Raw genomic sequence first — 56,945 nt, forward strand, 5'->3', positions numbered from 1 at the left:
CTGGTGCAGCTGGTCAAGAACACCTCGCTTACCGCGCTGATCGGCTTTGTTGAACTGACCCGCGCAAGTCAAATCATCACGGCGGCGACTTTCGCGCCGCTGACGGTCTATCTGACCGCCGCCGCGATTTATTTTGTCATTTGTTTCACCCTGTCACAGCTCAGCCGGGTGTTGGAGAGGAGACTGCATGGCGCTCGTTAGGATGGAAGGCGTCGTCAAACGGTTCGGCGCGCTGGAGGTTCTGAAATCCATCGACCTGTCTGTCGAACCCGGCGAGATCGTCGCGGTCATTGGCCGCTCGGGGTCGGGAAAATCGACCATGCTGCGCTGCGTCAATGGGTTGGAACCGGTGCAGGAAGGGCTGATCGAGGTTGCCGGCATCAACGTCACCGCGCCCGGTGCCGATCTCAACGCCCTGCGCGCCCGGGTCGGCATGGTGTTTCAAAGCTTCAACCTGTTTCCGCATCTGAACGTCGAACGCAATATCATGCTGGCGCTGAAACTGGTGCGGAAAACCCCGAAGGCCGAGGCGCAGGACATCGCCGTTCGGATGCTGGAAAAAGTCGGTCTTGGCGATAAACGGCTGGCCTATCCCGATGAGCTGTCCGGCGGTCAGCAACAACGTGTGGCCATCGCGCGCTCGCTCGCGATGGAGCCGACCTTGATGCTGTTCGATGAGATCACATCGGCGCTTGATCCGGAATTGGTGGGCGATGTGCTGCGGGTTCTCGAAGGGCTTGCGGGCGAGGGCATGACGATGATGCTGGTCACCCATGAGATGAGTTTTGCACGCAATGTCGCCGACCGGTTGGTCTTCATGCACGAGGGCCGCATCCACGAAGACGGCCCCGCCCGCGAAACGCTGACCGATCCGCAAACCGCCGAGTTGCAGAGCTTTCTGAACGCCGTGCTGCATTGATTGCGCAAAACAGGCTCGATTCAGGCCGAGACGAAAGGGAGAGGACAAACCGAGGCACAACAAAAAAGTCACGTGATCTGACGGCGGCGCACCTGCCGGACAAGAAACCGATACAACCAAATGGGAGTGAAAATGATGTTTAGTCTGAAAGCAAAATTTGCGGTGGCGCTTGTCGCGATCACCGCGATGATCGCCGGACCGGCTGCGGCGGATCTTAAGGAAATACTGGAATCCGGCAAGGTCCGGATCGGTGTGCCGGTCGATGTGCCGCCCTTCGGTTTTGTTGGCGAGAACAACGAACCTGTCGGGCTGGACGTCGATGTCGCCCATATGATCGGCGAGGCGCTTGGCGTCGAGGTAGAGCTGCAGCAGATCACCGGCGCGAACCGGATTCCCTATCTGGTGACTGACCGGCTCGACATGGTGATCTCGGCCATGGGGGCGACGCCGGAACGCGCGCAACTGGTGGCGTTTTCCTCGCCCTATTCCGCCCTTGCCATCGGGGTGTTCGGACCGGATTCCTTCGCGGTCAGCGCCCCCGGTGATCTGACCGATCAGACCATTGCCGTTGCCCGTGGCACGACACAGGATCTGGAACTGACGGCGGCGGCGCCGGATGCGAAAATCACCCGTTTCGATGATGATGCGACGGCGGCGGCGGCCTTTCTGTCCGGTCAGGCCGATCTGCTGGCCACGGCAAACGTCGTGGCGCGCGATCTGATGGAGAAGAACGCAGGTGTCGAACTGAACGCAAGGTTCATCCTGCGCTATGCGCCGACCCATGTGGGCGTGCAGCAAGGCAATCCCGAGATCCTGCGCTGGCTGGACACCTTCGTGTTTTACAACATGCTGACCGGCGATCTGTCGGATCTGACGGAAAAATGGCTGGGTCAGCCGCTTCCCGAGCATTTCCCTTCGCTGTGACAAACCTGTGGGCGGGGTGATTTTTGCCGCCCTGCCCGCAACCAAACCACGATAGTCCAGAGGTTACTCATGGCCCGCTCCTCGACAGTCTATACCACCATCGATTTTGATAAGAACGGCAAGCAGACCGGGTTCTTCAACATCCCCCACTCCCCCCATGATGATGCCTGGGGGGCGGTGCGTTTGCCGATCTGTGTCATTCGCAACGGTCAGGGGCCGACGGCGGTTCTGATGGCCGGGAACCACGGCGATGAATACGAAGGCCCGATAGCGCTTGGCGAATTGATCCGCGGTCTTGATCCCGGCGCTGTGTCAGGGCGGCTGATCATCCTGCCAGCGCTGAACCTGCCTGCGGTTCTGGCCGGGCGGCGCACCTCGCCGGTGGATGGGTTGAACCTGAACCGGACCTTTCCGGGCGACCCGCACGGCACGCTGACGCAACAGATCACAGCTTATGTGTCCGATGTCATCTATCCCATGGGTGAGGCGATGATCGATCTTCATTCGGGCGGATCGTCCCTTGATATCCTTCCCAGTGCGATTGTCGAACCCGCCCCCGATCCGGCCCACCACGCGCGTAATATTGCAGCGGTGCGGGCCTTCGATGCGCCGCTGAGTGTCATCGTCGATAATCTGGGCGAGCCGCGCACCTCGACCGCGACAGCGGTGCGCGCCGGGATGACCGTGGTCGGCACCGAAATGGCCGGTGGCGGAACGGTTTCGACGGGGGCGCTTGAAATTTGCCGGCGCGGCGTGCGCAACGTGCTGGGCCACCTTGGCATCATTGCGGCGCCCTCTGACGCTGCCGGATCGACGCGACCGCTGATGCGCGTTCCCGGCCCGGCCGGTTTCGTTCTGGCCACCCGCGACGGCGTGTTCGAGCCTTTCCATGCCAATGGCGCACAGGTTCACGCCGGCGACAAGGCGGGGCAGATCCACGATCTCGGCGATCCGTCGCGCCCGCCCGAAGTGTTGCACTTTGCCGCCGACGGAATGATCTATGGACGCCGCCAACCGGGCCGGGTTGTTGCCGGAAATTGTTGTCTGGTCGTCGCCTGTCCGGCAGAGGAGCAAGCATGATGATTTCCATTGATGATGTTCACGAAGCGGCCGCGCGGATCAAGGGCATGGTCCGCCATACGCCGATGATGGCCGCCGACAATCAGAAAGACCGACTGCCCGGTGGTGCCGATCTGATGCTGAAGCTTGAGCTGTTGCAGGTCACCGGATCGTTCAAGGCGCGGGGGGCGACGAACAAGCTGCTCAGCCTGTCGAAAGATGCCATTTCACGCGGCATCGTCGCGGCCTCGGGCGGCAATCACGGGCTTGCCACCGCGCGGGCGGGTTTCTTGTCGGGGGTGCCGGTTGATATCTTCCTGCCCGACAATGCGACGCCGTCCAAGATTGCCAAGCTCAAGGAATGGAACGCGCGGATTCACGTTGTCGGTTCGGTCTGGCACGAGGCGAACGCCGCCGCGCTGGAGCTGGTCGAAAAGACCGGTGCCGCCTATTTCCACCCCTTTGCCGATCCGATGGTTGTCGCCGGTCAGGGAACGGTCGCGCTGGAGATCCTTGAACAGATGCCCGATGTCGATACGGTTCTGATTGCCATGGGCGGCGGCGGATTGATCAGCGGTGTAGCAACGGCGCTGAGGGCACTGAAACCCGGCGTCCGGATCATCGGGATCGAGGCCGAAGGCTGCCCAGTTCTGCTGCGTGCGTTGGAAGCGGGCGAAAACCGCGGGCTCGACCGGGTCACCACCTCGGTTGCCACGATGGCCTGTGCACGGACCGAGGATTCGATCTTTGATATCGTCAAGGCGACGGTGGATCAGATCGTGCTGGTGTCCGACGATGAAATGCGCGCGGCGGCGAAATGGCTGTGGTTCGAAATGGGCCTTGCCGCCGATCTCAGCGGCGCGGCAGCCATCGCCGCCCTGCGCGAGCGGCGGATCGAGATTTCAGACGGCGAACGCATCTGCGCCATCATCTGCGGCGCGGGCCCGGACGCGCTCTGATACGTTCTAAACGCGATTGTTACCCGCCCGGCGGCGGGCGAGCCCGCGCGCCCTCAGGTCGCGCGGCGCCTGTCCTCTTCGGTGACAGTCTCGGGCAGATCATCGAAGCTGCCATAGTTCATGTCGTAAAGTCTGGCATACAGTCCTTTTCGATCCATCAGCGCTTCATGATCGCCCTGCTCGACCACCTTCCCTTGTTGCAGCACGACGATCCGGTCGGCGTTGCGGATGGTTGCCAGCCTGTGTGCGATCACCAGCCCGGTGCGCCCCTTCAGCAAGGTCTGCAACGCCTTCTGGATCTGCAACTCGGTATAGCTGTCGATATTCGCCGTCGCTTCGTCCAGCACCAGAATCCGCGCATCCGCCACCAGAGCGCGGGCAAAGCTGAGCAGCTGGCGCTGCCCGAGACTGAGATTGCCGCCGCGTTCCTCCAGCATTCCGCCATAGCCCCCCGGCAGAGCGGTGACAAAGTCGTGCGCGCCCACAGCCTTGGTCGCCTCGATCACGTCCTCATCGCTGGCCCAATGCGAGGAATAGCGGATATTCTCCATCACCGTGCCGGTGAACAGGAACGGATCTTGCAAAACCATCGCGATGTGCCGGCCAAGGCTTGTCTGCGTCACCTCGCGCACGTCGCGCCCGCCAACCATCACGGCGCCGCCCTGCACGTCATAGAACCGGTGAATCAGCGACATGCAGCTGGATTTACCCGAGCCGGTGGGCCCGACCAAAGCGACCGTTTCGCCCGATCCGACCGAGAAACTGACGTTCTGCAACACCGGATGGTCGGGATCATAGCCAAAGGTCACGTCGCGGAATTCGACCGCGCCGTCATCACCCTGCCCCAGCGCCACGGCGTCCGGTGCGTCCTGCACCGCAACCTCAACGTCCAGAACCTCGGTCAGGCGATGCCCCGATGCCATGGCCCGCTGCATCACCGAATATTGCATGGTGAGCGAACGGATCGGGTCAAAGAACCGTTGGATATAGAACAGGAACGCCACCATCACGCCGATTTCGGTCCGCCCCGAGGCGACCATCGCGCCCCCCGCCACAACAACGGCGGCCATGGCAATTCCGGTCAGCGTGTCGACCACGGGGATCATCACCTGTGCCATCCGCGCCGAACGCAGATGCTTTTGATAGTTGTCCTGCGCAAGTTCGCCATAAAGCTCGGCATTAAGCGCGCCGCGATCCATGCCCTGCACGGTGCGTACCCCGTGGATTGCCTCGGCCAGCGCGCCGTTGGTGATCGAATTGGCCTCATGCGCGGCCATGAAGGCCACCCGCGCCCGTTTCAGCCATACCACCCGGACGATGAACAGAACCGGCAGCACCATAAGCACCAGCAGCCCCAACTGCCAGTCGAGCCAGAGCATCACAAAGACAATCCCGAACAGCAGCAGAACGTCGCCCACCGACAGCACCGAGTTTTCAAGAAACTCCTGCATCGAGTTCACGTCGCCCTGAAGCCGGCTCATCAGACGACCCACTTCGGTCTTGTCCATGAAGGTCAGCGATACCTGTTGCAGATGGGCGAACATGCTGCGGCGGATATCGAACAGCACGTTTTCGGCCATCCGGCCCGTCACGCCCTCTTGCAGGCGCGAGGCCACATAGTTCACCGCGATTACCACGGCAAAGACCACAACGATCAGACCCAGCGTGCCGGGCTTTGCACCGGGCGCCATTCCGCTGTCGATGGCATAGCGGATCACCAGCGGGATCGACAGTTGCATCGCGGTAAACACCACGACCGAGGCGACCGAGATCGCCACCTGCCGCTTGTAGGGACGCACAAAGGCCCAGATCCGGCTGACCACACGACCGTCAAAGGCGCGGCCAAAAATCTCTTCCTCGATACGGTGCGAGCCGACGACGGCACGGGCGCGCGGTCTTCCGTCTTCGTGCGGATCGCGCGGTTCGGGGTTGGCGTGGCTCATGGTTTCGACTCCGAAATATCCGCATCTGGACGGGTCTGCAGATCATGCAGCTCACGATAGCGCCCGTTCAGGCTCAGCAGTTCCTCGTGGGTGCCCTGTTCGACGATCCGGCCCTTATCCAGAAACAGGATGCGATCGGCGTGCTTCAGGCTGCCCAGACGGTGCGCGACAATCAGCGTCACCCGGTCTTCGGCATAGGCGCGCAGGGCGTTGCGGATCCGGCTTTCGGTGCCCGCATCGATGGCCGCGGTGGAATCGTCAAAGATCAACACATCCGGTTCCAGCATCAGGGTGCGCGCAATCGACAGCCGCTGCCGTTGTCCACCCGAAAGCGACACCCCCCGTTCGCCGACAACAGTGCCATAGCGTTTGGGCAGACCATCAACATAATCGTGCAGTTGCGCCGAGGCGGTGGCATCGCGGATCTGTTCATCCGAGGCAAAGGGATCACCGTAAGCGACGTTGTTCTCGATCGTCGTGGTGAACAGAAAATCGTCCTGCTGCACCACCGCCACGGACCGCCGTACGGATGACAGCGTGGCATTGCGGATGTCCTGCCCGTCAATGGAGATCGCCCCCTCGTCCACGTCATAGTAACGCGGAATAAGATGCATCAGCGTGCTCTTTCCTGAACCGGGCGGTCCGACAATGCCGACGGTTTCGCCCCGCCGCGCCTCAAAGCTGATGCCCGAAACAGCGGGATCGGCGCCGGTATAGCCGAAGCCGACATTCTCAAGGCGCAATGTGCCCTCGCTCACCTTCAGATCGGTGGCGCCCGGCGCATCGTCAATCTCGACCTCCATGTCGAGAAGGGTGAACAGCCGCGCGCCCGTGGTCGAGGCACGGGCGAAGGCGTTGACCATCAACCCCAACTGGCGCACCGGCAATTGCAAAAGCGTCATGAACGTCAGGAATGTGGCGAGCGATCCGACAGTCATCTCTCCTGCCGCCACCTGTTGCCCGCCAACCAGCAGAACCAGCCCCATCGCCGCAAAGAACGCCAGCGTCATCACCGCCGAACTGCGCACCCGGGTGTCGATCCGGCTGTAACTCAGCGCCAAAGCATCGTCCGAGGCCTTGTCGAACTTTGCCATCTCAAAGTCAGAGGCAGCAAAGGCACGCACCACACGGATCCCCGCAAGGTTCTCTTCCATCACCTGACTGAGCACGCCCAAGCGTTCCTGCAGTTGCAGCCATGTCCGGCGCAAGGTCAGCTGTGTCACCGAACTGCGCCAGGCGGCGAAGGGCACAAAGGACAGCGCCAGAAGCCCCAGCACCGGATCGGTCGAGATCAGCAGCCAGGCGCCGATACCGATCAGCAGCACCAGCAGCATTGTACGCACCAGCGCCGTCGAGAAATACATCCGCACCCCTTCAAGATCGAGCATCCCGACAGTGATCAGATCGCCCGAATGGGTCCGGTCGTGGAACGAGAACGGCAGGCGCTGGATCTTGTCATAGATCGCCCGCCGCAGATCATGGGCCAGCGCGTGACCCACCGACTCTGCCGTATAGTTTTGCACAAGGGTGAAAAGGCCCCGCATCACGCTGACCGCCAAGAGGATCAGTGCGGTTGTCCACAGAACGTCTGATTCCCCCGTGCTGTTCGCCACCGCCTGAGTCTGATCAATCGCGCGGCCCAACAGCACCGGAATCGACAGCTGTGTCAGCGCCGCGGCGATCGTCGCCAACATCGCCACCGCAAACCGGACCGGATAGCGCAGGGTCATCCGGGTGATCCGCAGGATGGCATCCTTGCCCTTGTCGGGATCGGTCTCGGCGGTGCGGCGCAGCAGGCGCTCCTGCCCCTGCGGTGTCTGTGTCTGGGCGTGGGAAGCATCGGTCATGGCAACGTTACCGCCGCGAGAAATCTCGCGGCCTCCGGAATGGCCGGGCGCGCGGGAGCCCGGGATGTGTGTGAATCGCGCGTATACTTCCCGATCCCAAGCAGGACCGGGAAAAGAACGGCACCGTCAAAGGTCAAAAAGCGGCGGGGCGGAACCCGGGACGGAGATTGACGGATTCCGCACCAAGGTCAATGGGGGGTCGCCTTAACATTGCCGTCAAACAGACCCAGCCGGACAAACGGCGGGGTTGATCGCCGTCTTGGACAGTTCGACGGCTACCCCTTGCACCCACGCTTTGGACCCTAACCGGTGGCGGTTATTTCAACTGGCTGTCTTTTGAGCCGCGCCGGTTCATCCCACCGCGCGGCGCAGCCCGCACATCCCGCCCGGTCTGGCACTCGATGCACAGTTTCACCCCGGGAATTGCGCGTTGACGCGCCTCGGGGATCGGTTCGTCGCATTCGGCGCAATGAGTCCGGCTTTCACCTGTCGGCCCGCGCCGTTGCTTCATCCGCGCCAGTTCATCCGCGATGGATGCTTCAATTTGTTCTTCAACCGCGCCGTCGCGCGCCCAGCCCCCAGCCATGACATCGCCTCCTTGATTGCTTCGGCCCAAAAGCACCGCCGCCGGCCAAACGAATGCCGACCATACTGATATAGGTCGCTGCGGATTCGGTTCCAGACCGGCCCTGCTCAGATCTCGACACCGTGCCGTTGGGCGTGCAACCGGCGAACTCTTTCGTCCAGCCCGGCAATCGGACCTTCGACCGGAATTCCCGGCGCGACATCCGTAATTCCCAGAGGGGCGATGGGCGAGTTTTTCTCTACGCCGAAATCATCAAGCCATTTGCCCAACTGCGCTGACGAACTGATGAAAACGATCTGCCCCAAACCCGCCCAGGCGTGGGCCGCCGAACACATCGCACAATGCTCGCCCGAGGTATAAACCGTTGCCGTGCGCCGTTCTTCGGCGGTCAGGTTCTGCGCCGCCCATCGCGCCAATTCGAATTCGGGATGCTGTGTCGCATCGCCGGTGACGACCCGGTTGCGCGCCTCATACAGAGCCCGGCCATCCCGATCTGCCAGGACCGATCCAAAAGGCGAATCGCCAGCCTCAAGCGCCTCGCAGGCGAGCGCAATACAACGCTCAAGATGTTCGGTGTCGTGGTTCATGTCAGCCTCTTCTCTCGTGTCAGGGTAAACGCCCATTGCACCGGGACGTTCCGGCATTTCCGCCCTCACGCCGCCCCGTTATATTCGGGCACAGAATCGGCGGCGGCGACCGATTGCCGTTTCTTGTCCGCTCCGGCATAGTGAACAAAAATCACAGCGGCGACAGCCGACCTTAGGCAAACTGGGCTTTTGGCCGCATTGACGTCCCCTGCCCGCGCGGGGCAATGAAAGATATAGCGACCACCTGCGACCGGTAAATGACGCCGGAACAGGGGCCCGGACCCAGACAGACGAGGTTTCCGATGAATTATGACGCCCTGTTCCAGACCCAACTGGACGCCCTGAAGGCCGACGGAAACTACCGAATTTTCGCCGAGATGCAGAGAAAATGCGGTCACCACCCCCGTGCCCTGAATGCCGGGCCGGATGGCGGGCATGACGTGACGGTCTGGTGCTCCAACGACTATCTTGGAATGGGGCAGCACCCCGACGTGGTGCAGGCGATGGTGGAAACCGCTCAATCCTGTGGCACCGGCGCCGGGGGCACCCGCAACATATCCGGCACCGCCAGCCATCATGTCGCGCTTGAACGTGAACTGGCCGATCTGCATGGCAAGCAAAGCGCGCTGCTGTTCACCAGCGGTTATGTCAGCAACTGGTCGGCACTTGGGACGCTCGGCAGCCGCCTGCCCGGCGCGATCATCCTGTCGGATTCGGAAAACCACGCCAGTATGATCGAAGGCATTCGCCATTCCCGCGCAGACAAGGTGATATGGGCGCACAACGACCCCGCCGATCTGGACCGCAAACTGGCCGCTACCGATCCGTCCCGGCCCCGGATCGTCGCCTTTGAATCGGTCTATTCAATGGATGGCAGCATCGCCCCGATCGCCGAAATCTGTGACGTCGCCGAAAAACATGGCGCAATGACCTATATCGACGAAGTCCATGCGGTGGGAATGTACGGCCCCCGGGGCGGCGGAGTGAGCGAGGCGCAGGGCTGCGCCGACCGGATCACCCTGATTCAAGGGACACTGGGCAAGGCGTTCGGCTGTTTCGGTGGCTATATCACCGGCTCAGCGGCGCTGTGCGATTTCATCCGCAGCTTTGCCTCGGGCTTTATCTTTACCACCGCGCTGCCCCCGGCCGTAGCCGCCGCCGCAACCGCATCGGTCCGGCATCTGAAAACCTCGGGCATTGAGCGGGCGCGCCAGCACGAACAGGTCGCAAGGCTGCGCGCCGGGCTGGACCGGCTGGGTATTCCGCATATGGACAACCCGAGCCATATCGTTCCGGTGATGATCGGCGATCCGGTGAAATGCCGGATGATCTGCGATATTCTGATGTCCGACTTCGGCATCTATGTGCAGCCGATCAACTATCCCACGGTTCCAAAGGGCACCGAGCGGCTGCGCCTGACCCCGGGCCCACACCACAGCAATGCCGATATCGACCACCTGTGCAGCGCACTGAATACGCTGTGGCAGCAATGCGCGCTGTCCCGTCAGGTGGCATGAACACCGAGTCCCGTGCTTGCTCAAGGAAACTTTATCACACCCGATGCATTCCTGAGGTAAGTCTTGTTTCACAAATAGGAGACGACAGATGAACAAATTCCTGACAATCGCCGCCGCAACCATCCTTGCCACCGGCCCGGCCCTTGCCGAGTCCGAGCTGGCCGGCGATGTCGCAGCAGGCGAAAAAGCATTCGGCCAGTGTGCATCCTGCCATGTGGTCCAAAATGAAGAAGGCGAAACCCTGGCCGGGCGCAACGCCAAGACCGGGCCGAACCTTTACGGTATCGCCGGGATGAAAGCTGGCGAACTCGAAGGCTTCCGCTTTGGCAAATCAATCATCGAAGCCGGCGAAAAAGGTCTTGTCTGGAACGAAGAAAAGTTCGTCGCCTATGTTCAGGATCCTGCCGCCTTCCTGAAGGCCGAACTCGACGACAGCAAGGCCCGCAGCAAGATGGCGTTTAAGGTCCGCAAGGAAGAAGACGCGATCAACCTCTATGCCTTCCTGGCCTCGCTGGCGCCGCCCGTCGAGAATTGATGCGTAACACAACTGACCACCCGTTCCCGATTTGACGTCTGATACGGCCCCCGGAACTCAGCCCGGTCTTTCCTCCGGTCCGGTCACTGGCCGCCATCCATTCTTCGGGCTCGGGTTGGCCGCTTGTGCGGCCTTGCTGCTATCCCCTGACACCCTGTTCATGCGGTGGTCGGAGATGGACGGCTTTGCAATGCTGGCCTGGCGCGGATTACTCACCGCGCTGGTCCTGCTTGGGGTGTTCGTGTTGTTCACCCGCGAGCGGCGTGCCGCGTTGCGGGCGGCAACCGGGGCGGTCGGGCTGACGGTGATCGCGACGCAAACCGTCAACACCACTCTGTTCAGCCTGTCGGTTTCGATCGCGCCGGTGTCCGTGGTGCTGTTCGGCGTCGCCACCACGCCGATCTGGGCCGCGGTCTTCGGCCGATTCATCCTGCACGAGCCGACCCGCAAAACCACATGGATCACCATTTTCGCCGTGATGACCGGCATCGGCATTGCCGTTCTGACCGGCCCCGACGGCCGCCCTGCCCTGTCGGCGCCGGTGATGCTGGGGGCGCTTGGCGGGCTGACCGTCGGGGCTTCCCTTGCATTGACCTTTGTCTTGTTGCGCCGGGCGTCGGGGCTGTCGATCCTGCTTGTCGTGGGGCTGGGCAGTCTGATCAGCGGTCTGGGCGGGCTGTTGGTGGCCGGGGATACGGTGTTTGACGGCACGCTCTGGGCCATCGCGATTTCGGGTCTGGTGCTGCTGCCGGTCTCGTTCTTTTCGCTGTCCTTCGCCTCGCGTTACACCAATGCGTCAAACGTCAGTCTGTTGCTGCTGCTGGAAACCGTGCTTGGCCCGCTGTTTGTCTGGGCCGGTGCGGGCGAAGCGCCAACCGGGGCAATGCTGATCGGCGGCGCCATTGTGGTGGCCAGTCTCGCCGCATATCTGCTGTCCGAATCTCGCCGGCGTGCGATGTGACACCGATACTGGAGCAGAAACCGCGACGCGAAACGGGCGGTATTCCGCGTGCCATCTTGCAGGTATAGAAGGGCGTGATATTTGCGAACGGTCCGGATCTCGCGCTTTTCTAACAGGGCGATCTGCTGCAAACTGCGATCAATGGTGGAAAAACTGACTTGCGTAACCCGGCCTTGCCGCCATGAATGGCGATGCGACCCCATGACCAGACCCTGACACCGGCATACCCATCGCAAGATACGGAGACCGCAATGACGCTGAAGAACCGGATCGAATCCACGATATCTCAGGCTGTCCGGCGCGGTCAGTCCGGCGCGGTTCCGCCCCGTCTTGCCGCCGCACTGGAATATGCGGTGACGCCCGGTGGTGCGCGGATTCGCCCGACAATCTGTCTTTCGGTGGCGCTGGCCTGCGGCGATGACCGCCCTGCCCTGTCCAATGCGGCAGCGGCTTCGCTTGAGCTGATTCACTGTGCCAGTCTGGTCCACGACGATCTGCCCTGTTTTGACGATGCGGCGACGCGCCGGGGCAAACCTTCGGTTCACCGGGCATTCTCCGAATCTCTGGCCGTGCTGACCGGCGACAGCCTGATTGTGATGGGGTTCGATCTGCTGGCGCGGGCGGCGGGAACCGGCGGTGACGCCGACGGCACATCAGGTGCGGTGCGGGCGGTTGAACTCATTCGCATCCTCGGCGCCTGCACCGGAATGCCGGGCGGGATCTGTGCCGGTCAGGGTTGGGAAAGTGAAACCACCATCGATCTTTCGGCCTATCACCGGGCCAAGACCGGCGCGCTGTTCGTTGCCGCCACAAGGATGGGTGCCGTGGCCGCCGGGCAGGATGGCGAACCGTGGGAGGAGTTGGGCGCGCGTATCGGCGAGGCGTATCAGGTGGCCGACGATCTGCGGGACGCGCTTTTCGATGCCAAGACGCTGGGCAAACCCGTGGGTCAGGATGATCTGCACGGACGCCCCAACGCCGTGTCGCAAATGGGCGTACAGGGCGCCACCCAGCGGTTGAAAGACATCCTTGGCGGCGCCATTGCCAGCATTCCGGCCTGCGAGGGCGAGGCGATGCTGGCCGAGATGGTGCGCCGCACCGCCGAAGAGCTGACTCCAATGGCGGTGCGCCCCCGAAGCTGACAGTTGGGTGCGCAGGCCAGCAGGTCAGCCCGCCGCCTGCCCAGACTGCGCGTTGCGGTTCAGGATCATCCGGCGGGAAAAGGCGACGATGAACAGCGCCGTCAGCACCAGAACAATTGTCGGCCCCGGCGCACTGTCAAGATAAAAGCTGGCGTATACTCCGCCCACCATCGACACCAGACAGACGCCCACAGCGACAAACAGCATCCGCCCGAAACTGCGCACCAACAGGAATGCAATCGCCCCGGGTGTGACCAGCAGGGCCACCGCCAGAATTAGCCCCACTGCCGACAGGGTCGCCACCACGGTCAGCGACAGGATCGTCAGCAGGCCATAATGCAGCCAGTTCACCCGCAGCCCCGAAGCCCGCGCCTGTGCCGGATCAAAGGCATGCAGCAGGAAATCGCGCCACTTGGTAGAAAGAATGACCGACACGACAACCGAAATCAGCCCCGCCGTCCAAAGATCATTCGCCCGGATACCCAGCATGTTGCCAAACAGGATGTGATCCAGATGCGCGTCGCTGGGAAATGCGACAAACAGGATCAGCCCGACGGCGAACATCCCCGAAAATACCACCCCCATCACCGTGTCCTGTTTCACCCGGCTGTTTTCGGCCAGATAGCCGGTCAACAGCGCACAGGTCATCCCGGCCACGAAAGCGCCCAAAATCAGCGGCAGGCCCAGAATATAGGCCAGAACGACCCCCGGCAGGATCGCATGGCTGACCGCGTCCCCCATAAGTGCCCAGCCTTTGAGCACCAGAAAACAGGACAAAAGCGCAGTGGGCGGCGCGACGATCAGCGCGATCCAGAACGCATTCAGCATGAATGGATACTGAAACGGCAAAAGCAGTTCGCTCATGCTTCGACCTCCAGCGCTTGCCGCGCCTTGGCACGAGCCGCCAAAAGGCCGTGTTTCGGGGCGATGACAAACGCGATCAGAAAGATCAGTGTCTGCAACGCGACGATGATACCGCCTGTCGCCCCGTCAAGGAAAAAGCTGAGGTAGGCGCCGACGAAACTGGTTCCCGCGCCGATGGCAACCGACAGGATCAAAAGCCGCGGAAACCGGTCGCACAGCAGATATGCCGTCGCCCCCGGCGTCACCACCATGGCAATCACAAGAAACGCCCCCACCGTCTGCATCGCCGCCACGACCGAGGCCGCCAGCAGGGTAAAGAACACCGCCTTCAGGATGTCGGGGCGCAATCCGATGGACCGCGCGTGGCTTTCATCAAAGAAGGTGACCATCAGGTCTTTCCACTTGGCCAGCAGAACGATCAGCGACACCGCGCCGATGATGACAAGTTGCAGCGTGTCTTCCGGCGTGATCGCCAGAATGTTGCCCATGGTGATGGTCTGCACGCTGATCGCCATCGGATTGATCGACACCATGAACAGCCCAAGCCCGAAAAAGCTGGTGAAGATGATGCCGATGATCGTGTCGATCTTCAGCCCCGAGCGCCCCGACAGAAACAGCATCGCCGCCGCCGCCAGACCGCCCGCCAGAAACGCGCCAAAGGCAAACGGCAGGCCCAGCATATAGGCCCCCGCCACACCCGGCACGACCGAGTGGGACAGCGCGTCACCGATCAGCGACCAACCCTTGAGCATCAGATAGGCAGACAGAAAGGCACAAACGCCGCCGACCAGCGCCGACACCCACATGGCATTGGTCATATATCCATAGGTGAAGGGTTCCAGCAGGATCATCCCGGGGCCCCCGCCTTGCTGTCCTTGGCCCGGGCCAACGCTCTGGCGCGCGCCGCCTCCTCGCTCTCGTCCCGGTCGCCGTAAATCACGAAGGGGCGTTCGTCGTCGGTGATGATCCGAACTTCGCGTCCGTCGTCGTCTTCGTGCAGGTCGGTGCCGCCGAGCGTGAAATGCCGCAGAACCCCACCGAACGCCTTTTCCAGATTTTCGCGGGTGAACACGGTTTCCGTCGGTCCAAAGGCCATGACAGTGCCTTTCACCAGCACCGTGCGGTCACAGAATTCAGGAACCGAGCCAAGGTTGTGGGTCGACACCAGCATTACCCGCCCCTCGTCACGCAACTCGCGCAGCAAAGCGACGATCTGTTCCTCGGTCTTGACGTCCACACCGGTGAAAGGTTCGTCCAGCAGGATCACCTGACCGTCCTGGGCCAAAGCCCGGGCCAGAAACACCCGTTTGCGTTGCCCACCAGACAGTTCACCGATCTGGCGATGGCGATAGTCGGTCATCCCAACCCGCCCCAGCGCCGTCGTCACTGCCGCACGATCGACCTCCGATGCGCGGCGAAAGAACCCCATGTGACCATAGCGGCCCATCATCACCACATCCTCGACCAGCACGGGAAACGCCCAATCGACGTCCTCGGACTGGGGCACATAGGCGACGATATTGCTGCGCAGCGCCTCTTTCACGCTGCGCCCGAGCAGGCTGATCTCGCCCGAGGCGATGGGGACAAACCCCATGATCGCCTTGAACAGGGTAGATTTCCCGGCTCCGTTCACCCCGACAAGGGCGGTCACCGTGCCGCGCGGAATGTCAAACGTCGCATTGCGCAGGGCGACAGTGCCGTTGCGATATGTGACGGTGACATTATGCGCCGATATGCCGGTTCCGGTCTGTGCAGTTGTATCTTTCATCACTCTTGCCGCCTTCCTTTCCCGACGACCTAGCGCTTGGTCAATCCACGGGTAACCGTTTCCGTCGTCACCCGCAGCAGATCCAGATAGGTCGGCACCGGGCCATCGCTCGTGCTCAGACTGTCAACATAAAGCTCGCCGCCGTAATCCACCCCGGTTTCCCGCGCCACCTGTTCCGCCGGGCTGGTGTTCACTGTGCTTTCACAGAACACGACCGGAATGTCGTTGTCGCGCACGGCATCGATCACCCGGCGCACCTGTTGCGGTGTGCCAACGGCATCGGCGTTTATCGGCCAGAGGTATAATTCGCGCAGTCCCAGATCCCGCGCGAGATAGCTGAACGCGCCTTCGCACGTGACCAGCCAGCGGCGGTTTTCGGGAATCTCGGCGATCTGTGCGCGCAACGGGTCCAGAGTGTCGCGGATCTTCTGCTTATAGGCTTCGGCATTGGCGGCATAGATTTCGGCATTGGCCGGATCGGCGCCAGACAAAGCATCGCGGATATTGTCGACATAGATCTGCGCGGCATCGGCCCCCATCCAGGCATGCGGGTTTGACGTGCCCTCATAGGCGCCTTCGGCAATCTGGATCGGCTCGATTCCCTCGCTCACCGTGACGCTGGGGATTTCACCGAGGTTCGCCAGAAACTGCTCGAACCACAGTTCAAGGTTCATCCCGTTCCACAACAACAGGTCCGCATCGCTGGCCCTGACCAGATCGCCCGGCGTTGGTGAGTATCCGTGAATCTCGGCCCCCGGCCGGGTGACAGAAACCACATCCGCCGCATCACCTGCGACGTTCTGCGCCATATCGGCGATAACGGTAAACGTCGTGACGACCTTCAGCCTGTCCTGCGCCGATGCCGTGAGGGCAAAGACCGACGCCGCCAGCGCAAAGGCTGAGATCTTGGCGAACCGTTCGTTCATGCTGCGGTTCCTTTCGTTGTCTGTTCTGTAATGAAACTGATAATCATTCGCAATACCTAGGAGCATTGCGAACCGCTCGCAACTGCCATTGTCAAACCATCGCACATCCGGGCAAAAAAAATGCCCCGTGGCTGACCACGGGGCGTTTCAATCTGTCTCGGGTGGCGCAAAGGGTCAGGCGTAAACCTTGACCGATGCGCCGACTTTCACGTTGTCGTACAGCCCGATCACATGTTCGTTCTTCAGCCGGATACAGCCCGACGAAACGGCGGTGCCGATCGTCCAGGGCTGAGGCGTGCCATGAATCCGATACATCGTGTCGCGGCTGCTCCGGTACAGATACAGCGCCCGCGCCCCCAACGGGCTGTCCGGTCCGCCTGCGACACCCCCGGCATATTTGCCATAGATCTCGGGTTCGCGGCGAATCATGTTCTTTGTCGGAGTCCAGTTGGGCCATTCCGCCTTGCGTCCGACCCGGGCCGTGCCCGTGAAATTACGCCCGGCATCTCCGACCGCCACATGGTATTCCGTCGCCACACCCGGCGCGGTCACGTGGTACAGCACGAAATAGCTGGGGAACACGTGGATGCTGTTTACCGCAACATCGTCCCGGATCCGTTTCACCACCGGGTCGAAACTTTCGGGCGTGGTGTGCGGCGGGCCGACATGGGCATTGGCAGCAAGGGTGGAAAGACCCAGAGCCGAAGAGGCGGTCCAGATGAAATGACGGCGTGTAAGCATGTTATCCTCAGCAGGCTGGCAGCAAGCAGGAACAGGCAACCACTCGGGACGGGGAAAGTAAACGCCGGTACAGCTCGTGCACCACAACGTGAGGCCGGAAGGACACTATAACGCGTTCGTGTTCGCGCCAATCAATCCTTGGTCAGCCCGGTGAATATGCTGGCACGGTGTTCGGCAAGATAGATGCGCAACCAGGGGGTAAAACGCTCGGGCTGCTGTTCGACCTGCCCGACCAGATCACCAAGCCCGACCCAAGCGGTTTGCGAAACCTCGTCGGGGTTGGGCCGAAGGGTCAGATCGGTGGTGGCGAATGCCGAGAAGATATCGACCACTTCATGTTCGGTCAGGCCGCCGCCCACATCGGCGCGGTACTCCACCCGGTCGCGAAACTCCGGGATCAGACCGGTGATTCCCAACTCTTCGTCCAACCGGCGGATCGCGCAGGTCAGAGGATCCTCGTTCCACTCAGGATGGGTGCAACAGGTATTCGCCCACAGCCCCGGCGTGTGATATTTGCCCGGCGCACGACGCTGCAACAACACCCTGTCACCCGCCATCACGAAGACCGACACCGCTTTGTGCCGCAATCCCAGCTGGTGCACTTCAAGCTTTTCAATGGGTTGCAGCACACCATTAACCCAGGCAGGAATCAGCGCCATCGCCAGACACCCCGAACAGGGCGCGATATGTCGGGAAAGCCGCTTGCGTTGAGATCGAAACTACACACCAGCAAATCACCCTGAATGCCAAATTGAGCCCCTACATGCCCCGCCAGCGCTGTGGTTGCAAACCCCCTGCCCCGCACAGATCCCGATAACACGAGTATTACTTATTGGTGACCCTTGCGCGCGCTGGATTCAGCCGACGGACACCGGCCCCAAACCTCTGGCGCCGGTTTCGCGGCGAAACCTAAGGACGTTCCAGCAGATTGCGAAGTTCGATCATCACCAGATCCATCAGCTCGGCATCCACATGCCGCCCCTCGATCCGCAACAGATGGCCCTGACTGTCCTGCATGCGGCGCAGCACCGTCCCGTTCGACAGGTGCAGTGTGCTGTCGTCCTGCCATCCGGCCGGCGGCAAACGCCGAGGCCGTCCGCCCCGGGATTTCTTCGGCGCAACCGTCGTCTCGGCGATGGCCGCGTCAAGCAACGCCCACTCCTCCTCTGCCGTCACGCCCTGCCCGGCTGCCAGCACCTCGCGCAGGCGCGGCTCGCCCCCGTCGCGCAGCGCAGCGGCAAGGCGCAGACCCTGCCGCTCGGTGATCGATTCGGGGAACGACAGCATATCGCCAAGCTCCTCAAAGATCAGAGCGAAAGACCGGACCTTGCTGCGCTTGGCCTTGCTCGCCTGCGTGAACAGAGCATCAACCGCGGCCTCGGTGTTTGAAAACGCGCCCTGTTTTGCGGACATGACCGCGATGCGCCCCCGTTCAAAATGGCTGAGCGAGGCCCGCACTTCGTTTTCCTCGACCATGGCGGCAAAGGCCCGGCCACTGGTTTGCGGATCGCGCACCAAGGCCCGGATCGTGCGGTATTCGTCCCGTCCCGTCTGGGCCAGCAATTCACGGACCGCCAACAGTCGGCGATACCCGGACAACAGCCCGAACGGCCTTGACCTGCCAGCGTCGCCAGTGAGAGAGCCGGGTTCCATCGGGCAAACCTCGATCGGCAGGCGCAGGCCACCCGCCGCAATCGAGCCTTTCAGCTCTTCCAGTTCGTCCTTGTCCAGCACCGTCCGATCGCGCACCAGCATGTCGGTGGCGATGTCATCCAAGGGCAGCTCGCGGATCACCAAACCTTTTTCATCTGCATTCCGGTACAGCCCGGCATCAGCGCGGTCGCGGGCAATTTCGGCGCGTTGGTCGGCGCTGCCGGGTTGCATGTCCCGTGCCGAGGCGGCGGAAACCTGTGCAATCGGTGGGGCCGCCGATGGAGCAACGGGACGAGAGGTTTCGCGGCGAAACTCCTCTTCGTATTTGCTCAATTCCTCGGCGCTGGGGGCCTCAAGCCTGCGACGTCTGACCATTTTCGCCCTCCTCTTGCATCTGCTGATCGCGCCACCACGCCCCAAGGATCACTTCCTTGATCTCGGCCCAGGTGCGGTCAAACGTTTCGCGCCCCCGGATATAGGTATCGCGGTTGAATTCGCGGTAATCGGCCTCATAGATGCCGTTTACCTTCTCACCCGCCTGTCCGACCATGGCTGTCACGTCTTGCCGGAAGGCGGTCATGAAATCGCCGAAATAGGCCTGTATCACATTGGCCAGATCGGTCTGCTGAGCGGCGTCAAACCGGGTGATGATGGTGCGCACCGCATCCCATTCAAACCGGATCTCGGGCAGGCCGTTGCGTCGGCGAACCGTGTTTTCACCGTCTTCGATGCTGGCAAACGTCGAATAGAGCATGTCGAAAAACCGCCCCGTCGAATCGAATTCAAGGAACGAAGCCCCAAGTGGCACCAGCAGGATATCTGCCGCCGACAAGGCGTTGATCGTGAGATAGCCAAGCGCCGGGGGCGTATCGAGAAAAATCATGTCATAATCGTCAAGCACCCCGTCATGGTGCAGCGCATTGCCAAGCGCATCCCACAGGGGCCATGAGGTAAGCTGCATCCGCCAGACCGGCACCTGAAATTCGGCCCAATACAGATTGAGCTGTGCGCCGATCAAATCAATATTCGGCCAGTGGGTCTTTTGAATCAGGTTTCGCGGCGAAACCTGCAACGCTTCGCGCAGGGTTTCATCAAGCGGGAGTTCCGGCGCACCGGTCGCATTGCGAACCGAATTTTCATCAACCACGTGGCGGGCATAGTCACGGGCGATCAGCGGGAAGGCAGTTTGCCACTCATCCGTCACTGTTCCGCCGAGAATCGATGTCATCGAGCCTTGGGAATCCAGATCGATCACCAGCACCTTGTATCCATCCAGCGCCGCCGACATGGCCAGATGCGCGGCGGTGCTGGTCTTGCCCACGCCACCTTTGAAGTTGGCCACGGCGACCACCTTGGCCGGCAGACCTTTGGGCCGCCAAGGGAGATATTCGCGATTGCTTGCGCCTTCTTCGGCGAAGTGGGCGCGCAGGATCAGGATGTCATCGAGACTGTACCATTTGGATCCACCGTCCCCCGTGCCCTGTGGCAGATCGGGATTCGCCTTGAGCACCCGGCGCAAATGGGCCGGGGCGACGGGGATGAGATAGCGGCACACCTCCCATGTGGAAAAGCTGCGAAGCCGTTTGCGCCCATCCGGAGCATAGCCACGCCGGGCCAGATCATCGCGGCCTTTGGCGGCGAAATTAGCCGCCTTGGCAAAACGTGCGGTATCGATCGGCGCAGAGAGTTTCGCTGCGGCGCGTTCGGGATCGATGTTGAAATATGGGGGCAGGGGCGGTTTGGATGATGACGACATGAATTCCCGGGGATGTTCGGCTGTAACAGTAATATCGGGGAAACCATCGCACATCATGTGATGGATGGGAATCAATATGATGAATCACGACTGTACGGTCAGAAATGTCGAAGGAACACACGGGATATAGTATAGATTCTTTCGGATATTTAGAGTCTTTCCGCCTGAGTAAGCCAATTATATCAGCGGGCTAGCAGTGTATGGGTGCCTGTTTGCAGGTACAAGGGTATCCGGATGCGGGATCAACGGCACCCACTTACGGGATGACGAGCACCAGAATGCGGGTTTTTTGGTGCCTGACTGCGGTTTCGGCCTTTACAGTGACTGTATGCATGGGGCTGCGATTCGGAACGTCCTGCAAATGGGTTCCTTTGGATCGGGTAGCGTTACGATCAACCCCGTGCCGGCCGTGTCTTGGGGCACCTCAGGCGATGTTGTTTTTGGGTACCGTATGGGGCACACTCTGGGGCAGGGCGGCACAAGACCACCCGAGTCGTGCGGGACTCTGCCCGGAGTGAGGATGAGCCATGGACGCAATCGAACGTGACCGCCTGACCGGAGCCCTGCGACGGGGGGCGGTCAAAAAACATGTGGCGGCAATTCATGTCTCGGGCAAGCTGACGCTGTTGCAACGCAAGTTGAGCAATGTGCTTTTGCTGAACGCCTATGACACGTTGATCCTGCAAGATCGCCATGAGATCGATGCGCGAACCCTGTGCCAGATGATCGGTTACAATTCCAACGACATGGACACGCTGAAACAGTCACTGCGCGGGCTGGCAGAAACTGTGGCCGAGTGGGATATGCTTGATTCCGAAGGGCGTCAGGAGTGGGGCGTTTCGAGCTTGCTGAGCTATGCCAAGCTGCGCGGTGGGGTCTGTGAATACGCGTATTCTCCGGCACTGGCCGAGAAGCTGAACGACCCCAAAGTGTTTGCCTTGATCAACCTGAACATTCAGCGGCGGTTCACCGGCGGGCATGCGCTGGCGTTGTATGAAAACTGTTATCGTTTTGTGCGGACCGGCAGCACCGGCTGGTGGCCGCTGGAGCTGTTTCGCCGACTGATGGGGGTCTCTGACAGTGTTTATTACGAGAGCTTCAAGCATTTGAACGCCAAGATCATCAAACCGGCGGTGAGCGAGGTGAACCGGACCAGCAATATCGTCGTCACGCCGGAAACCCGCAAGCGGGGCAGGGCGGTGACGGATATCCGGTTTCGCATTGCTGAAAACCCGCAACTGGCGATCCTTGATCTGGACGATGGCGGCGCGGTGCGCAACGGCGCGGTCTTTGCCCAGCTGCGCGAATTGGGAATCAGCGACCGGCTGGCGCTGCAGTGGATTGCCGAACATGGCGAGCCATATGTCGCCGAAAAGCTGTTGTATGTGGAGGGGCAGGGCGCTGTGAAAAGCCCGTTGAAGTATCTGCGCGCCGCCCTGCGTGACGATTACCGGGAGGAGCCGACAGTGCCTCTGCCCGCCGGGCTGAGCGAGAGGGCAGGGCAACTGGCACAGGTGCGCGATGCGCTGGCCGCGCGCAGTCCGACCCAACGTGATGCCGACCGGCGGCAGTTTGCCTCGACCCTGGAGACCGCGGCGGCCCGGGCGGATTTTGAGCGACACAGCTGGATGTCGCCGCTGAACGCACGGGCGATCTTTGCATTTTGGGCGCGACTCAAGGCGGATTAGAGACCGGGCGCGTTGGTTTCGGCGGGTTGGCGGTAAGAGAGGGCAGGGGGGCGACCGCCGGTTTGCAACAGGATGCCCATCGCGCAGATTTGCCGGAATTTTAGGGGCGATTTCCTGCGCGAAAGTTGCACATCCTGCCAAGGACGCGATTGCCACCGCAACCGAACTTCAAACTATGACGAGGTCTCCACCAACAAGCAAAATGTTTTTACTCAATCAAATCAATGGATTATTTAAGTTGACTTGACGTAAACTTCCATCCTAGCCTTATTTTGATCGGGGCGGCGCCCGGGAGGGACTTTGCGGCGCGGACCGGGGCAGCGTACCATCTGGGAGGGAAACAAGATGATAACAAGCTTCATGACACGGGCCGGGGTCCGCAGTGCGATCGCGGTCGCCATTGCATGCACGACATTGGCAGCAGGGCAGGCCGAGGCGCAGGATCGATCGCTCAAGGTCTGGTTTGGCCGGCAGAATTTCATCCCGGAAGACGAGTTCGCAAAATTCCGCGAAGAAAACCCCGACATTGATGTCAAATTCGAGGTCGTGCGGCTGGAGGATGTGAATTCACAGCTGATCCTGGCACTGCGCTCGGGCAATGCACCTGACATCGTCCAGATCCATACCCGCGACGTTGAACAGCTTGCGCGGGGCGGTGTGGTCAAGGACTTCACCCATATGATCGACGAGATGAAGACGCGCTTTCCCGAGACCTATGCGCAACTTGCTCCACTGGCTTGGGAGGGCGCATCGGATTCTGCGGGTGCGATCTATGGCGTCGCGCTTTATGCGCAGTCGATCTATCTGACGTATCGCACCGATCTATTGAAGCAAGTGGGGATCACCCCGCCGCTCAAGACCACCGACCGCGTCCTTGAGGCGGCCAAGGCGATTGGCGAACTTGGCGGCGAAACCCGCGGTTTCAGCCTTAACGGCTGCTGCGTCAGCCCGACGTGGGAACTGCCGCTGTTCCTGTCGATGGGCGGGCAGATGGAGAACGGTGTCCCGCAGATCGATTCCGAGATCGGGCGCGAGTGGATCTCGTTCTATCAGGAACTGATGCAATCGGGCGCGGCACATCCCGATACGCCTTCATGGGATTCCGGCCAGATGCGCGCGGCCTTCATCGGCGGCCGGGCCGCGATGATGAACGAGGGCGAACATATCTATGTCGAGGTGCACAAGCAGATGCCCTATGAAGACGGCAACTGGGCGTTTGAGGCTTTGCCAACCCGGCCCGGTCAGACCGAACCGCAAGTGCAGTCGGGCTTTGCCTTTCCATTCATTGTGACGACGGCCAACGAAGACGAGGAAGCGGCCATGCTGGCGCTCGAATACCTGTCGCGGCCTGATTATGCCAAACAGGTTGCGATTCGCTATCAGCCCACGACCAACATGGCGGTTGCCAGCGATGCGGAATACCTTGCGGCGAAACCCTGGGCCGAGGATGTCTCACCGCTTTCTTCGAACCTGGTGTCGCTGCCGACGCATCCGACCAAAGCGATCCAGGTTTACGATGTGATCGAGGAATTGCGCGACCGGATGGTGGCGGACAACAAGGCCGATCCGGCGGCTTTGGCGACTGAGTTCCAGAAAAAACTCGACGCTGTGGCGAACTGAATATTGAAGGGCGGCCATTGCTTTGGCCGCCCTTCTTTCGCGCCTGAAGCCACATCTCTCGACCACAGGATCAGATCATGACGTCTGTTGACGACAGTCCAGAACTGCCCCCATTGCCGCGCGATCGAATGGCCGACTTCAAGGAAGGCGTCGTTCCCTATCTGTTTGTTGTGCCAGGACTTTTGCTGGTTTTTGGTATCCTTGGATATGCTGTTGTCGGCGGCGCGATCCTGTCGCTGAATGAAACCGACATGTTTCTCAACAAGACCTTCGTGGGGCTTAAAAATTACCGGGACGTTTTCAGCGACCCCCGTTTTATCAATGCCTTGTGGCGCACGTTGCTTTTCGTCGTCGTGTCGATTGCATTGGGGATCGGGATGTCGATGATCTTTGCCCTCACGCTCTATCGCGTTACCCGGGGCAAGCGGTTTTTCCGGGGGCTGAGCCTTGTGCCCTATTTCGTGTCCGGCGTGGCCACAGCGGTGATGTTTCGCTTTATCTTTACCACCAGCGGCGGTTTTGCGAATTCGGTTTTGTCCGCTCTGGGCCTGCCGACGCCTTCCTGGCTGGGCGATCCGGCGCTGGCGTTTATGGTCGCGGTGCTGGCCAACTGCTGGTTCATGGTGCCGTTCGCCACCTTGATCCTGTTGGGCGGGCTGCAAACCATTGACCGCGAGATCTATGACTCGGCCAGCATCGATGGCGCTTCGGATTTTGCCGTGTTTCGTCGGATCACCCTGCCGCTGATCAAGCCGATGATGGGGGTCAGTCTGATCTGGGTGACCTATATCTCGTTCAGCACATTCGACATCATTCTTGCCCTGACCGCAGGCGGGCCGCAGCGCGCGACCGAACTGCTGTCGATCTATATGTTCGAAACCGCATTCCTTGAGCTTAACTTTGGCGCCGGTTCGGTGCTGATGATGGTGCTGCTGGCGTTCAATACCGCACTCAGCGTTCTGTATCTCAAGGTCTTCGTAATGGGCGACCACCGTCGAAAGCTGGAAAAATGAGCATGACCGGACCTTCCTCGAAAAAGTCTGGCGCTGGCCGGTCGCGCACTGGCCCGGTTCGCGACTGGAGCGGTCGTTTCGGACGCGCCGCGCTGATCGGTATCCCGCTTGCCGTGCTGGTTGTCTGGACGTTGACACCGATTGTCTGGGCGGTTCTCGCTTCACTCAAGGAACCGCTGGAAATTTACGAATCCAATGCGTTGCTCCCGGCGAATCCGACGCTTGCTGCCTATCGCAAAGTGCTGGCGATGGACGGATTTGGGCGTTGGCTGTTCAACAGTGCACTTGTCACGGTGGTGGCGACCTTTGTGCCGCTGACGATCAGTGTTCTGGCCGCCTATGGTTTCGCGCGCTACGCTTTTCGGTTTCGCCACGTTCTGCTGTTGCTCTATCTGGTTCCGCGGATCATTCCCCGCGTCAGCCTGATTGTGCCGCTTAACAGCCTGATGAGCGATCTGGGCCTGATCAACACCTATTGGGTGCTTTTCATCACCTATTCTGCCAGCGCCATCCCATTGGCCACATGGATTCTTGTCGGTTTTTTCGCCTCAGTCCCGAAGGAAATCGAAGAGGCGGCAACCATCGACGGTGCGAACATGTGGAACCGGCTGCGCCGTGTGATGATCCCGATTGCCTGGCCCGGAGTTGTCACTGCGGGCGTGTTGTGCGTGCGCGAGGCGTGGAACGAGTTCGCTTTCGTTCTGGCGCTGGTCAACGAATCCACCATGCGCACCTTGCCCTATCAGCTTTATGTTCTGAAGGACGCAATGGGTGTGCAGGACTACGCCGTTTACAATGCTTTCACTGTTCTGACGATCCTGCCGCTTCTTCTGGTCTATCTGCTTTTAGAGCGACGGGTGGTGGACAGTATCGTGTCGGGATCCGTTAAATGAGCCACGACCAAAAAGGAATTCGTATGGACGCGCCGTTCGTCGCCCTCCAAGATTTACGCAAGAGCTTTGGCACGACCGATGTCCTGCACGGCATTAACCTTGAGATTCCGCAGCATGCTTTTGTGGTTCTGGTCGGGCCCTCTGGCTGTGGCAAATCCACCCTTTTGCGCATGATAGCCGGGTTGGAAAAGATCAAACACGGCCGGATTGTCATCGACGGTGAGATCGTCAACCGGGTCCATGCCAAGAATCGCGGCATCGCGATGGTGTTCCAGAACTATGCGCTTTATCCGCATATGTCGGTGCGCGAGAATCTGGCTTTCAGTCTGGAAATGCTGAAAACCGAGACGTCCGAGGTCGAACGGCGCATCAAGACCGCCGCCGATATTCTCCAACTTGAACAGTTGCTTGATCGCCTGCCCGCGCAGCTTTCCGGTGGGCAACGGCAGCGGGTGGCGATGGGGCGCGCACTTGTCCGCGAGCCCAAGCTTTTCCTTTTCGATGAGCCGCTTTCGAACCTTGACGCCAAGCTACGGGTGGAGATGCGCGCGGAAATTCGCGCCCTGCACCAGCGGCTGGAAAGCACCACGATCTATGTCACCCATGATCAGGTCGAGGCGATGACCATGTCCGACATTGTGGTCGTGATGAATGCCGGGCGCATCGAACAATCCGGACCGCCGCTGGAGCTTTATGACCGACCGGCGACCGAATTCGTGGCGGCCTTCATGGGATCGCCGGCGATGAACCTGTTGCGCGGTCGTGTCGTCCGTGCCGATGGTGCCCCGGCGGTCGATGTCGGCGAAGGGCTTTTTCTGCCGTTCGATGATCGGGCCGGAGTGCGCGAGGGGATGGAGGTTGTCTATGGACTGCGCCCCGAACATCTGGCGATTTCTCCTGACCCGGCGTCCGGCCTGATCGGCGAGGTGGCGCTGGTCGAGCCGGCTGGATGGGAGACGCATCTGCATGCCGATATCCATGGCCGACGGTTCCGCGCCATTTCGACCGAGCGTCTTGACGTCACACCGGGCAGCAGAATCGCCCTGGCACCCGACCCGACGCGCGTTCACCTGTTTGACGGCTCCAGCGGCGCGCGGCTGTAGGTGCGATTTCCCTTGCCGCACCACGCCGCAAGCGCGCGGGTGTTAATCGTCTGGGCGGGCCTGCTCGTGGTGATCCGATGATCTGTGTCACCGGATCGCCATAGATCCACAGACTGCCGGAAATCAGGCGTGCGGCCGGCTTTTCGCCAAGGCGCCGCGTATCGCTTCGGCGACGGCCTCGGGGGTGAAGCCAAAGTGGTTCAGCACATCTGCGGCAGGGGCCGAGACACCGAAACTGTCGACGGACAGGATGATGCCGTCACGCCCGACATAACGCTCCCAACCCATGGGTGACAGCGCCTCGACCGCCACGGCGACGGAGTCGCGCGGCCCAAGAACGCCATCCCGCCATTCTTTCGGCTGGTTGTCGAAAAGACGCCAATTCGGCAGCGAAACGACGGCTGTCGCAACACCTTCGGACTCCAGCGTTTCGCGCGCCTTGGCGGCCAGTGCCAGTTCCGATCCGGTGGCAAAGATCGTTGCTTGGCGCGGTCCGCTTGCCTCTTGCAACACGTAGCCGCCGCGCGCTGTCAGATTCTCGTCGCTGTCTTTGCGCAGGATGGGAAGCGGATTGCGCGAAAGGCAGAGCACCGTCGGCGCATGGGCATCGTTCAGTGCCAGTTCCCAGCTTTCCAGCGCCTCGATCATGTCGCCGGGGCGGAAAACGTTGAGTTTGGGCGTCGCGCGCAAACCCGCCAGATGTTCGACGGGCTGGTGGGTCGGGCCATCCTCGCCCACGGTGATGCAGTCATGGGTCATCACGAAAATCTCGCGCTGTTCCATCATCGCGGCAAGCCGTACGGCGGGGCGGGCATAGTCGATGAAGCACAGGAAGGTGCCGCCAAACGGAATGAACCCGCCATGCAGCGCGATGCCGGTCATGAAGGCCGCCATTGCGTGTTCGCGAACGCCATAGGGAATATAGCGCCCGCCATAGTCTCCGGCGCAAATCGCGCGGGCCTGTTTCGGCCAGGTTTGGGTCGATCCGGCAAGGTCTGCCGAACCGCCGACCAGTTCGGGCATGACCTCGAACAAGGCTTCCAGAACCTGCGAGGATGCCATCCTTGTGGCGATATCGGGTTGGCCGACGGCCGCACGCCGCAGGTCACGCAGGACGCCCGCCGCTGCTTTCGGCAGATCACCCGCGATACGGCGGCGAAATTCGGCCCGGTCGGCGTCTGGGGCGGCGTCGAGCCTTTCGCGCCATGCGGTGTTTGCCTCCGCCCCAAGGCGACCGGCGCTGCGCCAGGCTGCGACCACCGGTTCGGGGATTTCGAAGGCACCATGCGGCCAGTTCAACAGGTTTTGCATCGCGGCACGGTCTTCGGCACCGATTGCGCCGAAATGTGCGGCGGGCTTGCCCTGTTTGGCGACCGAGCCACGCCCGATTACGGTTTTGCACGCGATCATCGAAGGACGTGGATCGTTTTTGGCCGCAAGCAGCGCAGCCTCAACAGCGCTTGCGTCATGGCCATCCACGGTTTCGACATGCCAGCCTACCGCCGCAAAGCGGGCTTGCTGATCCTCCGATGTGGCGTGGTTGGTTTCGCCGTCGATGGTGACCGCATTGTCGTCAAACAGCAGGACGAGCTTGCCCAGCTGCATATGCGCGGCAAAGGTGATTGCCTCCTGACTGATGCCCTCCATCAGGCAACCGTCACCGGCCATGACATAGGTGTGGTGATCGACCAGATCATCGCCGTATTCCGCGTTCAACATCCTTTCGGCAAGCGCCATTCCGACGGCATTGGCGATGCCCTGACCAAGCGGCCCGGTGGTTGCTTCGACCCCCAGCAGTTGTTCATATTCCGGATGGCCAGCGGTCTTGACCCCAAGTTTGCGGAAATCCCTGATATCCTGCAACGAAATATCGGGATACCCGGTCAGCCACAGCAGGCCATACAGCAGCATCGAGCCGTGACCCACCGAGAGCACAAACCGGTCGCGGTCTGGCCATTGCGGATCGGCTGCGTCGTATTTCATCACCTTGGTAAAGAGAACCGATGCGACATCGGCCATGCCCATCGGCATTCCCGGATGACCGGATTGCGCGACTTCAACGGCATCAACGGTCAGAAACCGCAGGGCATTGGCCATTTCATCAAGCGAGGTTTCGTTGAGGTCAAGCATGGTGGGTTCTCCCGTCCTATATTGTCGCATTTTCCTGATTTGCCGCGATATGAAGATCAGCCGGGCAAGAGCTTGAAAGAACGGCGTTTGCCTGACCAATGTACCGGCTGATGCGGCAACTTTGGCGTGGTGCAACCGGCAGACCGATACCGCAGCTATATCCGTGCCCCCTTGGCTGTTCGCGGCGCTTAAGGGCTGTCGCCCGCGTCGCGCTTTGCCAGCCAGTCGAAATCCGGGTGATTTGCAAACCGCCATTTGCGCAGCGGGCCTGCCATGACGTTCAAATAATACATGTCAAAGCCATAGGGCGCGCCGCAGGGGTGATGCCCGCGCGGAACCAGAACGGTGTCACGATCGGCAACCGACATGGTTTCGTCCAGCGTGCCATCTTCGGTAAAGACCCGCTGCACCCCGAAACCCGCCGCAGGGTTAAGCCGGTGGTAATAGGTTTCTTCCAGATAGGTCATGCGCGGAAAATCGTCTTCGTCGTGGCGGTGCGGTGGATAGGACGACCAATGACCCTGAGGGGTGAAAACCTCGGTCACCAACAGGCTGTCGGCAACGTCGCGATCTTCCATTGCGATGGCGTTGACATGGCGCAAGTTGGTGCCTTTGCCACGGTCTTGGGTGGCAATTCCGTCTGGGCCGATGATCGCGGCAGGCCGCCCGCCCGGTGACGGCGCGGTGCAGACCGCCAGTTCGCAGGCCCCCTGTGCGCGTGCCTCCCAAGTCTCGTTGGGGGGCAGGTAGACCGCATGGGGCAGGCCGCCGTCAAAGACACTTGCCCGGTCGCCAAGCAGGCCGAAATCGGCGCTGGCGCAGGAAATTTCCACTTGTCCCTGAATGATGACAAGAATGGTTTCACGCGCTTCTTCGCAGCCTTTCGCGACCTCCTGATCGCCAAGCCGCCACAGATCGAATCCCACATATCCCCATCCCGCGCTCTCGGGGGTGATATGGTGGACGCGGCCGCTCGAGCCTTGGGGGCGGCGCAGCAGGTTGGGTGACGGTTTTGTCGTGTTGGTCATGTGGTTTCCCTCTGAACTTGCGAAGCATTGCGGGCGGCATCCCATTCGCCCGATAGCCGGGCAAAAGCGCCGGACATTGCTGCGATTGCCGTCTCATCGTCGATCTGCCCCGCAAACCACCGTTCGGCAGTCGCTCCAAAGATCGTGCGCCCGACGGCGAACCCTTTGACAAGAGGCTGGCAAGCGGCGGCGGTGAAACTGGCGGTGAGAACCGATTCCTCTTCACCAAGACCCAGCACCACGACTCCACGGCAATGGGGATCATGGCCCGAGATCGTGTTGCACACCCGTTGCCAGTCCTGTGCCGATTGCAGCGGCGCCAGTTTCCACCAATCCGGCCAGACGCCAAGTTCGTAGAACCGGTCGATGGCCCGCGCGGTGATCGGCCCGCTGGCTGAATCGTTGCCCGGTACGATGATTTCCAACAACAGATCCAGCCCGGATTGGCGCGCCGCATCTGCCAGCCGGATGATGCAGGCCTCTTGTTGCTGCTTCAGGTCATCGGGATCGTCGGGGTGATAGTGACACAGAACCTTGACCGTATGATCCACCGGCCACTCGATCAGCGCCGAGCCAAAATCCGGCCCGATCTCAAGCTCCAGCGGGCGCGATGCAGGTACTTCGACCGGGCGTCCGATCCAGAGCGGCGTTTCTGCCGCCGCATGCAGCGCCGCGCGACCAAGCCGATCGTCGCAAAGAATGCCGTAACCGTCGCGCCCGTCGGCAACCCGCAATGCCGCCGCAAGGCACAGCTGCTTGAACTCGGGGATACGCGCAGCTGGGGCACCGGTGGCCTTTGCCAGAGCCTCGAATTGTGACCTGTGATCAAAGGCGAAGGCGCGCAGCGTTGGCCATTCCTTGCGGCGCAGGGTCGACCAATGGATCTGCTCCAGAGCCGGATCATGACGAAGTGCCGGATCGGTGATCGGCGTTGCCAGAAAATATTTCAGTTCCGACAGGCTGGGATAGGCAGGCGCGCAGCCATGCCGCGAGACGGCCAGCGCACCGCATGCATTGGCATAGGTCAGCGCGGTTTCCCAGGTTTCGCCCTCGATCCAGCCCTTCAGCAGCCCGGCCATAAAGCCATCGCCCGCGCCCAGCACGTTGAACACTTCGACCGCGAACCCCTTGCCATGAATCCCGGCATCCAGAGAGTCAGGGATCGCGCCGTCGAATACGGTCGCACCCATGGGGCCCCGCTTGCAGACCAGAACCGCGTCACACAATCCGCGCACCCGGCGCAACGCCTCCAGCGTGTCGGTGGTGCCACCGGCGATGTGGAATTCTTCTTCGGTGCCGACGATCAGGTCGAACAGGTGCAATGTCGATTGCAGTTTGGCGGTGACGGCGCCGCTTTCCTGATACCGCGCTTCGCCCGTGTCATGCCCGCCAAGCCCCCAGAGATTTGGGCGGTAATCGATGTCCAATGCGGTTGCACGGCCAGCGTTCCGGGCAATGGTCAGCGCCATGATCACGGCGGCCTCGGTCCGGGGATGCGACAGATGGGTGCCTGTGGCAACGGTGGTTCGGGCAGAGGTGATGAACTCTGCGTCGATATCCTCTTCGCACAGCGCCATGTCGGCGCAATTCTCACGCAGGAAAATCAGCGGAAAACGGTCCTCATCACGGATGCCAAGCAGGACGAAGGCGGTCAGTCGTTCGGGATCGGTGATCAGGCCCCGGGTTTCGCATCCCTCACGCTCAAGCTGTTCGCGGATGAACCGACCCATCGCCTCGTCCCCGACGCGCGAGATCAGCGCCGAGCGCAGGCCCAGACGCGCAGCACCGATGGCGATGTTGCACGGCGATCCGCCGACATATTTGCGAAAAGAGGTCATGTCTTCCAGACGGCCGCCGATCTGCATGCCGTAGAGATCAACCGATGAACGTCCGATGGTGATAAGGTCGAGCATGGATTTCGGGTTCCGTTCTTTTTAGAATGAACAGGTCTTCTTTAGGATGGAGTGCATTTCGGGTTTTTGCCGGGTCAGCCCGCAAGTCGGCCTGATCGTCGTCATCGCGCAGCGTTGCACCTGTGCCGCCTCTGCTGTCTGCGCCGAGGTCAGGAGAACCGGATTTCCGCCCGAATGCATGATGATAGACGCGCGCGGCTCTGCGACAATCCGGGGGGTATTGCGTGTTTCAACAGCGCGCCGCAGCACCATGATTGAGTTCCTTTTGCCTGCATGGAAAAAACCAACGCTCCTTGCCCGAGGTTGGCGTTTCTCAGGTCTCGATCGGCGGATTCCACCCGGACTGCTCGGCCAGTTTCAGGCACTCTTGCATGGTAACCATGGCGCCATAGGTATCAACCGACCTTAGCGAAGCAGTGGCGGAAGCGTGGGCCAACCTTAACGAGGCGGCAAGCGAAAGTTCTTTGTTCAAGCCACAGAAAAATCCGGCCGCAAAGGCGTCGCCCGCGCCATTCGTCCCGACGATTGTGTCGGGCTGCACGTTCACTGAGGGCTGGGTGGTCAACTCTCCGGTGTCACGGATTGCAACCGCGCCTTCGGGAAAATGCACGACCACGAGTTTCATCCGGCCTTGGGCCAGAACCAACCGCGCGGCTTCGATCACCGCCTTGATCCGGGTTCGCCCGTCATCCGAGAGGGTATCCACCTTGGAAAGAGCGCCGATCTCATAGTCGTTGACGACCAGATAATCCAAGTGCTCAAGACAGGGGGTGACGGTCTGGCGGATCGCCTCGGGCGAAATTGTCATCACCTCCATGTTGGTCTGAAAGCCTGCGGCGCGGGCTTTCTTCAGGACCGTGACCCATCCGTTCGGATCTCCGTCCCAGGGGGCGTCAAGAATCTTGTGGGTGCCGGGCAGGCCGAGGTGGAAAAGCCCCGGAGCGAGTCCGGTGAAATCAAAGTGGTCGGGGGTCAGGTGATCGCTGGATTCAGCCTCGAACACATGGGTGCGCTTGCCATTGTCACGCGCGGTAAACGCCATGGTGCGGTGAGTGGTCAGGCCGGGATCGACATGGAAACGGTGTGCATCGATCCCATGTTCCCGGCAGACGTCGGCCAGAAAATCGCCGTCCGCATCTGCACCGCGCAAGCTGATGGTGGCGACCGGAACGTCGGGCGCAAGAATACGCATATCGACGGCAAAGTTGCAGGCCGACCCGCCGCCGCGCCGAAGCGTGGACTGGATGCGGGTCGCACTTTCTTCGCGTGGCCATGACGGGACCGTTATGTTGTAGTCGACACACCAGGTTCCGCCGGTGACGAACCCGTTTTGCAGTCCTGCCATCAGTCTGTTTCCTTCGCTTTCAGATATCGCGGGGCGCGGCGATCCAACCGCGCGCGCCCCACCGCTGCCGGATCAGGCAGCGGCCTGCAAGACGGACTCGGTGATCTTCATGTCGTCTTCGAGCGGGCGTGTCGGCGTGATTCCTTCGCGATCAAGGGTGGCGTGATATTCGCGCACCGCCTGTTCGGACGTCAGTTCGCCATCTGCGACCCCCCGCATCATCCGCACCATCTGTTGCGGATGGTCGGCCAGGTTGATCTTGCGCCCGAACAGCGCGACCCGTGCGCCAAACCTTTCGACCTGGGCGATCAACTCAAGACAATCCCGCGTGGTGCCGGCCCCGCCACCCAGAACGCCAACCACGACCGACGGGTCATAGGCTGCAAGTTCCTGCAAGGCATCCGGCCCGTTATAGGCGATCTTGAGAAATTCGGGACGTTCGGCCGAGGTCAGCCCGGCAAGACACCGCATCATGGCGTCATTCACATAGCCGGGCACATCGGCCGGATCCATTTTGATCGCTACGTTTGGATTGAAGACTTCCAGAAAGTATTTGAAATCGTTCTTCAGCGCATCTTCGCGAAACTTTGAGAAGGCTTCCAGCGAGGCGTAATCGGCATCGAGATCGTTGTTGAAGGTGATTGAGTAAAGCCCGAGATCACAGCCCATGGCCTTGACGCGGGCGAGGTCCGCAGAGCGGAACGGGCGGGAAGGCTGCGCGGCATATTCAGCGCCGCGAAACACCCAGATGTCAGTGGTGTCATTCGCCCGGATCGCCGGTTTCACCTTGCTGGTCTTGAACACACCACGCTTGGACAGGGCCTCGTGGTTCGACACCGAAGTCAGCATGATATCGACGACATCCTGCTCGACGATGGCCTGCACCTGATCAAGAAATTCAGGTCGCGTCTTGAAACCATCGGTGCTGCCGTCTTTTGCCCGGCGCGGACCGCAGGCTTGGATCGAGGGCCCCATGTCCCCGTCTTTGGCGTCGGCGATGATAAAGTCGCCCTTGGAGTATTTTCCGGCCCTGATACGGGACAGTTTTTCATCGAGTTTGTACATTCTATTTCCTTTGAGAAGTTGAGAAAGATGTGCGCGCTGTCAGGCGGCGGCGTCCGGGGGCGGTTCCATCGCGCCGGTCATGATCGCCACGGCGTCCGACATCGTGATGTCCGACGGGCGGACCTGAGCGATCCGCCGCCCCAAACGATGGACATGGACGCGGTCGGCCAGTTCGAACACAAGCGGCATGTTGTGACTGATCAGCACGATGGAAATCCCGCGCGCCCGCACGTCCCGGATCAGTTCCAGAACCTTGCGGGACTCTTTGACGCCAAGTGCTGCCGTCGGTTCATCAAGGATAACAACCCGACTGCCAAAAGCACAGGCCCGCGCCACCGCGACACCCTGACGCTGGCCGCCTGACAGGGTTTCGACCACCTGATCGATGTTCTGGATCGTTGCCAACCCGAGATCCGACAGGTGTTTGCTTGCCTCCGCCCGCATTCGGCGGCGATCAAGCGCCCGAAAAATCGTGCCGCGCAGGCCGGGTTGACGGTATTCGCGCCCAAGGAACAGATTGTCGACGATCGTCAGCGCCGGAGCCAGAGCCAGACCCTGAAACACCGTTTCAATGCCTTGTTCGCGGGCTTCCATCGGGCTGGCGAAATGCACTTCTTTGCCGTCAAAGACAATCTTTCCCGAATCCGGACGCACCGCACCGGCGAGCGCACCGATCATCGACGATTTTCCTGCGCCATTGTCGCCAATGACGGCCAGAATCTCGCCCTCGTAAAGGTCGAAATCCGCACCGTTCATCGCGACCACCCGACCATAGGATTTATGCAGGTTGCGCGCTGAAAGCAGCGGAGGTTTCGTACGATCCACAGAAACGGACATCAGTTCGATATCCTCCTGAGCCATTGGTCAAAAGAAACCGCGGTGATGATCAAAAGGCCGACGGTGAATTCCTGCCACAGCACGTCCAGCCCGGCGAGGGCAAGGCCGTTGCGAAAGAACCCGACGATCAGGGCACCGATCAGCGTCCCGATGATCGACCCCCGCCCGCCAAACAGGCTGGTGCCGCCGATGACCACTGCGGTGATTGAATCCAGATTGGTCATTTCGCCGCCAAGCGGACTGACCGCACCGATCCGCCCGATCATCAGCCATCCCGCAAAGCCACAGATCAGCCCCGCGATAAGATAGACTGACATGAGCACGCGCTTGGTGTTGATCCCCGACAGCCGCGCCGCCTCCTGATCGCCGCCGACTGCGTAGATATGGCGGCCAAAGGCGGTGCGATTGAGCATATACCAGAGAAAACCGGCAAGCATCAGCATCATGATCGATCCTGTGGTCACCCTTGCGGCGCCAAATTTCATTGCCTCGCCGCTCCATTGCAGGAATTCAGCGCCAGCCTCGATATCCCGCTGGGCAATGGTTTCGCCGTTCGAGAAGTATTGGACCATGGCGCTGAACACGCTCCAGGTGCCAAGCGTGACGATGAACGGCGGCAGGCGGATATAGGTGACGAAAATCCCGTTGAACCAGCCGCAGAGCCCGCCAACGCCGATCCCCAGCAAAAGCGCGATTTCCGGGGGATAACCCAGCGTCACCGCCAGTTTGCCCATGGCCACAGAGCTGAGGATCATGATTGCGCCGACCGACAGATCGATCCCCGCGGTGAGAATGATCAGCGTCTGGGCCAAGGCAACCGTGCCGATGATCGTGACCTGCTGCAACACAAGCGACAGGTTGAACGGGTGAAAGAACCTTTCTCCGACCACGAAGGAGAAGATGATCAATCCGATCACCAGAACGAACAGCGGAATGATCGTCGGATTGGCGTGAAGGTGGTTCAGAATCCGACGTGAAAGTGCGGATCGTCCCGTGGCCGCCCCCGGGAATTCGATTTCGTCTGCCATTTTCGAACCCTGCTTTGGTATCAAGCTGCGTCAAGAGGGGTGGTGCCGGCCACGCCACATGGGCATGACCGGCGGTCTGTCAGCCCCAGCAGAGTTCGAGCGCCTCCGTGCTGGTGATCGACTCGATACCCTCAACCGGATTGTCGGTCACCAGAGTGACACCGGTGTCGAAGAACTCGAGCCCTTCAGTCACCTCAGGCATGGTGCCATCCTTGGCGAACTGAGCCACGGCCTCGACGCCAAAGGCCGCCATGCGGAGCGGAAACTGCATCGAGGTTGCCCCGATCACCCCATCGGCGACGTTGCGCACACCCGGGCAGCCGCCATCGACCGATGTGATCAGGACGCTGCCGTCATCTTTGCCGGCTGCCTTCAACGCTTCCCATGCGCCTGCTGCGGTGGGTTCGTTGATGGTATATACAACATTCAGGTCGAAATCCTTCTGAAGCAGCGTTTCCATGCCTTCGCGTCCGCCGACTTCGGATCCTCCGGCCATGAAGTGACCGACGATCCGTTCATCGGTTTCGTCGCCGCGGCGGTCAGGGTTCATGATGTCAATTCCGAAACCCTCCATGAAGCCCTGATCCCGCAACACATCGACAGTGGGTTGGCTTTCATGGGCGTCAAGGAACGCGATTTTTGCGTTGGCAGCACCGTCGCCCATCGTGGCTTTGGCCCAGGCTCCGATCAGGCGCCCGGCCTCGAAGTTGTCGGTCGCAAAGGTGGCGTCGGCAGCATTGAACGGGTCAAGCGGCGTGTCGAGCGCGATGACCAGGATACCCGCATCCCGTGCCTTCTGGATCGTGGGGACGATCGCCTTGGTATCGCTGGCCACCATCAGGATGCCCTTTGCACCCGCCGAAATGAGGTTTTCGACAGCCGTCACCTGAGTGTCATTGTCGCCGTCGTATTTGCCGGCAAAAGCCTGAAAATTGACGCCCAGTTCATCGGCCTTTTCGGCGGCACCTTCGCGCATCTTCACGAAAAACGGGTTGGTATCTGTCTTGGTGATCAGTCCGACCAGAACCGAGCCATCCTGTGCGCTGGCCGCGGTGCATCCGATTGCGATCGCCGCGACCGAAACACTGTGTCCCAGCCATCTCTTGATATGTGTCATTTAATTTCCTCCCATGGATCGACTTTGCCTGCGTAAGCCGATTGCGCAACATCATCAGCGTTATGTCAATAAATTTCTGATTTCCCTTAACTTCTGCATAAACACATGCAAAAGGAGGAGGCAGCGTCACATCGGATCAATCAAAGCTGCATGACAAATACATTAAGAACCGAGATTTACCGCCTGATCCGCAACGGCAACGGGCAAACAGCAGGGGCTATCGAGTCTCTGACCGAACGCTCACGCGTTACCGTCTCGCGGCGGTTGGCCGAGCTTTTGGAGCGCGATCTGATCCGCCATTCGGATCGGGCGCCGTCATCGGGTGGGCGCCCGTCGCGCATTTATCGAATCAACCCGGATTGGCGAAACGTCATCGGAATTGATGTGGGCGAACGCAAAAGCCGGGTGACACTGTTCGATCTCGAATGCCGTATGCTTGATGAACGCATGCTTGAAACCGATCTGACCCGTCCGGCGGATGAAACGATTGCCCAGCTTGTATTGGCGTGCCGCGCACTTGTCGAAAGCCCGCTGCGCACTGGCCCCGTCGTTTCGGTCGGCCTCGCGTTGCCCGCGCCGATTGACTATGGAAAAGGGATGGTGGCGTCTCCCTCGATCCTCTTTGGTTGGGAAAAGATCGCGATCCGGGAGCGGCTTGAAAAACAACTCGGGCTGTCCGTCGCGCTGGACAACGATGTCAATCTTATGTGTCTGGCGGAACATCGGCTGTATTGGCCCGATTGCCAGGATCTGATTTTCGTCAAGGTCGGCACCGGCATTGGCTGCGGAATGATCATGCACGGTGAACTTCTGCGGGGGGCGGTCGGCATTTCAGGAGATATCGGCCATATTCAACATACCCCCGAGCCGTATCAACTGTGCCGCTGTGGCAAGACGGGGTGTGTCGAAGCCCACGCCGCAGGTTGGGCACTGGCGCGCAGTCTTTCGGCGGATGGCCATGACTGCATCGATGCCAGAGACGTCATGGCGCTGTACCGCGCGGGGCATCCTGAATGCCGAAAGCTGGTGAACGAAAGCAGCCGCGCTTTGGGCACGGTTTGCGCCGATCTGGTCGCGATCCTGAATCCCGCCATGCTGATCATAGGTGGCGTCCTTTCAGAGGCGGGAGAGGCGATGCTTGCCGGAATACGCGAGAGGATCTACCAGCGGTGCCTGCCGCTCGCGACAAAGCGGTTGGATATCAAAAGCGCACGCGGCGGCGACAGACTGGGCGTGACCGGTGCCGCAATTCTGGCCATCGGACACATCACGCTGCCTTAACAAGAGCGGGAATCGTTAGCAAATGGTCGCGGCGGTCTTGGTTCCAGCGGAACTGCGGAAACGGAGACTGCCAGAAAAGGGATGCGCCGCTGGCCCCCGCAGCCCGTCCCCCATCGTCACGTCAGCCCCGTTCGCCCTCAGCCGATAGGCTGATATTTGCGTCCATCGCACCGGCGCCGGGGATAACAACCTTTATGGTCGTGTCTGGAAAACGTCAGGTGAAAGGTCTGCGACGGTTGAACAGCCCAGATGGCCGAGAGTGGTCCAGAATTCGTCTTGCAGCAGATCAAGAACGCGTTCCACACCTGCCTGACCATCCGCCGCAAGGCCCAGGGCACAGGCCCGGCCAAGCGCCACCGCATCGGCCCCCAGTGCCAGCGCCGTCGCAATATCGCTGCCCCGGCGAATTCCGCTGTCAAAGATGATCGGCACATCGCGGCCGGCCTCGTCGCGCACGTCGGCCAGCGTGGTGATAGCGGCTGGTTCGCGGTCGATTGTACGCCCGCCATAGTTCGAAACATAAAGACCCATCGCACCCGCCTTCAGCGCGGCGCGTGCCCCACTGCGACTGGTCACCCCTTTGACGATACAGGGCAGCGGGCTTTCTCGGATAACCCTTGCGGCCGTCGCCCAATCCCATCTGGGTTTGGTGAAATCCAGAAGCTCGCGCATCATCGCCTGATCCGATTTTCCGGGGCCGAAATTCGACGGCTTGCCGGCACCGGGCATGGAAAAGCGATCCTCCATCATCCGTTCACGCCACTGTCGGATAGGAGAGTATGTGGCACAGATGTATTCATACCCCGCGTCCTTGGCGCGGTGGATCATGTCGATCACATGGTTCTCTTCGCCGCAGAATGTCATCTGGAAGATCACCGCCGCCTCCGAAGCAGCGCGCACATCTTCCAGCGAATGACCGGCGGCCACGGGAACCATCTGGCGAATACCCCCCGCCTGTGCGGCGCGGCCAACGGCCAACATCCCGTCGGGATGAAACAGGGTCTCACCGCCGCCGAAAGGTGCCGTGAATGCGGGGAAGGAAAGGTCGTACCCCAAAACCGTTGTTTTTGTATCAGGGTTCGAGATTCCGGCGAAAAGCGGCGCCTCAAAAAGGTAGTCGTCAAATTTGGCGATATTGGCGCGTGCGGTGACCTCGTCGCCCGTGCCGCAATGCATGTAGTTCCAGACGCCTGCCGAAAGGTTCTGCTTTGCCGCGGCATGAATACCGCGAAGCGACGCGAATTTTTCGTGCGTTGCATATCGGTCGTCGCGGCGAACTTCTTCGGTGTCGGTCATGGAAAGCTCTCGGATATCAGGCAGGTGCGGCGCATCCGACACTCAGCCGGGCGCGCCATTTTCAAAGGTACAGATCAATCAACCGCAGCGGTGACGACAATCTCGATCAATCGACGTGGATCGCCAAGGTCAGCGCCGCCGATGGTTGCGCGGGACGGCATGTGTTGTTCCTCGAGCCACTCGACCCAGACGGAATTCATGTCGGACTTGCCAGACATATCCGAAAGGTAAATCCGGGCGTGCAGGATGCGGGTCTTGTCGCTGCCGACTTCGGCCAGCAATTTATCGAGCTTGTCGCAAATCTGGCGGGTCTGGCCCGCCATATCCTGATCAATGTCACTTGCCGCGTGGCCAGCGGCATACAGCACGCCGTTATGTGTGACGCCCGCGTGCAATGTCGGTCGTTGGGTATAGCGTTTGATCATGTCATTTTCCTTGACGTTTGTGAGGCCACACAGCTCAGGCTGTTGGCAGATAGGCATCGAGCGGGACTTCCGCCGATTTACCCGTTGCGATACGGGCAAGCTGGCGCCCTGCAAACGGTCCGATGGTCAGTCCTGCGGCGCCCAGACCGTTGCCGATGATCAGCCCGTCAATATTCGGTGCCGCGCCGAGGATCGGATTGAAACCGGGTGGCGCCGGGCGAAAGCCGATGCGCGTTTCAAGGATCGACGCATCCGCCAACCCCGGCGCGTGATGCAGGGCGGCCGTCAGGACTTCGTGCTGCCCTTCGGTTGTCACGCGATAGTCGAACCCCTTGTCATTCTCACGGGTCGCGCCAACCACCACACGGCTGTCGTCGAAAGCCACCAGATAGTGACTGGCCATGGGCAGAAGCACGGACCACCGCGAGGTATCCACACCCTGCAATCCAAAATGCAGAATCTGGCCCCGTTGGGGTTTGACCGGGTGATCCAAACCCAATGGGCGCAGAATTTGCGAGGCCCAGGCACCCGCAGTCACGATGACCTGATCTGACGCAATCTCTTGGCCGCGCCCGTCATATGCCTTGACCCGTTTCCCCTCCAGTTGGAGCGTGACAAGATCGTTGTAGAATTTTGCACCCAGCGCGACAGCAGCGCGAACCATGGCCGGAGCAAGCTCGCGGGCGTTTACCCGCGCGGCTCCCGGGACATAGAACGCCTTGTATTTCTTGTTGATGGGAGGGAAATATTCCTGCGCTTTTGCCTCAGAAATCTCTTCCATCCCGCCGGATTCCGGCGCATCGGTGGTACGTCTTGCCAGACGCTCGCCCGCACCGGCAAATTCTGCCGGATCATCCGCGACAACCACTGCGCCCACCTTGCGGTATCCGACATAGGTTTCACCCCGGTCGGAAAGGTCGGCGATAAGCTGTTCATAGTATTTCGCACCGGCGGCATACATCTGATACCATTCCGGCTCCTCGACCTTGGTGGCCCAGGGACAGACGATGCCGGCGCCGGCCAAAGTGGCCTTGCCCTGATGTTCCTGATCCACGATCGTGACATCATGGCCGTCCATTGCCAGATGATAGGCGGTGCTGGCGCCGAGAATCCCGGCGCCAATTACAGTTACCTTCATTCCACTGTCACCCCCGACAGCCGGGAAGAACCAAAGATCGCAGGCACATAGCCTTGCACCTTCTTGTTCACAATAGTGATTGTATCCGCGCCGCCCAGCACGATGACCGGTGCTTCGTCATGCACGATTTGCTGTGCTTCGTGGTACAGGGCTATGCGCTCGGCCTGATCCGTGATCGACCCGGCCTCATTCATCAGGGCATTGAATTCATCATTGCACCATGCGCCGATATTCGACGGCGCCGGAGTGCCCTCGGCGTTGCAGGACAGATAGTTGTTCGGGATCTGGCTGGGGTCCGGGAAATCATAGATGCCGCCGAACATGCCGACCTGCGCTTCGCCGGCCCGTGCGCGCTCGATATACTCACCCCATTCATATGAAATGATTTCCGCATTGACGCCGATCGCCGCCCAATCTGCCTGAATGATCTCGGCTGCGCGACGTCCATGGGGCATATATGGCCGAGAGACCGGGATTGCCCAGACCTGTGTTTCGAACCCGTCGGCAAAACCCGCTTCGGCCAACAGCTTTTTCGCCGCCTCGGGGTCATAGCCCCATGGCGCGATGTCCGCCGCGTGGCCCCATAGTGCCGGCGGCACCACAGCCCCGGTGGCTTGGCCCATACCGTTGTAAACGACCTCGACCAGGTTATCCATGTCGACGGCCTGTGCCAGCGCCTGTCTTACCCGCTGATCCTTGAACTTCTCGTCACGAAAATTGAAATGCAGCATTCCCGTTGAAGCCACCGGTGTTTGCACCGCATCGACATTGGCTGCTGCCTCGATCGTCGCCTTGTCTGCCAGATTCGGATAAAGCCCGATCATGCATTCTTCGGCCAGCGCACGCTGCAGCCGCACAGACGCGTCAGTGGAAATTGCCATGACGACACCATCAACCATCGGCGTTCTGTCGGGATCACCGATTTTCGCGCCCCAAGTATCTGCAAAGGGCAACAGCCTGACAACGGCATCGGTTTGATAGGCCTGAAACTCGAAAGGGCCGGTTCCGATCGGAATCAGGTCAAACTCTTCCGCGGTGCCGGCTTTCATCATCGTGTCGGCATATTCAGCCGAAGTAATTCCGATGGAACCATGGGCCATCGTACCAAGAAAGGCGGCCAATGGTCGGTTGAGCTTGAAAGCGACAGTGTGATCGTCGACCTTCTCAACCTTTTCCAGGTTGTCTGCCAGCTTGGCGAAAAATGTCGGATAGTTGCCCCCCGACACGGTTGCATAAGGGTGGTCGGTGTTCATCATCCGCTCAAACGTGAAAACGACATCATCGGCGTTCAGTGCACGGCTGGGCGTGAATTTGTCGTTCGACTGCCAGGCGACATCACGGCGCAGCGTGAACGTATAGGTCATGCCGTCGTCAGATACCGCCCAACTTTCAGCAAGGGCCGGTTCAATCTCCGAGCCGCCACGTTCCACAGACACAAGGCCATCATAAATCTGCTCCAGCACATAGGATGTTGTGCCGTTGCTGGTCAGTTCCGGGTTAAAAATTTCCGGTGAACCTTCGATACAAACAGTCAACACGCCTGCATGTACAGCAGGCGCTGTCGTCAGGGCGACAATGGCGCAGAGACACTTGAACTTAGTCATTTGATGCCTTCCTGTCTTACATTTTTCGCGGGTACCCCGCTTTGGCTATGGGCCTATACCAGTCGCTGAAATCCATGATTGTCAAATTAGTTTTTATCCGGTCATTATAACCAAAGATCATATAGTCACTTGTACGGAAACACCCGCAATGAACATAAGACAGCTTGAGGCCTTTCATGCCGTGATGGAGACCGGCTCGGTTACAAGAGCGGGGGAACGGCTGGGCATTTCACAGCCCGCCGTCAGCAAGCTTTTGAAGGCGTTCACGGAACATTGTGGTTTCAAGCTGTTCACCCGCAGCGGCGGACGGTTGGTGCCAACGTCGGACGGGCGACTTCTTGCCTCCGAAGTGGGGCGCCTGTTCGTCGGCACGGAACGGATTCAACGCCTTGCGCAGGCAGTTCGCGACCGCGAATGGGGCGAGGTGTCAATCGCTGCCCCGCCTGCGTTGTCCGCACGGTTTCTCGCCCATGCTCTGGGGCCCCTGATCGCTCGCCAGAAAAAGATGCATGTCGCAATCACCAGTCGATCCAGCCCACGGGTCGCCGAACTGGTTGCAGGTCAGCAAATCGACATCGGGCTGTCGGTGCAGCCATTCGACCACGCAAATGTCAGATCCGAGATGCTGGTGCGGTTTGCGATGGTCTGCGCGCTTCCTGCAAATCATCGTCTGGCAGGGAGAGACAGTATTCGGATTGAGGATTTGCGGAATGAACCCTTCATCAGCCTTGCACGGGACGATTGCTCGATCATGACAATCGACAGGGCATTCCAGCTGCGCGGTGTGCAGAAGCGCGCGAATGTCGAGGTGCCGATGTCGGAAACCGCCTGCGATTTTGTGGCCGGTGGGGCAGGGGTATCAATCGTGCCGTCTTTTGTCGGGCTTGGCTATACTGAGGAAACGCTGGTCAAACGCCCGCTGATCCCACTGACAACCATGAACATCTGGTTGTTGACGCCAGCCTCGCGCCCGCCCTCGCTGGCGACCGAGCGCGTGATGGAAATGTTGCGCGAGCAGCTGCAACCCTTCAACATTGACCAACCAAGCGGTGGTTGACAGTTTCGCTCATCGATCCGGTTCATCGCGCTTGACCGCTCAGCCGGCCATAGAAGTTGCGTACGAAATGCAGCTGCTATGGCCCGGATTTTTCGACCATTCTGCGCAGATATCCGCTGGGACGATCAAGGTGGCGACGGTGAAACGATACCATTGCGACAGCCACGACCCACTGCACACGCATCTCGCGGGCTTCATAGCAGCCTGAAATGTCGCGCTCAGGCCCAAGACCCTTTGCGGTCCAACGCCCTACGGGCACATCTGGAAAATCTGGATATCAGAACCAGATGCCGGGACTGATCACCTAGCGATAATGACGCGGGGCGGTCTATTTTTCTGCAGACCTGCTGGGTGGGTTCGGCATCCTGAAGGTAAAGGCGGTCTCGAGATCATTTGAGGCCACCGTCAGCGTCCCGTCATGTCCCTTCGCGATCTCCATCGCGATGAACAGCCCAAGCCCGAGGCCCTCGCGGCTGGGACGGTTGTTGGTGCGTTCAAATGGCATGAACAGCGTCGGCAGGAGGTCGTCGGGTATCCGCTCTCCGCTGTTGGTCACAGACAGGATGAAATCGCCACCGCTCAAACGGGCTTCGACCTCAATTGGTTTGCCTGAGTCACCATGGGTGACAGCATTTCCCAGCAGGTTGGAGAATAGCTGCGATATACGTGCGAGATCGCAACGCACCGGGGTTGGCAAATCAAGGGTCATCTTAATCGGTTGGTCCGGCGTGACAGTCTGAAGCTCGGAAGCAATCTGCGACAGGGATGCACCCAAATCATCGGTATCTCTCCGCTCGATGACAATTCCACCACCGCTGCGTTTGCGCGCCTGATCGAGCAGGTTCTCGATCAAAAGCCCCATGCGGTTGACGGAGGCGCGCATGAGACCAACAAGCTCGACCGTCTTGGCGTCGACCTTCTGACGCTCAATCAATCGAAGTCCTGACAACAGCGCGCTGACAGGATTGCGCAGGTCATGGGCGAGGATCGCGATAAACTGTTCCTGAACCTCGGCAAGGTCACGCTCGTGCGAAAGTGCGCCCTGGCTTTCGGTGAGGACCTCGTCGGCGTCCAGGATCTCTCCGATCATCCTGGCAAACAGACGGAACATGTCCAGCATCCGCTCATCGCTCAGCTTGTGAGGTTGCGGATCAATTGCGCACAGAGTGCCGAAGAACGACCCGTCCGCGCGCCTTATCGGAACAGAAATATAGCCGCGAAATCCATAGCGGGCTGGGCAGGGGTGATTGACATAGCTCTGATCGCTGTTCACATCATCGATCACGATCTCCCGGTCAGTTTGCCTTACCTCGTGACACAGGGTGCTTTCGACTTCGAGCTCGTCGCCCGGCGTCAGCCCGAACGCAATGTTATCGACGGCGCTGCAGGTGACCCAGCGGGACTCTGTAACCCGTGCCACCGCTGCAAAGCCCATCCCGGTCGCCAGGACGATCGTCTCGAGAAGTGTCGGGATGACCGCGCTTCGCCTGATTGCGTCGATGTCAATCTGGAAGTCGTGGGTCGGGGAGGCGGTGTTCATTTCAGAGTATCTCGTGAGGTAGATCTTTTTAAGGTTCGTTCCAGAACCTATCCCTCATTTTTTCCCCAGTGTCATCCCGACTTCGGCCGGAGCACGGTATCGCTTCGTTCCAATCTCAGCCGAAATCATGTGGCAGTATCGGTCTCCGGACCGGAAGCGCACAGTTGGAGGTTCTGATTTAAGGCTTTAACTCTTCCTGATATTATGTCCGATGATGTCGTAGGACTCGTGTCAAGGAGAGCTTTTCGTGTTCAAGGGTGAAGTTGAGGGGAAGCTGAATAGGGCTGGCAAACAGCCGAAGCTGACGTCGGTTGCCGCGTTCCAGCGGCTGTTTGACGCGGCCCCCGTCTTGATCTCCATCCACGAGGGTCCGGAGCACGTCTATATCTATACGAATCCGGCGCACGATCGCGTTGTAGGCGCGCGGTCGCTCACAGGGGTCACCTTTCGCGGCGCATTTCCTGAGCTGGAAGGCCAAGGCTTTTTCGATACCTTCGATGAGGTCTTCCGAACCGGTATCGCAATCGAGGTGCCTCAGGCGGAAGCCGTCATCGACCTTGGCCCGGAAGGCAGAATGCGCGTCTATTTTCGCCAGATCGTTCAACCCTGGCATGATGAAGCAGGGGAAGTTGTCGGTGTCATGAGCTTCTCTTTCGACGTGACAGAGCAGGTCGAGGCGCGGATGCGGGCCGAAGTCAGTGAGCGCCACATGTCCTATGCCCTGAAAGCCAGCGGATCGGTAGGCACATTCTACTGGGACACAAAGAGCGATCTGATGTCCGTGGATGAGGCTTTTGTAATCGCCTTTGGACTTTCGAAGTTTCACGAGCGTGACAAGCTGCCGTTGAAGGCCTTTACCGATGTTATTCATTCCGAGGACCGCGATCGGGTCTTGGTGGCCATTCAGCACGCCGTCGACACTGGCGAGCATTATGAGGCGCAATACCGCACGGTCGACGAGAATGGCGTCGTGCGCCGCATCCTTGCACAGGGCAGATGCGTGCGGGACACCAAGGGGGAGCCTGACCGTTTCACCGGGGTCATCATCGACACCACCCGGCAGCTTGTGGCCGAAGAAATTCTTCGCGAAAGCGAGGCAAGGCTGCGGTCGGTCTTCACATCCATCGATCAGGGGTATTGCCTGGCCGAGATGATACTGGACGGGCAGGGCGATCCGGTCGATTACCATTTTGTGGAAGTGAACCCGTTGTTCGAGCAGATGACGGGGCTGAAGGACGCCGCGGGACGGACCGCTCGCGAACTTGTCCCGAACCTCGAACAGAAATGGGTCGAAACCTATGCGCGTATTGCCTTGGAAGGCGAGACGATGCGGTTCGAGGACAGTTCCGAAGCCATGGGACGGCTGTTTGATGTCTTTGCCATGCCGGTCCAACCGCGCGGGCGCTTTGTCATCGTCTTTAAGGACATCACCGAACAAAAACGCATCCAGGATGCTCTGAGCCAAAGCGAGGCCCAATTCCGCAGTATAACCGAGGCCATGCCGCAAATGGTCTGGGCAACCCGTCCGGACGGCCATCACGACTTCTTCAACGCGCGGTGGTATGAGTTCACGGGGGTGCCGGAGGGCTCTACCGATGGTGCCGGGTGGAACGATATTTTCCACCCCGACGATCGGAACAGAGCGATGCAGCAATGGCAGCATTCCCTGTCGACCGGCGTTCTTTATGACATTGAGTATCGCCTGCGCCATCACAGTGGGGCTTATCGCTGGGTTCTCGGGCGTGCGCAGCCTGTCAGGAACAGCGACGGCGCCATTATCCGATGGCTTGGCACCTGCACCGACATTCACGAAATAAAGCTGGCCGATGAACAGCGCCAGTTGATGCTGGGCGAGATGAACCACAGGGTGAAGAACACGCTGGCCATGGTGCATGCGATGGTATCGCAGACCCTGCGACAGGCAGAAAACCTGAAGGATGCGAGCACCTCAATCCAGTCCCGAATTGCAAACATGGCGCAAGCCCATGATCTCCTGATCAATTCGAAATGGACGGAAACCCGCATTCTTGCCGTTGTTGAGGCGGCCCTTGCACCACACCGCACCGGAAACGGACGCTTTACGCTGGATGGACCTGATATTCCTATTGGATCGAAACAGGCTTTGGCGCTGACGATGGCCCTGCACGAGCTTGCAACGAACGCCACGAAATATGGTGCATTGTCGACGGAGGACGGTCGGGTGAGTGTCAGATGGGGCGTCGGGGAAACCGGGGGTGAAGAGACCTTCAGCTGCTGCTGGACCGAAAGCGGCGGGCCGCCGGTCACACCACCGCAGCGGCGCGGATTTGGCAGTCGTATGATCGAACAGGCCCTTGCCGGATATTTCAATGGAATGGCGGAAATCGCCTATGAGGGGGCCGGTTTGTCCTTTGAGCTGAACGCACCGCTCAGCGGCCTTATCGCGTGATGAACGCCCCAAAAAATACAAGAATTTGAGGAGAGCCGTTTTGATGCCCAGGGATCAATCACGCCCCGTTGTCTTGATCGTTGAAGACGAGCCGCTCATCCGAATGGAAGCCGTCGATATGATCGAAGAAGTCGGGTTCCGGACCTTTGACGTCGGTTCCGCCGACCCGGCGATTTCGTTGATGGAGGCGCATGACGATATCGGCATTCTATTTACCGATATCGACATGCCGGGATCGATGGATGGTCTGAAATTGGCCGCCTATGTTCGCAAGCGGTGGCCAACGGTGTCGATCGTTATCGCCTCCGGGGCCGTGGACGTTGAAACGCTCGACCTGCCGGAAGGAGCGTATTTTTTCCCAAAACCATATCCCACAGATCAGATTGCCAGGGCTCTCGAAAAGGTTTCCGACAGGTGCGGCTGATTTGAACGCCGGGAAACTATCTGGTCGGAACTATGAGGACACAATGGGTTTTTGCCTCGGTCGTAACGCGAAATGCTGCGAACGCGGCGCGCCTCAATATAATCCGAATATCATAGCAGGCCAGATCATCCTAAAGCCATGCGGGATCACAGATCGTTCAGTGCCCAGATCGCAAAGCAGCTTGCCAAACCGACCGTCACGTTCATCACCAGCCCCACGCGGAGAAAGTCGAGAAACTTGTAGTTGCCGGCGGCATAGACCAGCGTGTTCGTCTGGTATCCGATCGGGGTCGCGAACGATGCGGATGCGGCAAGCATGATGGCATAGACCAACGGCTTCGGATCGACACCCAATGTGGTTGCCAGTGAAATCGCCAGCGGGGTCAGGATCACCGCCACCGCATTGTTCGACACGATTTCGGTCAGGAAAGACGTGAGTGTGTAGATCGCGATCAACAAGAGCAGTGGAGAGGTTTCAGCAAGCACCGGCGAAAGGGTCTCAACCAAGTCTTCGATCAGGCCCACGTTGCTCAGTGCCTTGCCAACCGCCAGCATAGCGAAAATCAGGATCAGGGTTGATCCATCAATCGCACGCCACGCGTCGGCGGCCTCGATACACCGCGTCAACAACACGATGCCCACCCCGGCCAGGGCCAGCGTGGCGATAGGAGCTACATCGAAAATCGACAGTCCGACGACGCCGAACAAACAGGCCAGGGCAATCGGGGCACGACGTCGGCGAAAGGGGCGCGCGACCGGCTCTGTCGCGGCGATCAATCCGTTGGCCGAGATCACCGCCGCAACCGACGCGGCCGGGCCTTCCAGCAGCAACCGGTCTGCTGGCCTAAGCCTCACACTGCCCAGATCCGGACCGGGACTGTGCCTGTGACGTGAAATTCCCAGCAGCCTAACACCATATCGACCCAGCCATTCCAGATCGCGGACGGTACGGCCCGCCCCGGACCGGTCCGGCGACACCATGGTTTCGACCTGAATGATCGCATCCTCGCCGCGCCCCGGCTTTTTGGAGCCGAACCGCTGGTTCAGACCAACCAGAAAATCAGTGTCTTCCTCTAGCGTAAGGATCTCGGGTCGCGAGGCGGTGAGAACAATACGGTCACCTGGCTTGACCTCAAGCGTCTCTTCAGGCGCAAACCGTTGTGACCCGCGCAAAATCGCCAAAACCCGCGAAAATCGAAGACCGGTCAAGTCCGCAAGTGTCATAACAGGTGCTGGCGTTTCATCCTCGTCATTGGCCGCCGCGGCCAGCCGCACCTCGGTCAGGAATTTCAGATCGTCGTCTTCAAGTGCGGCACTCGCCGAGTCCCGGCTGGGCAAAAGCCGTGGCCCGAGCAGCAGCAACGTCAGGCCGCCTGCCAGACAGGCCGCCAGCCCATAGGGCGCTATCTCCAACATACCCATTGGCGGCAGGCCCTGTTTGCGCGCAACCCCGTCGATCAGCAGGTTTGTCGACGTTCCAACCAACGTCAGTGTCCCGCCAAGGATAGCGGCATAGGACAGCGGGATCAGAAGACGCGATGCCGGGGCGTCCAATGTCTGTGCAATCCGGATCACCACCGGAATCATCACGATCACCAGCGGCGTGTTGTTCATCAGGCCAGATGCAATGCAGATACAGACCAACAGGCCAATGAACGCGGCCCAGCCTCTGCGCGCTGCCAGATCAACAAAGAACCCCGACATGGCCTCAATCACTCCGGTGCGCACCAGCGCGCCCGACAGAATGAACATGGCGGCGATCGTGATCGGCGCAGGGTTTGAGAAAACCTCAAGGGCTTCTTCGGTCGAGATATAGCCCACGACCAAAAATGCGACCGCACCGCCCGTGGCGACAGCGGAAGGCGGCAATCTCTCCAGCAAAAACCCGACGAAAAGAGCGATCAGGATGGCGACAGAAACGAAGGTTTTGCCTTCGGCAAAAAACTCGGTAACAAAATCCATGACTGTCTACTTCTGAAACGTTCTCTGGATGACCTACCAGACTACAGCTAACTCCCACGGCGAGATCTCGTTCCGGTATAAAGCCTGTGCAAAGTTAGATACCTAGGGTTTAGCGGTTGTCTTACGCGCATCATCTCGGCTTTTGGCGAAGGCACCAACGCGTCGGGATCTTCATGTTCCGAAAGTGACGTGCCTGTCCAAGTCGATAAAACAGGCCGAATTGAACGAAATTTCCCAAATGTGGCCGGGGTCGCGTTGGCTGTCGTTACGACTGCTTTTCGGGTTCAACACCCGCGACCTTTGTCAGCGCGTTCAGTTCATCGCGAAGGGCATCGACATTGCCGTCCATCCCGCGCTCGATCGCTTCATGGGTCGCGATCCAGATCGGGATCGCCTGTTCCAGCAATGACAACCCGTCGTCGGTCAGGGTCAGCCGCCGGGCGCGGCGATCCTGCGCGTCGGGGGTGACGGTCAGCAGCCCGCGCCGCTCCAGCGGTTTGAGGTTGGCCGTCAGCGTCGTGCGGTCCATCGCGAGCAGGTCCGCAACCGATCCCACCGTCGGTGGCTCGGGTCGGTTCAACGATATCAGCAGCGAGAATTGCCCGCTTCGAAGGCCGAGAGGGCGCAGCGCCTCGTCGAACCGACGGGCTACAGCGCGCGCTGCGCGTTGCGCGTGCAGACACAGGCAACTGTCTCTGACGCGCAAAGTCATGCTGAAGGTGGCGTGTTGAGCAACTTTATTTGACACAAATATATTTACGTTGTTATCAACGTAACTGTCAATCGAATCGCGAAAGCGGGTGCCCCGACATTCTGACGACGGCGACAAGATTGGCCGCGAGAACGATTGCACGGTGCTGTCCGACCCCCAGCCCGGGAAGCGAAAGCGGGCGGGTATCAGAAACTTGACGACTAATGCCTCAAGCCCACCACAGGAAAGGAAACGCCCGTGACCCAGATGATCTTTGTCAACTTGCCGGTGTCTGATGTTCAGGCCTCAACGGCTTTCTACGAGGCGTTGGGCGCAAAAAAGAACGCGGTCTTCTCGAACGAGACGTCGTCGAGCATGGTGATCAGCGACAGCATCACCGTCATGCTGCTGTCCCATGAACGCTGGCACGATTTCACGCCCAAGCAGATTCCTGACGCCAAGACATCGGCGCAGGTTCTGCTCTGCCTCTCGATGGACAGCCCAGAGGCCTGCGATGCTGCGGTCGCCAACGCCGAAAAGGCCGGCGGCACGGCTGACCCGACGCCGAAGCAGGATCACGGGTTCATGTATGGCCGTTCTTACGAGGATCCGGACGGTCATATCTGGGAAGTCATGTGGATGGATATGGCCGCGATGCAAAAGGCAATGGCCGCGCAAGTCTGATCAATCAGGAAAGGTAATGACCCATGAGCTATGTCAGCGGATTTGTGATCGCGGTGCCCACGGACCGCAAGGAGGATTACCGGAAGATGGCGGCCGACGCGGCCGAGGTGTTCAGGGACTATGGAGCCACCGAGATCATGGAGGCCTGGGGCGAGGACGTGCGCGAAGGCGAGGTCACCGATTTCCGCCGCGCCGTGCAGGCAACCGAGGATGAGACGGTGGTGTTCGCGTGGATTGTCTGGCCCGACAAGGCAACGGCAGACGCCGCAGAAAAGAAGATGGAATCTGACGAGCGCATGAAGCCGCCCGTCGACGCGCCGTTCGACATGAAGCGGATGATCTACGGCGGCTTTACCCCGATCTTTGAGATGGGATGCAAAGGAGTAAAGAAATGACCACGCGACCAAGCACCGAGAGCCAGCCTGTCGTCTCGCGCGCGGAATGGATGACCGCCCGCAAGGCTCTTCTCGACAAGGAACTCGCGATGACCCACCAGCTCGACGCGCTGCGGGCCGAACGGCGGCAACTGCCTTGGGTCAAGATCGAAAAGCAATATGTCTTTGAGGGTCCGGTGGGGAAATGCACGCTGGAAGACCTGTTTGGCGATCAGAGCCAGCTTGCCATCTATCACTTTATGCTAACGCCGGGATCAGACCACATCTGTGGTGGCTGCGCGTTCATTTCCGACCACGTCGACGCGGCCCGGCAGCATTTCCAGCATGCGGACCTTGCCTTCTCTGCGGTTTCGCGCGCGCCGATTGCGCAAATTGAGGAAGTAAAAGAACGGATGTGCTGGTCCTTCCCTTGGGTTTCGTCCGGGAGTGGCGACTTCAACTACGATTTCAACGTGTCGTTCACGAAGGAGAACCGCGCAGACGGAGGTGCCAGCTACAATTACGGCAAGGCGAAAATCGAAAGTTCACCGGACATGTTCGGTGTCAGCATTTTCGCCAAAGACCGGTCCGGCACGATCTACCACACCTACTCGACCTATCAACGCGGCCCCGACCTGCTGATCGGTGCGTTCAACTGGCTCGACCTCACTCCCAAAGGCCGCAACGAAGAAGGGACCATGAGTTGGGTGAAGCTGCATGACGAGTATTGATGGGCTGCTGAACGCGAAAGAGTGGATGGAGTAATGATCGCGCGGCCCAGACACGACGGGCTGAAGCGCGGTGACGTCTAAGTGAAGATTGACCGAAACGGACAACAGGAGGAATGACCATGGGAAATCGCGACGGAACCCCGATCTGGTATGAACTGATGACTGATGCGCCGGACGCTGCGCAGGATTTTTACGGTGCGGTGATGGGCTGGACCTTTGCGAAGCCTCCCGGCGGGATGGAGCGGGATTATCGCACATTCGCGGCAAATGGCGAAGGTGTCGGGGGGGTGATGAAAGCCCCCAACGGTTCGCCTTTCGGGACGACCTGGGCGGTTTATTTCGGGGTGGCGGACGTCGATGCCATGGCCGTACAGGTCAAGGATCTTGGCGGCAGTATCCACATGGAGCCGCAGGACATCCCCAATGTGGGTCGCTTTGCCTTCGTCGCGGACCCGCAGGGCGCGATGTTCTACCTGATGCACGGCGACAGCGATCAGGACAGCACGGCCTTTGCGCCGATGACGGCGGGACATTGCTGCTGGAACGAGCTTGTCACCTCCGACCAGACGGCGGCGCTCGACTTCTATGGGAAATTGTTCGGGTGGAAAAAAACCGGGGCCATGCCGATGGGTGAAAATGGCGATTATACCTTCTTTGGCAAGGGCGACGTTGAAATGCTCGGCGCGATGATGAACGCACAGAAGCCGGGCGCCAAGCCGTTCTGGAACTTTGCCTTCACCGTCGCGGACATCGATACCGCGAAAGCCGCTGTTGAAGAAAGCGGCGGCACTGTCACCCACGGGCCGATCGACCTGCCGGGCGATGAGGGCGATTGGATGATTCAGGCAAATGACCCGCAGGGAGCCAAGGTGATGTTTGTCGGCAAGCGCAAGGCAGGCGCGAGATGATGGACAAGATCACCACATTTCTGTGGTTCGACGGACAAGCCGAAGCGGCAGCTAAATTCTACACCGGGCTTTTCCCCGACAGCCACATCGACACGTTAACGCGCACCCCGATGGACTATCCCGGCGGCAAGGAAGGCGAGGTGATCACCGTTGCGTTCACCCTCTCGGGTCGCAGTTTCATCGCCATGAACGGCGGACCGGACCACCCTTTCACCGACGCGATCTCGCTTACCATCGATTGCGCCGATCAGGCCGAGGTTGACCGTTACTGGGACGCCCTGTCAGACGGTGGCGCGCCGGTCGCCTGCGGCTGGATCAGGGACCGCTTCGGTCTGTCCTGGCAGGTCACGCCGCGTATCCTGCCGCCGCTTCTGGCCGACCCCGACCGGGCCAAGACAAGGCGGGTGATGGAGGCGATGATCCAGATGGTGAAGATCGACGTTGCCACCATCGAGGCGGCTGCCAAAGGTTGAACATCGGAGGGTCTGACATGCTTGAACTCTACGCCCACCCGTTCTCGTCCTACAGTCAGAAGGTGCTGACAGCGCTTTACGAATACCACCTCGACTTCGATTTCAGGATGCTCTCCCCCGACCAGCCGGCCAACATGGCGGCGCTGGCGGCGGTCTGGCCGTTTCGCAAATTTCCGGTCCTGATCGACAACGGCACGCCACTGCGCGAGGCGACGATCATCGTCGAGCACCTGACACTTCACCATGCCGCCGGTGCGCCGCTGATCCCGGCCGACGCGACAGCCGCGCTGGACGTTCGGTTCATGGACCGGTTCTTTGACATCTACATCGCCACGCCGCAGCAGCGGATCATCTATAACGCGCTTCGCCCCGAAGGGCAGCGTGATCCGCTGGGCGACGACGAGGCGCGCGCAGGTCTCGACACCGCCTATGCCTGGCTCGATGGTCGGATGGCGGGGCTTGAGTGGGCCTGTGGCGATTTCAGTCTGGCGGACTGCTCGGCCGCGCCGCAGCTTTTCTATGCTGACTGGACCCACCCTATCGGCGATCGCTTTCCAAATGTGACGGCCTATCGCCAGCGATTGTTGGCCCGCCCGTCCTTTGCGCGCTGTGTCGAAGAAGCCCGACCCCATCGCCCGCTCTTCCCGCTGGGCGCACCGGACAGAGATTAACGTTGCAGAACACAGGAGGCCGCGATGAAAGACAGCAACCTCAAAGTTACCGCCTATGATTGGGTGCCCGACTTTGCCAAAGGCAACGTTCGCGACCTGCGGCTTAGGTGGGCGCTGAACGAGGCGGGGTTTGACCATGAGGTCGAGATCCTGACGCAGGGCGAACAGAAGAAGGCACCGAATATCGCCCGCCAGCCGTTCGGGCAGGTGCCGGTGCTGGAGGTCGACGGTAAACCGATGTTCGAGAGCGGCGCCATTGTCTGGCGGATCGCCGAAGCCAGCGACGCGCTGCTGCCCACGGGTCAGGACGCGCGCGATCGGGTTTTCTCATGGTATTTTGCGGCACTGAACTCGGTCGAACCGGAGATCATGATGCTTGCCATGCTGGACTTTTTCGCCTCGGACAAGGACGCGGCGGCGCGGCTGCGTCCCGATGTGATCGACGGGGTGCAGGGGCGACTGAAACACTTGTCAGACGCTTTAAAGAATCGCAACTGGCTGGTCGGTGATGGGTTTACCGTGGCTGACCTGATGATGGCGACGGTGCTCCGTATCCTCAAGCACACCGACATCGTGGCAGGTCATCCGACGCTTGATGCGTATCTTCGCCGCTGCACCGACCGGCCCGCATTTGCGGCGGCGCTGGAGGCGCAGTTGCAGACCTTTTCGCAGAACGCCACAAAATATGAAGGTGCCGCATGAAAGCCCTGCCCACAGGAGCCCGACCATGAACGTGACCGACATCTTCGTCAGCATCAACGCCCGCGACTTCGACGCCCAGACCGCGTGGTGGGCCATGCTGATCGGGCGCGATCCGGACAGAAAACCGATGCCAAGCTGCCGCGAATGGGATCTGGCGCCCTCCGTCCTGTTCCAGGTTCTGGATGCGCCGGGCAACGGTTTCACGGAGGTATCCCTGCGCATCGACGATCTGGCGACCGAGATCGCGCGGCTGCGCAGGGCCAACATCGACGTACCGGACCCCGAGAAGGTCGAGGGCTTCGAATCCTTGCGCTGGTCAGCCTTCATCGACCCTGAAGGAAACAAGGTGAACCTGCTGGAAGGCGGGTGACGGCAACGCAAGAACACGAGACGGCATCATTCAACAGTCGGAACTTTGTCCCTGAACCGGAACTGCATCGTCTTCGAAAAGGTTGAGCCTGCAATAGGACACATCAAGCAAAGTGAGGTTATCCATGGACCATTCCAAGCATACCCCCCTTCACCCGGAGGAACTGACCGCTGCGACTATTAACGGCGCAAAAGTCTACGGCCCCGATGACCATCATATCGGTGACGTTTCCCATTTTCACGGCACTGGTCAGAACGCTCAGATCGTCGTGGATGTCGGCGGATTTCTCGGCCTCGGAGCCAAACCGGTGACCTTGAACGTGTCGAGCTTGAACTTCATGCGTGACCAGAACGGCAAAGTCCATGCAACGACCGTCATGACAAAGGACGAGTTGAAGAGCTTGCCTGAACACAAGCACTGAGCGTCAGCGACGCAAACATGCAAATAACGGCGAAGGTCAGCGCAGAATATGTGCTGACCTTTTGTCTCGAAAACATTTGGATCAGCTTTTTTCGATAAAATCACCATCAGACCCCCGGATCGCGATCTTTCGTAAAGTTCGCTCGAAAAATCGGGGCTGGCAGTCGCATCCTTGATCCGCGAAGTTTGCAGATATTGGCAATGTGATCTCTTTGAATGAACATTAGATTGGAGCAGCCCCAGCGTGAACGAAGACACCTTCTTTTCTCTGAACCCCTACCATGTGGCGCTGGTTGTCGT

55 protein-coding genes (2 of these 55 running past the window's edge) are annotated in these 56,945 nt (G+C 60.1%); 28 read left to right on the forward strand and 27 right to left on the reverse strand.

The window, feature by feature from the left end:
- The 5 genes from FQ320_RS15945 to FQ320_RS15965 all read left to right on the forward strand — a co-directional run.
- Nucleotides 1-201, forward strand: the 3' end of a protein-coding gene (locus tag FQ320_RS15945; RefSeq protein ID WP_148473993.1) for an amino acid ABC transporter permease. It extends 450 nt beyond the left edge of the window; 201 of the gene's 651 nt are visible here — the last part of the coding sequence; the start codon falls outside the window, past its left edge; it ends in the stop codon at nt 199-201.
- Nucleotides 188-919: an amino acid ABC transporter ATP-binding protein gene (locus FQ320_RS15950; RefSeq protein WP_148473995.1), complete on the forward strand. Its 732-nt coding sequence runs from the start codon at nt 188-190 to the stop codon at nt 917-919. Before FQ320_RS15945 ends, FQ320_RS15950 begins: the two co-directional genes overlap by 14 nt.
- A 135-nt stretch (nt 920-1,054) precedes the next feature.
- Nucleotides 1,055-1,843, forward strand: a complete 789-nt coding sequence (locus FQ320_RS15955; RefSeq protein WP_187393922.1) for a transporter substrate-binding domain-containing protein — start codon at nt 1,055-1,057, stop codon at nt 1,841-1,843.
- 69 nt (nt 1,844-1,912) lie between these two features.
- Nucleotides 1,913-2,923, forward strand: a complete 1,011-nt coding sequence (locus FQ320_RS15960) for a succinylglutamate desuccinylase/aspartoacylase family protein (protein ID WP_148473999.1) — start codon at nt 1,913-1,915, stop codon at nt 2,921-2,923.
- On the forward strand, nt 2,920-3,861 hold the full coding sequence (locus tag FQ320_RS15965) for a threonine/serine dehydratase (RefSeq protein ID WP_222861618.1): 942 nt from the start codon (nt 2,920-2,922) through the stop codon (nt 3,859-3,861). Before FQ320_RS15960 ends, FQ320_RS15965 begins: the two co-directional genes overlap by 4 nt.
- Nucleotides 3,862-3,914: 53 nt before the next feature.
- Here the strand turns inward: FQ320_RS15965 and FQ320_RS15970 are convergent, their stop codons facing one another.
- The 4 genes from FQ320_RS15970 to FQ320_RS15985 all read right to left on the reverse strand — a co-directional run bounded on the left by FQ320_RS15970 (nt 3,915) and on the right by FQ320_RS15985 (nt 8,824).
- Nucleotides 3,915-5,804 (reverse strand): ABC transporter ATP-binding protein, encoded by a 1,890-nt coding sequence (locus tag FQ320_RS15970; protein ID WP_148474001.1) that lies wholly within the window; start codon nt 5,802-5,804, stop codon nt 3,915-3,917.
- On the reverse strand, nt 5,801-7,651 hold the full coding sequence (locus FQ320_RS15975) for an ABC transporter ATP-binding protein (RefSeq protein ID WP_148474003.1): 1,851 nt from the start codon (nt 7,649-7,651) through the stop codon (nt 5,801-5,803). The genes FQ320_RS15970 and FQ320_RS15975 overlap by 4 nt, the downstream gene beginning before the upstream one ends.
- A 316-nt stretch (nt 7,652-7,967) precedes the next feature.
- Nucleotides 7,968-8,237, reverse strand: a complete 270-nt coding sequence (locus FQ320_RS15980) for a DksA/TraR family C4-type zinc finger protein (RefSeq protein WP_148474005.1) — start codon at nt 8,235-8,237, stop codon at nt 7,968-7,970.
- Between the two features lie 107 nt (nt 8,238-8,344).
- Entirely contained in the window at nt 8,345-8,824 is a 480-nt protein-coding gene (locus FQ320_RS15985) for a nucleoside deaminase (protein WP_148474006.1), read from the reverse strand.
- 302 nt (nt 8,825-9,126) lie between these two features.
- Here FQ320_RS15985 and hemA point away from each other — a divergent pair, with 302 nt between their 5' ends.
- From hemA to FQ320_RS16005, 4 genes are all read left to right on the forward strand, one after another.
- Nucleotides 9,127-10,341, forward strand: coding sequence for a 5-aminolevulinate synthase (gene hemA, locus FQ320_RS15990; RefSeq protein WP_148474007.1), 1,215 nt, complete (start codon nt 9,127-9,129; stop codon nt 10,339-10,341).
- 88 nt (nt 10,342-10,429) lie between these two features.
- Nucleotides 10,430-10,876, forward strand: a complete 447-nt coding sequence (locus FQ320_RS15995; protein ID WP_148474008.1) for a cytochrome C — start codon at nt 10,430-10,432, stop codon at nt 10,874-10,876.
- 115 nt (nt 10,877-10,991) lie between these two features.
- Entirely contained in the window at nt 10,992-11,837 is an 846-nt protein-coding gene (locus FQ320_RS16000; protein ID WP_255509548.1) for a DMT family transporter, read from the forward strand.
- 251 nt (nt 11,838-12,088) lie between these two features.
- A complete protein-coding gene (locus FQ320_RS16005) occupies nt 12,089-12,979 on the forward strand; it encodes a polyprenyl synthetase family protein (protein ID WP_148474010.1) in 891 nt (296 codons plus the stop codon).
- Nucleotides 12,980-13,003: 24 nt separating this feature from the next.
- On the opposite strand, the gene FQ320_RS16010 is transcribed toward FQ320_RS16005, so the two are convergent.
- The 8 genes from FQ320_RS16010 to FQ320_RS16045 all read right to left on the reverse strand — a co-directional run bounded on the left by FQ320_RS16010 (nt 13,004) and on the right by FQ320_RS16045 (nt 20,687).
- Nucleotides 13,004-13,843: a metal ABC transporter permease gene (locus FQ320_RS16010; protein WP_148474012.1), complete on the reverse strand. Its 840-nt coding sequence runs from the start codon at nt 13,841-13,843 to the stop codon at nt 13,004-13,006.
- Nucleotides 13,840-14,694 (reverse strand): metal ABC transporter permease, encoded by an 855-nt coding sequence (locus FQ320_RS16015; protein WP_148474014.1) that lies wholly within the window; start codon nt 14,692-14,694, stop codon nt 13,840-13,842. Before FQ320_RS16015 ends, FQ320_RS16010 begins: the two co-directional genes overlap by 4 nt.
- A complete protein-coding gene (locus tag FQ320_RS16020) occupies nt 14,691-15,611 on the reverse strand; it encodes a manganese/iron ABC transporter ATP-binding protein (protein ID WP_148474016.1) in 921 nt (306 codons plus the stop codon). The genes FQ320_RS16015 and FQ320_RS16020 overlap by 4 nt, the downstream gene beginning before the upstream one ends.
- A 29-nt stretch (nt 15,612-15,640) precedes the next feature.
- On the reverse strand, nt 15,641-16,537 hold the full coding sequence (locus FQ320_RS16025; protein ID WP_148474018.1) for a metal ABC transporter substrate-binding protein: 897 nt from the start codon (nt 16,535-16,537) through the stop codon (nt 15,641-15,643).
- A gap of 174 nt (nt 16,538-16,711) precedes the next feature.
- The gene (locus FQ320_RS16030) at nt 16,712-17,278 is read right to left on the reverse strand and encodes a L,D-transpeptidase (protein WP_148474019.1); all 567 of its coding nucleotides are present in this window, start codon (nt 17,276-17,278) and stop codon (nt 16,712-16,714) included.
- Between the two features lie 131 nt (nt 17,279-17,409).
- Nucleotides 17,410-17,937 carry an isopentenyl-diphosphate delta-isomerase gene (gene idi, locus FQ320_RS16035; RefSeq protein ID WP_148474021.1) on the reverse strand — a complete coding sequence of 176 codons (528 nt, stop codon included), beginning with the start codon at nt 17,935-17,937 and terminating at the stop codon, nt 17,410-17,412.
- A 250-nt stretch (nt 17,938-18,187) separates the two neighbouring features.
- Nucleotides 18,188-19,306, reverse strand: a complete 1,119-nt coding sequence (locus FQ320_RS16040) for a ParB/RepB/Spo0J family partition protein (RefSeq protein ID WP_148474023.1) — start codon at nt 19,304-19,306, stop codon at nt 18,188-18,190.
- Nucleotides 19,284-20,687 (reverse strand): AAA family ATPase, encoded by a 1,404-nt coding sequence (locus FQ320_RS16045; RefSeq protein ID WP_148474025.1) that lies wholly within the window; start codon nt 20,685-20,687, stop codon nt 19,284-19,286. The genes FQ320_RS16040 and FQ320_RS16045 overlap by 23 nt, the downstream gene beginning before the upstream one ends.
- Before the next feature lie 527 nt (nt 20,688-21,214).
- Between FQ320_RS16045 and FQ320_RS16050 the strand changes: the two genes are divergently transcribed.
- From FQ320_RS16050 to FQ320_RS16070, 5 genes are all read left to right on the forward strand, one after another.
- Entirely contained in the window at nt 21,215-22,375 is a 1,161-nt protein-coding gene (locus FQ320_RS16050) for a replication initiation protein (RefSeq protein ID WP_148474027.1), read from the forward strand.
- 345 nt (nt 22,376-22,720) lie between these two features.
- On the forward strand, nt 22,721-23,995 hold the full coding sequence (locus tag FQ320_RS16055) for an ABC transporter substrate-binding protein (protein ID WP_148474029.1): 1,275 nt from the start codon (nt 22,721-22,723) through the stop codon (nt 23,993-23,995).
- A gap of 77 nt (nt 23,996-24,072) precedes the next feature.
- The gene (locus FQ320_RS16060) at nt 24,073-25,008 is read left to right on the forward strand and encodes a carbohydrate ABC transporter permease (protein WP_148474031.1); all 936 of its coding nucleotides are present in this window, start codon (nt 24,073-24,075) and stop codon (nt 25,006-25,008) included.
- Between the two features lie 2 nt (nt 25,009-25,010).
- Entirely contained in the window at nt 25,011-25,901 is an 891-nt protein-coding gene (locus tag FQ320_RS16065; RefSeq protein ID WP_187393923.1) for a carbohydrate ABC transporter permease, read from the forward strand.
- The gene (locus FQ320_RS16070; protein ID WP_255509542.1) at nt 25,898-27,004 is read left to right on the forward strand and encodes an ABC transporter ATP-binding protein; all 1,107 of its coding nucleotides are present in this window, start codon (nt 25,898-25,900) and stop codon (nt 27,002-27,004) included. Before FQ320_RS16065 ends, FQ320_RS16070 begins: the two co-directional genes overlap by 4 nt.
- 123 nt (nt 27,005-27,127) lie before the next feature.
- Here the strand turns inward: FQ320_RS16070 and tkt are convergent, their stop codons facing one another.
- From tkt to FQ320_RS16110, 8 genes are all read right to left on the reverse strand, one after another.
- The gene (gene tkt / locus FQ320_RS16075; protein ID WP_148474035.1) at nt 27,128-29,134 is read right to left on the reverse strand and encodes a transketolase; all 2,007 of its coding nucleotides are present in this window, start codon (nt 29,132-29,134) and stop codon (nt 27,128-27,130) included.
- A gap of 188 nt (nt 29,135-29,322) precedes the next feature.
- The gene (gene iolB / locus FQ320_RS16080; RefSeq protein ID WP_148474037.1) at nt 29,323-30,162 is read right to left on the reverse strand and encodes a 5-deoxy-glucuronate isomerase; all 840 of its coding nucleotides are present in this window, start codon (nt 30,160-30,162) and stop codon (nt 29,323-29,325) included.
- Nucleotides 30,159-32,075 carry a 5-dehydro-2-deoxygluconokinase gene (gene iolC / locus FQ320_RS16085; protein ID WP_148474039.1) on the reverse strand — a complete coding sequence of 639 codons (1,917 nt, stop codon included), beginning with the start codon at nt 32,073-32,075 and terminating at the stop codon, nt 30,159-30,161. Before iolC ends, iolB begins: the two co-directional genes overlap by 4 nt.
- Nucleotides 32,076-32,388: 313 nt before the next feature.
- Nucleotides 32,389-33,420 (reverse strand): carbohydrate kinase family protein, encoded by a 1,032-nt coding sequence (locus FQ320_RS16090; protein WP_148474041.1) that lies wholly within the window; start codon nt 33,418-33,420, stop codon nt 32,389-32,391.
- Nucleotides 33,421-33,492: 72 nt separating this feature from the next.
- On the reverse strand, nt 33,493-34,485 hold the full coding sequence (locus FQ320_RS16095; protein WP_148474043.1) for a hypothetical protein: 993 nt from the start codon (nt 34,483-34,485) through the stop codon (nt 33,493-33,495).
- 39 nt (nt 34,486-34,524) lie between these two features.
- A complete protein-coding gene (locus FQ320_RS16100; RefSeq protein ID WP_148474045.1) occupies nt 34,525-35,322 on the reverse strand; it encodes an ATP-binding cassette domain-containing protein in 798 nt (265 codons plus the stop codon).
- Entirely contained in the window at nt 35,322-36,350 is a 1,029-nt protein-coding gene (locus FQ320_RS16105; RefSeq protein WP_148474047.1) for an ABC transporter permease, read from the reverse strand. Before FQ320_RS16105 ends, FQ320_RS16100 begins: the two co-directional genes overlap by 1 nt.
- Before the next feature lie 79 nt (nt 36,351-36,429).
- The gene (locus FQ320_RS16110) at nt 36,430-37,467 is read right to left on the reverse strand and encodes a sugar ABC transporter substrate-binding protein (protein ID WP_148474049.1); all 1,038 of its coding nucleotides are present in this window, start codon (nt 37,465-37,467) and stop codon (nt 36,430-36,432) included.
- Between the two features lie 150 nt (nt 37,468-37,617).
- Between FQ320_RS16110 and FQ320_RS16115 the strand changes: the two genes are divergently transcribed.
- A complete protein-coding gene (locus FQ320_RS16115) occupies nt 37,618-38,748 on the forward strand; it encodes an ROK family protein (protein WP_187393924.1) in 1,131 nt (376 codons plus the stop codon).
- Between the two features lie 192 nt (nt 38,749-38,940).
- Here FQ320_RS16115 and FQ320_RS16120 read toward each other — a convergent pair whose 3' ends face one another.
- The 4 genes from FQ320_RS16120 to FQ320_RS16135 form a co-directional block, all read right to left on the reverse strand.
- A complete protein-coding gene (locus FQ320_RS16120; RefSeq protein ID WP_148474053.1) occupies nt 38,941-40,044 on the reverse strand; it encodes an alpha-hydroxy acid oxidase in 1,104 nt (367 codons plus the stop codon).
- A gap of 74 nt (nt 40,045-40,118) precedes the next feature.
- The gene (locus FQ320_RS16125) at nt 40,119-40,469 is read right to left on the reverse strand and encodes a RidA family protein (RefSeq protein ID WP_148474055.1); all 351 of its coding nucleotides are present in this window, start codon (nt 40,467-40,469) and stop codon (nt 40,119-40,121) included.
- Nucleotides 40,470-40,503: 34 nt separating this feature from the next.
- The gene (locus tag FQ320_RS16130; protein ID WP_148474057.1) at nt 40,504-41,607 is read right to left on the reverse strand and encodes an FAD-binding oxidoreductase; all 1,104 of its coding nucleotides are present in this window, start codon (nt 41,605-41,607) and stop codon (nt 40,504-40,506) included.
- Complete coding sequence (locus tag FQ320_RS16135; protein WP_148474059.1) at nt 41,604-43,211, reverse strand: ABC transporter substrate-binding protein; 1,608 nt, start codon at nt 43,209-43,211, stop codon at nt 41,604-41,606. The genes FQ320_RS16130 and FQ320_RS16135 overlap by 4 nt, the downstream gene beginning before the upstream one ends.
- Before the next feature lie 148 nt (nt 43,212-43,359).
- Here FQ320_RS16135 and FQ320_RS16140 point away from each other — a divergent pair, with 148 nt between their 5' ends.
- The gene (locus tag FQ320_RS16140; RefSeq protein ID WP_148474061.1) at nt 43,360-44,268 is read left to right on the forward strand and encodes a LysR substrate-binding domain-containing protein; all 909 of its coding nucleotides are present in this window, start codon (nt 43,360-43,362) and stop codon (nt 44,266-44,268) included.
- 328 nt (nt 44,269-44,596) lie between these two features.
- On the opposite strand, the gene FQ320_RS16145 is transcribed toward FQ320_RS16140, so the two are convergent.
- On the reverse strand, nt 44,597-45,808 hold the full coding sequence (locus tag FQ320_RS16145; RefSeq protein WP_148474063.1) for a GAF domain-containing sensor histidine kinase: 1,212 nt from the start codon (nt 45,806-45,808) through the stop codon (nt 44,597-44,599).
- A 247-nt stretch (nt 45,809-46,055) separates the two neighbouring features.
- On the opposite strand from FQ320_RS16145, the gene FQ320_RS16150 reads away from it, so the two are divergent.
- Together FQ320_RS16150 and FQ320_RS16155 are read left to right on the forward strand one after the other, a co-directional pair.
- Nucleotides 46,056-48,236, forward strand: coding sequence for a PAS domain S-box protein (locus FQ320_RS16150; RefSeq protein ID WP_148474065.1), 2,181 nt, complete (start codon nt 46,056-46,058; stop codon nt 48,234-48,236).
- Nucleotides 48,237-48,279: 43 nt separating this feature from the next.
- The gene (locus FQ320_RS16155; RefSeq protein WP_148474067.1) at nt 48,280-48,660 is read left to right on the forward strand and encodes a response regulator; all 381 of its coding nucleotides are present in this window, start codon (nt 48,280-48,282) and stop codon (nt 48,658-48,660) included.
- Nucleotides 48,661-48,806: 146 nt separating this feature from the next.
- On the opposite strand, the gene FQ320_RS16160 is transcribed toward FQ320_RS16155, so the two are convergent.
- Together FQ320_RS16160 and FQ320_RS16165 are read right to left on the reverse strand one after the other, a co-directional pair.
- Nucleotides 48,807-50,621: an SLC13 family permease gene (locus tag FQ320_RS16160; protein WP_148474069.1), complete on the reverse strand. Its 1,815-nt coding sequence runs from the start codon at nt 50,619-50,621 to the stop codon at nt 48,807-48,809.
- 265 nt (nt 50,622-50,886) lie between these two features.
- Nucleotides 50,887-51,333, reverse strand: a complete 447-nt coding sequence (locus FQ320_RS16165; protein WP_148474070.1) for a MarR family winged helix-turn-helix transcriptional regulator — start codon at nt 51,331-51,333, stop codon at nt 50,887-50,889.
- A gap of 246 nt (nt 51,334-51,579) precedes the next feature.
- Between FQ320_RS16165 and FQ320_RS16170 the strand changes: the two genes are divergently transcribed.
- The 10 genes from FQ320_RS16170 to FQ320_RS16215 all read left to right on the forward strand — a co-directional run.
- Nucleotides 51,580-51,996, forward strand: coding sequence for a VOC family protein (locus FQ320_RS16170; protein ID WP_255509549.1), 417 nt, complete (start codon nt 51,580-51,582; stop codon nt 51,994-51,996).
- A gap of 23 nt (nt 51,997-52,019) precedes the next feature.
- Nucleotides 52,020-52,391, forward strand: coding sequence for a DUF1428 domain-containing protein (locus tag FQ320_RS16175; protein ID WP_148474074.1), 372 nt, complete (start codon nt 52,020-52,022; stop codon nt 52,389-52,391).
- Nucleotides 52,388-53,101 carry a thioredoxin family protein gene (locus FQ320_RS16180; protein WP_148474076.1) on the forward strand — a complete coding sequence of 238 codons (714 nt, stop codon included), beginning with the start codon at nt 52,388-52,390 and terminating at the stop codon, nt 53,099-53,101. Before FQ320_RS16175 ends, FQ320_RS16180 begins: the two co-directional genes overlap by 4 nt.
- Before the next feature lie 119 nt (nt 53,102-53,220).
- Nucleotides 53,221-54,009 (forward strand): VOC family protein, encoded by a 789-nt coding sequence (locus FQ320_RS16185; protein WP_148474078.1) that lies wholly within the window; start codon nt 53,221-53,223, stop codon nt 54,007-54,009.
- Complete coding sequence (locus tag FQ320_RS16190; protein ID WP_148474080.1) at nt 54,009-54,482, forward strand: VOC family protein; 474 nt, start codon at nt 54,009-54,011, stop codon at nt 54,480-54,482. The genes FQ320_RS16185 and FQ320_RS16190 overlap by 1 nt, the downstream gene beginning before the upstream one ends.
- A gap of 17 nt (nt 54,483-54,499) precedes the next feature.
- Nucleotides 54,500-55,153: a glutathione S-transferase family protein gene (locus FQ320_RS16195; RefSeq protein ID WP_148474082.1), complete on the forward strand. Its 654-nt coding sequence runs from the start codon at nt 54,500-54,502 to the stop codon at nt 55,151-55,153.
- A gap of 24 nt (nt 55,154-55,177) precedes the next feature.
- The gene (locus FQ320_RS16200) at nt 55,178-55,855 is read left to right on the forward strand and encodes a glutathione S-transferase family protein (protein WP_148474084.1); all 678 of its coding nucleotides are present in this window, start codon (nt 55,178-55,180) and stop codon (nt 55,853-55,855) included.
- Between the two features lie 25 nt (nt 55,856-55,880).
- Nucleotides 55,881-56,225, forward strand: coding sequence for a VOC family protein (locus FQ320_RS16205; RefSeq protein ID WP_148474086.1), 345 nt, complete (start codon nt 55,881-55,883; stop codon nt 56,223-56,225).
- A 124-nt stretch (nt 56,226-56,349) separates the two neighbouring features.
- Nucleotides 56,350-56,646, forward strand: coding sequence for a PRC-barrel domain-containing protein (locus tag FQ320_RS16210; RefSeq protein WP_148474088.1), 297 nt, complete (start codon nt 56,350-56,352; stop codon nt 56,644-56,646).
- Nucleotides 56,647-56,889: 243 nt separating this feature from the next.
- Nucleotides 56,890-56,945, forward strand: the start of a protein-coding gene (locus tag FQ320_RS16215; RefSeq protein ID WP_148474090.1) for a sodium:proton antiporter. It continues 1,189 nt past the right edge of the window; 56 of the gene's 1,245 nt are visible here — the first part of the coding sequence; it begins with the start codon at nt 56,890-56,892; its stop codon lies off the right edge, out of view.

This window comes from Oceaniovalibus sp. ACAM 378, assembly GCF_008085915.1.
Taxonomy (GTDB): Bacteria; Pseudomonadota; Alphaproteobacteria; order Rhodobacterales; family Rhodobacteraceae; genus Oceaniglobus.

Bases quoted from the DNA above. Each gene is read 5' to 3' on its own strand.
- FQ320_RS15950 (WP_148473995.1), top strand. From the start codon at position 188: ATGGCGCTCGTTAGGATGGAAGGCGTCGTCAAACGGTTCGGCGCGCTG.
- FQ320_RS15955 (WP_187393922.1), top strand. From the start codon at position 1,055: ATGTTTAGTCTGAAAGCAAAATTTGCGGTGGCGCTTGTCGCGATCACC.
- FQ320_RS15960 (WP_148473999.1), top strand. From the start codon at position 1,913: ATGGCCCGCTCCTCGACAGTCTATACCACCATCGATTTTGATAAGAAC.
- FQ320_RS15965 (WP_222861618.1), top strand. From the start codon at position 2,920: ATGATGATTTCCATTGATGATGTTCACGAAGCGGCCGCGCGGATCAAG.
- FQ320_RS15970 (WP_148474001.1), bottom strand. From the start codon at position 5,804: ATGAGCCACGCCAACCCCGAACCGCGCGATCCGCACGAAGACGGAAGA.
- FQ320_RS15975 (WP_148474003.1), bottom strand. From the start codon at position 7,651: ATGACCGATGCTTCCCACGCCCAGACACAGACACCGCAGGGGCAGGAG.
- FQ320_RS15980 (WP_148474005.1), bottom strand. From the start codon at position 8,237: ATGGCTGGGGGCTGGGCGCGCGACGGCGCGGTTGAAGAACAAATTGAA.
- FQ320_RS15985 (WP_148474006.1), bottom strand. From the start codon at position 8,824: ATGAACCACGACACCGAACATCTTGAGCGTTGTATTGCGCTCGCCTGC.
- hemA (WP_148474007.1), top strand. From the start codon at position 9,127: ATGAATTATGACGCCCTGTTCCAGACCCAACTGGACGCCCTGAAGGCC.
- FQ320_RS15995 (WP_148474008.1), top strand. From the start codon at position 10,430: ATGAACAAATTCCTGACAATCGCCGCCGCAACCATCCTTGCCACCGGC.
- FQ320_RS16005 (WP_148474010.1), top strand. From the start codon at position 12,089: ATGACGCTGAAGAACCGGATCGAATCCACGATATCTCAGGCTGTCCGG.
- FQ320_RS16010 (WP_148474012.1), bottom strand. From the start codon at position 13,843: ATGAGCGAACTGCTTTTGCCGTTTCAGTATCCATTCATGCTGAATGCG.
- FQ320_RS16015 (WP_148474014.1), bottom strand. From the start codon at position 14,694: ATGATCCTGCTGGAACCCTTCACCTATGGATATATGACCAATGCCATG.
- FQ320_RS16020 (WP_148474016.1), bottom strand. From the start codon at position 15,611: ATGAAAGATACAACTGCACAGACCGGAACCGGCATATCGGCGCATAAT.
- FQ320_RS16025 (WP_148474018.1), bottom strand. From the start codon at position 16,537: ATGAACGAACGGTTCGCCAAGATCTCAGCCTTTGCGCTGGCGGCGTCG.
- FQ320_RS16030 (WP_148474019.1), bottom strand. From the start codon at position 17,278: ATGCTTACACGCCGTCATTTCATCTGGACCGCCTCTTCGGCTCTGGGT.
- idi (WP_148474021.1), bottom strand. From the start codon at position 17,937: ATGGCGCTGATTCCTGCCTGGGTTAATGGTGTGCTGCAACCCATTGAA.
- FQ320_RS16040 (WP_148474023.1), bottom strand. From the start codon at position 19,306: ATGGTCAGACGTCGCAGGCTTGAGGCCCCCAGCGCCGAGGAATTGAGC.
- FQ320_RS16045 (WP_148474025.1), bottom strand. From the start codon at position 20,687: ATGTCGTCATCATCCAAACCGCCCCTGCCCCCATATTTCAACATCGAT.
- FQ320_RS16050 (WP_148474027.1), top strand. From the start codon at position 21,215: ATGGACGCAATCGAACGTGACCGCCTGACCGGAGCCCTGCGACGGGGG.
- FQ320_RS16055 (WP_148474029.1), top strand. From the start codon at position 22,721: ATGATAACAAGCTTCATGACACGGGCCGGGGTCCGCAGTGCGATCGCG.
- FQ320_RS16060 (WP_148474031.1), top strand. From the start codon at position 24,073: ATGACGTCTGTTGACGACAGTCCAGAACTGCCCCCATTGCCGCGCGAT.
- FQ320_RS16065 (WP_187393923.1), top strand. From the start codon at position 25,011: ATGACCGGACCTTCCTCGAAAAAGTCTGGCGCTGGCCGGTCGCGCACT.
- FQ320_RS16070 (WP_255509542.1), top strand. From the start codon at position 25,898: ATGAGCCACGACCAAAAAGGAATTCGTATGGACGCGCCGTTCGTCGCC.
- tkt (WP_148474035.1), bottom strand. From the start codon at position 29,134: ATGCTTGACCTCAACGAAACCTCGCTTGATGAAATGGCCAATGCCCTG.
- iolB (WP_148474037.1), bottom strand. From the start codon at position 30,162: ATGACCAACACGACAAAACCGTCACCCAACCTGCTGCGCCGCCCCCAA.
- iolC (WP_148474039.1), bottom strand. From the start codon at position 32,075: ATGCTCGACCTTATCACCATCGGACGTTCATCGGTTGATCTCTACGGC.
- FQ320_RS16090 (WP_148474041.1), bottom strand. From the start codon at position 33,420: ATGGCAGGACTGCAAAACGGGTTCGTCACCGGCGGAACCTGGTGTGTC.
- FQ320_RS16095 (WP_148474043.1), bottom strand. From the start codon at position 34,485: ATGTACAAACTCGATGAAAAACTGTCCCGTATCAGGGCCGGAAAATAC.
- FQ320_RS16100 (WP_148474045.1), bottom strand. From the start codon at position 35,322: ATGTCCGTTTCTGTGGATCGTACGAAACCTCCGCTGCTTTCAGCGCGC.
- FQ320_RS16105 (WP_148474047.1), bottom strand. From the start codon at position 36,350: ATGGCAGACGAAATCGAATTCCCGGGGGCGGCCACGGGACGATCCGCA.
- FQ320_RS16110 (WP_148474049.1), bottom strand. From the start codon at position 37,467: ATGACACATATCAAGAGATGGCTGGGACACAGTGTTTCGGTCGCGGCG.
- FQ320_RS16115 (WP_187393924.1), top strand. From the start codon at position 37,618: ATGACAAATACATTAAGAACCGAGATTTACCGCCTGATCCGCAACGGC.
- FQ320_RS16120 (WP_148474053.1), bottom strand. From the start codon at position 40,044: ATGACCGACACCGAAGAAGTTCGCCGCGACGACCGATATGCAACGCAC.
- FQ320_RS16125 (WP_148474055.1), bottom strand. From the start codon at position 40,469: ATGATCAAACGCTATACCCAACGACCGACATTGCACGCGGGCGTCACA.
- FQ320_RS16130 (WP_148474057.1), bottom strand. From the start codon at position 41,607: ATGAAGGTAACTGTAATTGGCGCCGGGATTCTCGGCGCCAGCACCGCC.
- FQ320_RS16135 (WP_148474059.1), bottom strand. From the start codon at position 43,211: ATGACTAAGTTCAAGTGTCTCTGCGCCATTGTCGCCCTGACGACAGCG.
- FQ320_RS16140 (WP_148474061.1), top strand. From the start codon at position 43,360: ATGAACATAAGACAGCTTGAGGCCTTTCATGCCGTGATGGAGACCGGC.
- FQ320_RS16145 (WP_148474063.1), bottom strand. From the start codon at position 45,808: ATGAACACCGCCTCCCCGACCCACGACTTCCAGATTGACATCGACGCA.
- FQ320_RS16155 (WP_148474067.1), top strand. From the start codon at position 48,280: ATGCCCAGGGATCAATCACGCCCCGTTGTCTTGATCGTTGAAGACGAG.
- FQ320_RS16160 (WP_148474069.1), bottom strand. From the start codon at position 50,621: ATGGATTTTGTTACCGAGTTTTTTGCCGAAGGCAAAACCTTCGTTTCT.
- FQ320_RS16165 (WP_148474070.1), bottom strand. From the start codon at position 51,333: ATGACTTTGCGCGTCAGAGACAGTTGCCTGTGTCTGCACGCGCAACGC.
- FQ320_RS16170 (WP_255509549.1), top strand. From the start codon at position 51,580: ATGATCTTTGTCAACTTGCCGGTGTCTGATGTTCAGGCCTCAACGGCT.
- FQ320_RS16175 (WP_148474074.1), top strand. From the start codon at position 52,020: ATGAGCTATGTCAGCGGATTTGTGATCGCGGTGCCCACGGACCGCAAG.
- FQ320_RS16180 (WP_148474076.1), top strand. From the start codon at position 52,388: ATGACCACGCGACCAAGCACCGAGAGCCAGCCTGTCGTCTCGCGCGCG.
- FQ320_RS16185 (WP_148474078.1), top strand. From the start codon at position 53,221: ATGGGAAATCGCGACGGAACCCCGATCTGGTATGAACTGATGACTGAT.
- FQ320_RS16190 (WP_148474080.1), top strand. From the start codon at position 54,009: ATGGACAAGATCACCACATTTCTGTGGTTCGACGGACAAGCCGAAGCG.
- FQ320_RS16195 (WP_148474082.1), top strand. From the start codon at position 54,500: ATGCTTGAACTCTACGCCCACCCGTTCTCGTCCTACAGTCAGAAGGTG.
- FQ320_RS16200 (WP_148474084.1), top strand. From the start codon at position 55,178: ATGAAAGACAGCAACCTCAAAGTTACCGCCTATGATTGGGTGCCCGAC.
- FQ320_RS16205 (WP_148474086.1), top strand. From the start codon at position 55,881: ATGAACGTGACCGACATCTTCGTCAGCATCAACGCCCGCGACTTCGAC.
- FQ320_RS16210 (WP_148474088.1), top strand. From the start codon at position 56,350: ATGGACCATTCCAAGCATACCCCCCTTCACCCGGAGGAACTGACCGCT.